This window comes from Legionella steelei, assembly GCF_001468005.1.
GTDB classification, from domain to species: Bacteria; Pseudomonadota; Gammaproteobacteria; order Legionellales; family Legionellaceae; genus Legionella; species Legionella steelei.
The window spans coordinates 1-57,671 of the sequence record NZ_LNYY01000016.1; the positions used below are offsets into that span (position 1 = coordinate 1).

Consider the following 57,671-nt stretch of genomic DNA (forward strand, 5'->3'; position numbering starts at 1 on the left):
CATCCGTGACCAGTGGCGCTGCAACGCTGACCGTTAATGCAGCGCTTAGTACTTCTGCACCATCTAACACCACGGTGGATGCAGGGCAAACGGCAACATTTTCAACCACTGCGTCGAATGGAACCAGCCCTTATTCGTACCAATGGCAGGTCAGCACAGGCGGTGCTTACTCAAACGTATCTAGCGGAACAGGTGGCACTAGCGCTATTTATACCACCGCAAGTTTAACGACCGGCAGCAGTGGGAATACGTACCGAGTGGTAGTCACTGATTCCGCAGCGGTTCCGACATCCGTGACCAGTGGCGCTGCAACGCTGACCGTTAATGCAGCTCTGAGTACTTCTACTCCTTCTAATCAAACGATTTCTCTGAGTGTAAGCAATACCGCCACTTTCTCTACCATTACATCAAATGGAACAGCCCCTTATTCTTACCAATGGCAGGTAAATTCTCAAGGCCTCTCTTCCTTTGTCAATGTCAGTACAGGCACAGGAGGTACAACAGCGTCTTATACCACGGGTACCTTAACAATATCCGGAAACAACGGCGATCTTTATCGTGTCGTAGTAACCGATTCGGCAGCTGTTCCTGCTTCAGTAACCAGTGGCAACGCGACTCTAACTGTAACTGCCCTCACAGATCAGTCTTCAAAAAATGAAGCAAAAGATAACCAGGAACAGAATCTGCCTAATGAAGAAAACGTTAGCCAGGAACAGAATCCGCCTAATGAAGAAAACGTTAGCCAGGAACAAAATCTGCCTAATGAAGAAAGCGTTAGCCAGGAACAAAATCTGCCTAATGAAGAAAGCGTTAGCCAGGAACAGAATCCGCCTAAGGTAACTCCAGATTATTTAACAGCCATCTCTTGTCCAAGCTCCTTGTTTTGTATGGCTGTTAAAGCAGATGGCACGACATTTCGCTATGATGGCACAAATTGGAACGAGACTGATAAGATCGACACTAAGCATGCGTTAAAATCTGTTTCTTGCGCCAATGCTGCTAACTGTATCGCTATAGATACGGGTGGATATGCTTTTATTTATAACGGTATTTGGAGCACAGGTACTCAATTCGATACAGATGGCGAGCCTGTGTCTGTATATTGCCCCACGACATCCTTTTGCATGACGATAGATAATCATGGGAATGCCTTTGCTTATAACAAGACAACTTGGACTCATGCAAAATCAGTAGGAATTGGTTCTGATTTAAAGGCTGTCTCGTGTGCAAGCGATACCGAATGTATTGCGGTTGATGGACAAGGTAATGCCAGCCGTTATGATGGCACAATGTGGACAACTTATCGAGATAATCCTATTAGTGCTCATGGCTTAAGTGCTATTTCATGCACACCAAATAGCGGTTCATTCTGCATGAGTGTTGACAATGCTGGTAATAGTTTTAGTTATGATGGAAACACTTGGACGCCACAATATCATGAAGGTACAATAGGCTCTGCTGCAATGAACGCAGTCTCGTGTTTAGGAACTGCTTTTTGTATGGCTACAGATAATAAAGGCGCTGCTTTACGATACAATGGAATTGCCTGGAGCGTTGCCTCAGATCTTGATATGACACATGCCATTACTTCAATTTCTTGTCCAACAGCGGCATTCTGCATGGGCTTAGACAATGTCGGGAACACCTGGCAATATAATGCGAATGTTGCCAGTATAACACAGGCCCATACTAATGATGGTGACAGATCTTCCATTGCGCAAACATTTTCTGTAGTCGATCGGAATACCACTGCGACTTCTTATAAGATTACCGGATTACAACCAGAAAGTGTGCATATTGATACTAATAACAACCTTTGGATCGCAGATAGAGTGAGTAGAACTGTGTATCGACTGCCAGCCAGCATCAATGGTACGCTGAAAGAAGATTTGCCCTCTTTAGTCAGTATTTCAATGGGTGCTAACCAGCCTGTTTCGGTTGTGACCGATACTGGGGGTAATATCTATGTCGCAGATCGCAATAATGCAATATTCATTTATCCAGCCGCGATCTATCAAGTACCAGGAAAGCATGCTGATCCCTTTCCAAGTAGGATTATTACTGGAAAGGACGCTGGATTGGATGTACCTTTAGCTTTAACCCTCGATAGTAGTAATAACATTTGGGTAGCCAATCAAGGTAGTCATTCCATCAAACAATTTGCGGCAGGTCTTATCCAAGAAAGTTCCCCTACAAAACCAATGGTTACAATCTCAGGCGACCGTACATTACTTAATGAACCAAATGGGCTCTTTATTGATAAAATGGGCAATATTTGGGTGACTAATGCAAAGAGCCATGAGATTTATGTTTTTGGAGCAGGAACGTCTGGTAATACGGCCCCCACGTGTATTATACGAAGTGCTGCTATTAACAATCCTACTGGGATTGCTTTAGATACACAAGGCAATATATAACCAAACAAATGACGTTACAACAGGCGGAGCTATTAATATATTTGAACCTGTATTAGCAAATTGCGGTACAATTATGGTATCACCCGTGAGAAGCATTTCTGGAGAAAGCGCATTTGTTGGTCAATCGTTTGGTCTTTCAATTGGGTATGTATTTTAAGAGCATAGGCAAAGATCTAAATGAACAAAAAAAAAATTCAAAACCACCTCAATAAGCCTATAACAGAGCATGACTTTTTGACGAAAAAAAGAGCATATATATGTCTTATAGGATTGTTTATCATAACTGTTTTTATTTATGCTAATGCTCTTGAAAATGGGCTCTTGAATTTCGATGACAATGAGTATTTTACTTATCCGGAAATAACGCAATTATCTTGGCATAATCTAAAACTTTATTTTTCTCATTACTACCTCATTATGTATCAGCCAATACCTGTGCTGAGCTTTGCCATTAATCATTATTTTTCTCAACTAAAAACTATTCCCTTACACGGGTTTAATCTCATTTTTCATCTGCTGAATGTGTTTCTGGTTTATCTATTTATAGTGAGATTATCTCAAAAACGTGTCATTGCACTGATTGTTGCAATGTTATTTGCAATTCACCCTATGAATGTGGAGGCTGTAACCTGGATTTCAGCACGTAGCAGCAGTATGTATACATTTTTTTACATCATAGCAATCCTGTTTTATTTAAATTACATCAAATTAGCACAGAAAAAATATCTCTTTTTTGTTGGGTTAGCGTTTCTTTTATCTCTATTTTCCAAAGCACAAGCGGTTACCTTGCCCCTCGTTTTGTTAGTAATCGATTTTTATTATTCAAGAATAAACAGAGAAATGCTACAAGGCATTTTACTTGAAAAAACGCCGTTTTTCATTTTGTCTTGTATTTTTGGGATTATTGCAATTTCAGATAAAAATACCATAGATAATATTACAAATAGCATATTAATTTCTTACAGTTACCCTGAGATTATTTGTTTGATCTGTTATTCTTTGGTCTTTTATATATACAAAATTTTTGTTCCAATTCATTTATGTGCCATCTATGTGTATCCTCCAAAAATTAATGGTTATTTACCTTTAATTTATTATGTTTCACCTTTTATTTTATTAACACTGATAGGTCTTGTGTGGCAAATTGCTAGAGTTAAAAAATATGTACAGTTTGGGCTTCTTCTTTTTTTGATAAGCATTTTAATCAATATTCAAATCATACCATCAAGGTTGTTTATCGTTACAGAACGATATGGTTATTTTCCATATATCGGTATTTTCTTTATTATTGGCTCATTTTATAATGAGATAAAGGAAGAAAAACTCCATATAAATGAGCATGCCAAGCGAATGTTATATGCTCTATTGCTACTCTACTCTCTTATTTTTATGGGACTCACTGTACAAAGAAATACGATCTGGAAAGATAACATCAGCTTTATGACGGATATCATTAAAAAAAATCCTGAGGTGCCTTATCTCTTTCGAGCTTATGGTGCAAGAGCGAATGCTTTAATCAACAACAATCAGTTAGGCGAAGCATTAGCAGATTATACAAAAGCAATTGAAATCAATCCTTCTGAGGCTATTTCTTATCTAAACCGTTCGCTTCTTTATATGAAAATTAATAATTATTCAGATGCTATCAACGATTTGGACACAGCAATTAAACTGCAACCAAATTCAGCTGTTATGTATGTCAAACGTGGACTTGCAAAATACGCCTCCCAAGACAGCAATGGTGCTTTGCACGATATAAATCAAGCTATAAAATTAAACCAAAATATGGCAGAAGCATACAATCTGAGAGCTATTCTCCGTTTTTCTTTCAACGACTACCAAGGATCAAAAAATGATTTTGATCTGGCTATTAAGCTCAATCCATTCGATTCAGAAGTCTATAAAAATCGAGGTATTATGTTTATAAAAAGGCAAAACAAAGAAGCAGGTTGTCAAGATTTTAATACTTCGTCTCGTATTGGTAACGTCTCTGCAGGTAAAATGATCGAGCAATACTGTAAAGCAAAGGCAACCAGGTTATCTGTGTAAATATGCCGTATGCAATCAACGGGATCTAATCCCCTAGGTCAAGCATAGAGGGTCAAGCCTTGCTTCGTGCTTAAATATTAAATTGTCCACCAACATTCAAATCGTCCTAACAATTTTTAATGATTTGACTCCAATAAATAAATGCATTAGCTTTATCGCCCAAAGGAAAAATGGAAGTCCAACATGGTTAGAGCTTTACGCATTGAGTATTGTGGTGCGATGTATCACATAACGTCACGAGGAAATAAACAGGAAGATATCTATTTATCAAATGAAGATAGAGTTTTATTTCTAGAAATATTTACGCATGTATGCAACAAATGTAAATGGGTGTGTCATGCCTATTGTCTTATGAGCAATCATTACCATTTACTAATAGAAACTCCTTTAGGAAACCTTAGCAAAGGAATGCAGTTACTCAATGGAATTTACACGCAAAAGTTTAATCAAAGACATCACCGTGTAGGACATGTTTTCCAAGGACGATTTAAAGGGATATTAATAGAAAAAGAATCTTATTTACTCGAACTATCTCGATATATTGTTTTAAATCCAGTAAGAGCTAAGATAGTATTTTTCCCTGAAGATTGGGCTTGGAGTAGTTATAAAGCAACTATAAATCAGGCACCTAAACCTAATTGGTTATCAATAGAATTCCTTCTTTCGGCTTTTAACTCCAATTTGTTAATAGCAACTGATAAATACAAACAATTTGTTCATGAAGGTAGAAGCGCTAAAACCCCATGGGATAATTTAAAAAATCAAATTTTCCTTGGTTCTGAGGTATTCGTTAATGAAATGCAATCAAAAATGGAACAAGAAAAAAAATTAACCTATATATCCCAATCCCATTATAAACCCGTTAAAGAATCTTTAACCAAGTATTCTAATGCCTCTCCTCATAGAAATGAATGCATCAAAATTGCTTATGCTACAGGACAATTTAGCTTTGCAGAAATTGGAGAACACTTTGGATTACATTATTCATGGGTTAGTCGTATTGTGAGGCACAACCTCTAAGCGAGGATTGCATACAGCTCTCTAAAAAAGTATCAGCTGTTATATGCCGCTAATTATCAGACTTGTGTTTATTTGATAATTTCTGCGTTTAGCACAAAGCAAGGCTTGACCCTCTAGGTATGTCTGGAATCCTGCTCGGGCCAGTGTTTATTATTATTGCGGTGACTCTATTCAAGAATCAATTAAAAATGCTCACATAAAGCAAAATTAATCAAGTAATGCTTATTAATTAAACCTATCGCTCGCGCGGATAGCACCTTAAGAGCGAATCGTTGTATCATTGTTAAGACGACTCGCCCACCATAACAGTAGGATTGTAATAATCGCATTAATAATAATTGCGCAAATATTCAATTTGGAAGTAAACATCATAAATCCCATATCCAAAGGCAAAGTAATGAAATATGGTAAAATGATGTGACTTAGAGTATGAAAAAATTCTGCGCCTGCAAAGAATATTACAACATCACGAAGTTTAAACATTTGTTCCTCCATCTCTATTATTTTAATTATGGTTCAATAACAATCCATTTCAATCTAGACTGTTTTATCGAGAGGGTTTATTTCATTCAATATATTAATTTTTTAATGAAATACAAAGAGTTAAAAATTGTATGCAAGTTCAAATCCAATGTGCTACTTTTATCATAATGGCTATATATCGAGAGGTAGCTAATGGGTTTTATACGCCACAAATGGACTCTGTTTCTAATAGTAATAACAATTTTAAATCTCTTATTTCTTGTTTTACGGGTAATAAACTTAAATAAATCCCCGACTAATGCACTTACCAAAATTCAAGTTGAAGTAAAATTACCTAACCCGGTTTTCTCTAGCCCAACCTCTATTGAAGAGGCATTAAAAAAACGTCGATCAATAAGAATTTACAATAGCCAATCACTAACAATGCAACAAATTGCTCAGCTTCTCTGGGCAGCACAAGGGATAACTTCTAACAATGGATTTCGTACAACTCCCTCAGCAGGAGCTCTTTACCCATTGGAATTTTATTTAGTCGCTAGAGATATAGAAAATTTATCACCTGGTATTTATCACTATGTACCCAGGAAACATATACTCCAAAAATTAAGAGATGGAGATGTACGTATTGAGCTTGCTAAAGCGGCCTTTGGACAAAGCGCAGTAAAATCTGGGGCTGCTGATATAGTGATAACGGCTTTATTTTCACGTACAACAAATAAATATGGTGAGAGGGGAAAACGTTATGTCCTAATGGAGGCTGGTCATGCGGCGCAAAATATTTATTTACAAACTGTGTCCTTAAATCTAGGTACCGTTTCAATAGGATCTTTTGATGATGTTCAGATCAAAAACATTTTGCATATTACAAATGAAGAAGATCCTCTGTACATTTTGCCAATAGGAAAAACGTGGACACCAAGTAAGCAAGGTATCTAACTTAATTTTTTCATTTAATTATAGAGTATGCTGTTCTATTTTTCGGGAGCCTACTGCAATGGTCTATGAGTACTTGTTAGTGAATTTTTATGGCGTATAGAAAATCAATACCCATATAAACTTAACGACGAATAATTAACTCTATGAAAGTAGATCAAGACGCTTAGGCCTAGTGAATTAGCCAATATTTATGGAGTAAATTATAGTTTGTTCTAATTTCATCATGTCCAATTTAATCCATATGCTACACTAAATAGGCTTTTGTGTTTATTGCGCAGCTCAAAAATAGATCAAATGTTGATATATAGTGAATCGCTAACTTTAAATTATGGAGAGCATTTATGAAAATGAAAGGGATAAAAAGAACTTTTATATCTACGTTATTGGTGTCAACTTTAATCGCAACATCATCATTTGCTAGTTCTGAAGAAAGTACCATTGATAATAAAATAAATGCGGTCATTACTCCCAAAATTTTTGAAATGGCAAAACGCAATGAAAACTGGAAGCTAGCACTGGTGACAGGTAAAGATGCACAGGTTGTTTTTATGAATATCACACCTAAGACCAACCCCAACAATGAGATTGGAATGGAAACTCATAAATTTGATCAGGTTATTTTCGTTGTTGAAGGTCAAGCTAAATCGATTCTCAACGGCAAAAATTCAACTGTCGCAGCAGGTGATATGATCTTTATCCCTCAAGGGATTCCTCATAATTTTATTAATCTCAATGCGAAGAAACCATTCAAAATAATAAGTGTCTACTCAGCTACTGATATTCCTGAAAATGCAGTATATAAACATAAATCTGATATGCCACAAGAGTAACTTGGCGGCATATCGACTCAGACTTATTCCACATAGGAGTTTTGATATATATGCAACATAAAGAATATCATCGAATTGAACGAATTGGCTGGTTACGCGCCGCCGTACTAGGTGCAAATGACGGAATTATCTCTACATCGAGCTTGTTAATTGGTGTTGTTGCTGCGCACACGCCATATAATGGAATACTTGTAGCAGGGATTGCAGGATTAATTGCTGGTGCTATGTCGATGGCTGCGGGCGAGTATATATCCGTAAGCTCACAAGCAGATACAGAAAAATCTGCTCTACAGTGTGAGAAGAAAGAACTTGAGTCGAGTTTACCAAATGAAATTGAAGAGCTAACCACTATATACATCAATCGTGGATTAGAGCCCTCTTTCGCAAAAGAAGTTGTAAAACAATTGATGGCTAAGGATGCATTAGGTACACATGCTCGCGACGAACTTGGTATTACAGAAATATCGAGTGCACGCCCTCTTCAGGCAGCAATGTTTTCCGCTTGTAGTTTTACGCTGGGTTCATTATTACCTTTATTAATCATTTTTATTGTTCCAAGAACCTATCTTATTCTAGCAATATCAGTGATGGCGGTTCTATTTTTGGCATTACTTGGAGCTGTGGCTGCAAAGGTTGGCGGAGCTCGCATCATATTAGGAGCACTGCGTGTTGTGGTTTGGGGAACACTGGCGATGATGGTGAGTGCAGGTATTGGTTCACTGTTGGGGATAGCTATATAGATTAGCTTGACTGAAAAATTTTCACTGCCATACAGATTGTAGCAATAATATGGAGAACTTATTAAAAAACTCAATTTGATCATAAATCAATACTATAATTAAATGATATCAACCTTACATCTCAAATAGTCATTTTTATGAAAACCAAATGACTTTTCCAGTAAAATTCCTATAAAGTTGCTAAAATATCCTTGCGTGAGATTTGCGTATTTGAGTCCGACACTGTTGGAGCTAGAATTCGCCTAGTAATTCGAAAAAGTCATGTAGACAAAATCAAAGGACTTTCAAAGAGAATTTTAGTCGTCCCAATAGTCTCCTATTTTATTTAGCTCAAAATGAACATATTCCATGACGTCACCCTAAGAATCTTCGAATACTGTTAGCGATTTCTTGCACATGAGTTTCGAGAGCAAAGTGTCCTGTGTCAAAAAATTCCACGATTGCATTTGGATTATCACGCTTGAATGCCTCTGCACCTTGAGGTAGGAAAAACGGATCTTGTTTACCCCAAACGGCTAAAAATCGGGGCTTGTAAGTTCGGAAATACTGTTGAAATTCAGGATAGAGAGAAACATTTGATTTGTAATCACCAAACAAATCCAACTGTATTTCATCGGCACCTTGACGCTTCATATAATAATTGTCGAGCGAATAACCGTCTGGAGAAACTTCTGAAGCATCTTTAGTCCCATGCGTGTACTGCCAAAACGTTATCTCTGGTGTCAAAAATGCACGTAAAGCTTCTCGGTTCGCGCTCGATGCATCTTTCCAATATGCCTCGATTGGCGTCCAACCATCACTCAATCCCTCTTCATAAGCATTCCCATTTTGAGAAATGATCGCGGTGATGCGCTCCGGATGCTTAATTGCAATCCGCAAGCCAATAGGTGCTCCATAGTCGAAAATATAGACTGCAAATTTATTAAATTTTATAACTTCTGTGAATTTATCGATCACCTTCGCGATGTTATCGAAGGTGTACCTAAATTCCGAACGTGGCAGCATTTCTGTTCTACCAAACCCGGGCAAATCAGGTGCTACGATATGGAATTGATCAGAGAGGAGTGGGATCAAGTCCCTAAACATATGGCTTGAAGTTGGAAATCCATGCAGCAGAAGCAATTTCGGTTGTCCCATGGTTCCCGCTTCTCGATAAAACAAATTCAGGCCATTAACCTTTGCAGTTTTGAAGTGAATTTTATTCATTTTATTTCCTTAAATAATAAAACCTCATTGAGGTATCTAAATTCCATGTATAACAGCGCTTATAGTTCAGTAATAGAGCTTAAGATTGTCTCTACAATTACTTTAGCGAGCGTAGCCTGGTTGCTTGCAACCAGGCTATTTGGCAACTCTATTTCCTAAATTTGCAGTTCAATCCGTTTGCAAGCAAACGAGCTACGCTTGCTGGATTTAGGCCCAAAGGGTCAGAACCAATTTCACTTCGTTTCACCCAGGCTACACCCGCTCATCACATCAATCATCACCGGATTTACATTCGGCCAAACAACACTTCTTGGTTAACTCTCTAAGATCTTTGATTAAATTCTAGTTCACTATCAATGATAATAATGGGATTAACTTCTTTTTTATTAACAAATTAAAAAACGACTGGAGAAAATTAGGCTCCGTTGCAAAAAATAAACAATTAAAAAAATCATAATTTATAGGTAGAAGCTCAACTGTATAGACTAGTTTGCTCCTTGATGAAAGATACTTCGATTCGAGCTCCATACATCCAACTATTGAACAGTCCTTTTTTAAACATACGCATGATTGCAAGTCCTTTAATGTTCGCATAGGCCGTTTTAAATCCACGAACAGCATTGATAATGCCGCTTAAGCTTACCATGGTCGGCTTCCAGATGATTGTTACGATACTTTATTTGTAAAATGCTTTACGTGGGAAGCCAAAAGACCTTCTTGTTTTAACTCTTTAATCTCTTGACCGTAGGCTGGATTTTATCCGTATTAATCACACCAATATCACCTACTGGATTGCTCTTTATCATTTTCTTTAATAATTATTAACCAACCTGTTCAAAACACATTGGGGTCCGTCCCGGACTGTCCCCATGGATATAATAACAAGCGTAGCTCGAGCCAAGCTCCGATTTACGCTTGCTTACATGATGCAAAAAAGCCAACCAACCTTGGTTTAATCAAGTCCGTGCAAAGATGTTTGCTGAGATATCACTTCCACCTCATTATGCTCCCCTCTCTGAGCTGTAGCCAAGGCAATTACTCCTTCCACTGCTCTCTGCGCATCACCCTTAGTAAGGGTATTAAAAGAGTCTGTAGTGTACTTTGAATAGAGCATATTCAGAGGAAATAGAACAGAAGAGATTATTTGACATACGGAGTTACAAAAATACAAAGCTGTATCCAAAAAGAACTGCGGGCTTCCACAATATGCAGAATAAGAAAGAGCATAAGCTGGCATACAAAAAATACTAGCTAAGGCCATAATAGGTGCATGAACTAGACCAAACACACCGGAAAAGAAATCGATTGCTAGATTGCCCCCAACCGTCCAACCTATATTTAATTCTATCGGCTCTCCGTTTATTACTGAAGGCACTGTTGTTGAAGCGTTTTTAATCTCACTAGCGAGCCGAATAATTAAGTCATAATTTGGTTTTTCCTGGGAGAGTAGTGCATTAATCTCGCGGGCTTTTTTTACTAATTCACTGTAAAAAATATATTGTTTCCTGGCGTTCTCTATCGACAAATGAAATTTTGCGTCGGAAGATGAATGAATAATATCCCAAGAAAAATGCTCCTTTGGCCTAAAAGGTGCAAAGGTATCAACAAGCTCTCTCGGATTCACTTCCACATCTTTAAGATGATTATTATATATAATACTTGGATAGCCGCTAGGAAGATTGTGAAGATAATTTGCCCACCGTTGTCGACAAGTTTCGGCAAGTGTGGCTTCCAAATTGTTTGCAATACGATTGATCTTGGGCTGGGTGAAAAAACTAAATGACATAAATAACTCACAAACAGATAAATTTTCAGGCACTTTATCATCCTAGTACTAGAATCTCAAGAGTGCTGTCATGCAAAGAACCAATAGGGACGGACTACGTTAATTATTAGTCAACTTGTTCAAAACACATGGGGATCCGTCCCCAATTTATATTACAGACACGCATTATATGCGCTGTATAAATAAATGAATCAAATAAAAACTGAAACTAGCAATCAAATACCCTCGTAATAATCTAAAAGAAAATACATACCTAAGTATCTACAACATGGGCGAAGTCTTTCTACTTTCAGCTAAGAATAAAATCTCAGCTATAATGCAAATAGGATATTTATTTAAAGAACTTTCTACTAAGAAAAGGAATTTTATTATGCATTTAATTCTACTTATTATATTAATTTTGCTCTTAATAGGTTTACTTCCTAGATGGCCATATAGCAGGGAATGGGGATATTATCCAAGTGGTGGAGTAGGTTTAATTCTCCTTATTTTAATTATTTTGTTACTTGTATAAGTTTATCTTCAACGAAATTTTAATTTCCTTAAAGTAAATTTTCCCTACGAGGTATGCGCTTTATAAAAGCTAAGGCCTTTTTCATAACCGGAAGATTATTTTCCTGCCTCTGAAAAATGAAGTTTTACATATTTCACCGACGTGGGGAAAAAATCAATGAGAATTTTTGTTAAACTTGAGCTAAAAAAGAATCCACGAATCAGTCAATTTAAATACATTATGGTAAATTTTACACCAAAATTATAATCTCCTCTATAATTAACCTAATCCCTTATTTGTACAGTCATGATGTGTTCTAACAAACTTCAATAGATTAAGGAGAATATAATGAAGCTTGTAAACTCAAATGATGTTGTCGGTATTTGTGTAGAAAATCAGGCAGGAGAAGACCTAGGTCAAATTGAAGCGCTAATGATCGATAAACTGAGTGGTCAAGTAGCGTATGTAGTTCTTTCTTTTGGCGGTTTTTTGGGTTTAGGAGATAAGTTGTTTGCTCTACCTTGGAAGGTTTTTTCCTACGATCCTATGTTGGAAACATTCATTTTAAATATAGATCAAGAAAAATTAGTAAATTCTCCAGGATTTGATAAGTCTAACTGGCCTGACATGAATGCCGATTCCTTTATTCAAGCAATGAGAAACTATTATTCAGAGCCTTTATAGTTGGAAATAACTTAGGAGAAAAATCATGGGATACATTATTGCATGGTTGTTAGGTGTTCCAGTCAGTTTATTAGTACTAATTTGGTTGGTTTCTCACATTTAAAACAAGGATATTTTCATTATGGACAATCAAAAATGCTATAAGGCGACAATAACCAATATTCATTGGACCGCAATTATTGCAGGGGCTTTTGTTGGTGTAGGGCTTACTTTCTTACTGAATATTTTTAGTATGGCCATAGGTTTAAGTGCATATACCTCTTCACCCAATACTGCTCCTGCTGTTGCAATTGGTGGTGTTTTAGGTTTATTAATTGGGGTCATTGTTTCAATGGGTGCAGCTGGATTTGTCGCTGGTTATTTGGGGCGATTTCATCATTGCTACTGCCATGGTGGTGTAATTTATGGATTTATTACTTGGAGCTTGGTATTAATGTTGAGCGCCTTACTCATTATGCCTCTGACTCATTATGTTTCATTTTATGAGGAAAACTTAGATCCTAATCTAGCTCCTACGCAAATTTCTGCAGCAGATGTTAATGTTTCTGTAACATCTCAACAAAATGCTCCTACACAAAAAATGATTAATGCGAATCCTAAACATTTAGCTTGGAATGGCTGGATTCTTTTTATTTTATTTTTTCTGGGGGCTATATCGAGTTGTATTAGTGCCTGTTATGGAATGCGTGGTAAAAAAGAAGACGAAAATAAGATTGATTCTCCCTCATAAATAATATGGGGACAAAGTCCCGTATTGCGCTTTCGCTAATACGGGCTACGCTTGCTTTGCACTGGAACCTACTACGCAAACTCAGATTTTTCTGAAAATTCTGATTTACGATGCCTTGGATGGGCTTTCACATGCCAGAGTGGCAGCATCATAAATAATGGAATCAAACAGCAAATAAACAATGTGAGGAAGAAATTATCCCAGCCATAATTTTTGATAATTGCACCCAAAGGAGCACCAGCCAGAACAGCACCTACACAATAAGCAAAAAATCCGGCAAAACCAGTTGCTGTCGCCGCTGCTTTTTTATGTGTTAACTCCGCACAGGCCATACCAATCATCATTTGTGGTCCAAAGATAAAAAAGCCAAAGAAAAAAAGAAATAAAGAATCGAGGAATGGTGTATATCCCTTAGTGAACGTAAATAGCAACAAAGTAACAAAGACACCTGCAGTAAAGAGAACATTGATTGGATTGCGCTTACCTTGAAATATTTTATCAGAAAACCAGCCGGCAACCAGGCTTCCAAAAAAACCACCAACTTCAAACCATATAACACAACTTCCTGCTGTGATTAAGGAATAATCCTTCGCCTCCGTTAAGTACAGCATGCTCCAATCATTAATGGCCGTGCGGACAATATAAATAAACACATAAGAAATAGCCAGTATCCAAATATATGGGTTGCTTAACACATAATTCCAAAGAATTTCTTTGACTGAGAGTTCTGTTTTTTCTTGGTGCTGATTGGATAAACCAGAAAAATCGTCCCGATATTGCTCTATCGCAGGTAAACCAAGCGATTGCGGCGTGTCCCTTAAACGATTGATTAAAAAAAGCCCTCCTAAAATGCAGATGATTCCAGGTACAAACATGGCTGAACGCCAGCCGAAATACTGTGCGCATATTGCAACAATCAATGGAATTAATGCACCCCCAACGTTATGTGATGTATTCCAAATGCTCCACCAACGACCACGTTCAGATTGAGAATACCAATGGGTTAATAATTTAGTACATCCTGGCCATCCCCACCCTTGAAACCAACCATTCAAGCCCCAAAAAATCGCAAATAACCACCAAGTGGAAGACAAGCCAAACAAAATATTACAAATACCCGTCAAAATTAGTCCAATCGCCATTAAATAACGAGGATTTGACTTATCGCCAAGAATTCCACTCAAAAATTTGCTGATGCCATAACTTAAGCTCAGTATGCTCGCAATCATTCCCAGTTCAGTTTTGGTCATCCCCAAGGTGCTTTGTAATGCAGGCATCGCGAAGGTAAAACTTTTTCGCGTAAAATAAAACAACACATACCCTATATACATTGCATAAAAGGTACGAATACGCCAATAACGATATTGCCGTTCAACAATGGTTTTATCTTGAATTTCATCAAGATAAGGAGCAGGTTTTAAAAAACTTAAAAATGCCATGATTGTCCATATCATGAAAAAAATAAGATTAGAATGTAACTTGCACAGTATGTCAAATCTTTCTGATGAAAATAATCCTGGCATCCCACCTATTGATAATTATTTTTTTAAAATTTAAATGGAATTCTTGTGAAATTATAAATAAGCTACGCACTTTGTGTTAAAAAAGGATTTGTCGGAATGAAAGAAATAGTTAGTTTATTAGAACAAGAACAAATCGATTCTACTATTTATAAACGTCCTGATGTCATAATGGTTTTAAGAAGAAAATTCCGTACTCAAAAAGATTGGATTATTGCTTCTTTCGACCAATATCAATTTTCTAAAGTAGAATCGCAAAAAGTCCAACATGCCATTCTAAATGGGGATCTTCGAATAACCGATATTTTAATACGTCCGTTTTCCCACTATTTTTGGAGTTTCCTTACCTTTAAATGGGGCGAGATACTTTCGGGTGGCAAAAGATTGTCTAAGCAAGAGGTCTTACAAATTGCTACCTGCTCTAGCAATGGCCAAGAATTTACAAGAACCCCCGATCAAAATAGAAATAGACTGCTAAAAGGAGTGCCATTAGTCATTGGCAAAGTCGTTACTTCCATGGCGCTTTGCATGGTATTTTGCCTGGGATTATTAAGCACTTTGGGGGCACCCTTTGGCCTTAGCCTTGCCATAGCGATGGTACTTTCCTTATGTAACGGAATAGTGTGCTTATTAAGCCGTGGACAAGCCATGCTTGATAGTGCTGGCTTTCAACCGAGTAAACAAAAAACATTTAAGACCCCAGAAGAAAATGCAAAGGAAAAAACAATACTCGATAGAGGTCAGAAATTACTTTTTGGTGTCGTGACATTGTTAGCATGTATTTCTGCCGGCATTACTGGATATGCTGGTCTCGTAGGACTCCTCACTTTTTTAGGAGCAGGCCTGCTCATCTCTAACCCTCTGGTTTTGGCAGCTACGATTGGGTTATCTGTGATTGCAGCTGTCTCTTTTTATTCGTTTCAAGCTGTAGGCATACGTGAAAATTATGCAAAATTTAAAAATCTTTTTATTGAAGATTATAAAAAACCCTATGGTCTTTTGCGATGTATCTTATTAGGAATGGTAAGTACGATCTTTTTAGCTGTTTATGCGACGCTAACTTGGTTTACTACCGTATCAGGGGTTAATAAGTTTTTTAATGCTGTAGGTGCGACTCCTGATACCCTTTTAGCACATACTATTGCGATGATATGTACTTCGACAACCATGTTTGTTAATACTTTTTCACAAGTATATAAAGTCTTTAACCCGAAAACGTATGTCGATCTAAAAGAAAAATTTGAATCGATATATCAACCACCGGAAAAAAATCAAACAAAAGCTCAAAAGATAAAGCATGGAGCCATTAACATGCTCAAATTATTTGCTTTGATAGGTGACTCTCTTGCCTATTCTGTTGCTGGTGGAATTCGCAGCGGAATGCATGTTGGTGAAACGCTGGGAGAAGCAATAGGAGAAAAATTTGCATTAACCGTTACCATGGCAATATTGTCTCCAATCATTTTAGTATTCGTATCGATAGCCTTTACTTGGCCTTCCGTTTTTCAGAGAAAAAAATCGACTCAAGAGCCTTCACCGACAGAGAAGCCATCGATAGAAAAAGCAGGTCAAATCCCTACTTCAAATGCACTTCAAAGTAATACTTTATTAGCAACATCAGAAAAAACTCCCAAATCTAATAACTCTAAAATTAGGAAAACTGGGCCAAAACTTTTTGATGTTGGGTTGAGAGAAGAAGATTCTAGCTATCCTTTAGAGAAAGGAGCAGTTTTGTCATCCTCCTCGCCATAAATGATGTATTGAGGCCAGCAAAAGCATTGCTCTGTGAGCACGCTTAAATTTCATTAAAAAGTGTGCTTGTTTTTTCATGGGGACGGTCCGGAACGGACTCCGTTAATTATTGATCAACTTGTTCAAAACACATCGGTTCCCGTCCCGGACCGTCCCCTAAATATTTTACTAATTGCCACCCAAGTCTAGTCCCAATCCTTCTTTAGGCTTATTCAATTCAGCAGCAACTTTTCCTATATCGAGTGTTACTTCAGTAGTTGGCTCATATTTTATTTTTAAATTGGACAATATCCCATCTGCTGAAAGGCCATCCTCTTTTAAGGCTTCCATTGCTTTCGTGAAGACGCCTTCGACCTCTTCGCGTTGACCTCTAAAGCTTATTAGATCCGCTTCTATTTTAACTGAATGCATAGATTTCCCTGTAAATAGTTTAGCGACCAAGGCAGAGATGTTTTCATCTTCAAGCGCAGATTTTGGCTTTCTATCATAAAAACCAAGACCTCCTGTAGCCCTGGGTACTGGGGATGCTAATGACCTAAATAGTTTGATATCAAACAGACCATATAGATTTTTAAGCTGCTCTGATTTCTTTAAAAGTAAATCTACTTCTGCTTCAGTATTTTTACAAACAAAACCTATTTCACTAAAACCATGATATCTTAAAACCGGCCTTACTTTTGTGAATTCTTCAAAAAGCTTACTTATCACTTTACAAGCTTCACCTGTGGGTTGCATAACAGAAAGAAATCCCACTCCAGCATTTTCATCTTTGCCCATTACCAAGCCACTGGCCCTCTTAGGCTGCTCTAAGGAGGCTACTTTAAAATAGCCATTTGGAAAAGTTGAGCTAATTGGAAATTTTTTAAATTGCTCAGGATGCTCTTTGAGCAGTGTCTCCATAACAATTTGTATATTTTTAACGCATATTTTTCTTTTTTGATCTAGGCTTAATGAAGATTCTTTCTCTTCTTTTTTAGGCTGCTCCTTTTCTTGCATAATAATTCCCTACCAATACTGATTGAATTAATAAAAGCATAGACCAAATATTAAACAGGGAGACGGTCCGGGACGGAATCTGTTAATTATTAGTCAACTTGTTCAAAACACATCGGCACCGGTCCCGGACCGTCCCCGGAATACCATAACTTGACAAACTGTTAAGATGAATCACAATTTAAAAAGCAATCAATAAGCACAATTTGATAATATTTAGAATTTTAGTATGAAGTCACTTGTAAACAGCTTATTAAAGATATCAAACAAGGAAAGTCTATAAAATGAAAGCATTAATTTATCAGGGACCTGGAAAGAAAGCTCTAGAAGAGCGCCCCAAACCCACGATTAAAAACCCTTCTGATGCAGTGATAAAACTTAAAAAAACAACTATTTGTGGAACTGACCTGCATATTCTAAAAGGTGATGTTGCTACTTGTGCGCCTGGGCGTATCTTAGGGCATGAAGGTATTGGCATTGTGGAGAATGTAGGTTCAGGAGTAACCGAAATCAAACCTGGAGATAAAGTAATTATTTCCTGCATTACTTCTTGTGGTAAATGTGAACCTTGTCGTAAAGGAATGTATTCTCATTGCACTAAAGGCGGATGGATTCTTGGGAATACAATCGACGGAACACAGGCTGAATATGTGTTGATTCCTCAGGCTGATACGAGTTTATACAAAATTCCTGAAGGAGTTAATGAAGAGGATTTAGTCTTACTCAGTGATATTCTACCTACAGGTTTTGAATGTGGTGTGTTGAATGGCAAAATACAGCCAGGAAGCACTGTAGCTATTGTAGGCGCGGGCCCTATTGGTTTGGCAACACTACTTACCGCCCAATTTTACTCTCCAGCTGAAATTATTATGATTGATGTGGATGAGAATCGTTTGAACAGAGCCAAACGTTTAGGCGCAACTCAAATTATAAGTAATCATGACGGTAAAGCAGCAAGTAAAGTGATGCAGATAACCAATAACCGTGGAGTAGATACAGCTATAGAAGCTGTAGGTATCCCATCTACATTTGTTCTTACTGAAGAGCTTGTGGCTGCAGGCGGTACTATTGCAAATATCGGAGTACATGGGACAAAAGTCGATCTTCATCTAGAGCGTTTATGGTCACAAAATATTACCATCACTACCCGATTAGTCGATACGGTATCCACACCTATGTTATTAAAAGCTTTATGTGCTCATAAGATGGATCCACACTCATTAATCAGTCATCATTTTAAGTTTGAAAATATTCTTGAGGCCTATGATACTTTTGGACAAGCAGAAAAGACGCAGGCATTGAAGGTAATTATTGACGTTTCATAAGCCATGCATATGGATTATATTGAAAATGGAATTTTTGATGAAAAATAAGATGTTGTGCAAAATGGCCGGGCTGGCAAATTACAAGGGGTATTTGGGATGGTCTGTTAGCTTTTGGCAATGCATTAAAATCATAGTTGCCAGGATTTGCTATAATCCTAGAAAAGGCTAGGAGCAAGACATGGAAAACCCAGAATTGATACATCGTTATAAAATTGATGTAATGGATGCGATATATAACCGCAGGGCTGTACGTAGTTTCTTGCCTAAAAAAGTTGACTCCGAAATTATCAATCAGCTATTAGATGCAGCAGTACATGCCCCTTCAGCGCTTCATGAAGAATCCAGAGGATTTGTCGTGATTCAGAATAAAGCCCTATTAGAACGCATTTCAGACAGTGCTAAGCTGTTAACAATAAATGATAAAAAGAAAAGCATAGACTTACAAGAAGAGCACGTTTTGCAGGTGGTACAACAAAAGGAATTCAATGTTTTTTATAATGCACATACTTTAATTGTTATCTATAGCACCTTTAAAGGAAAATTCGTCAGTGCTGACTGTTGGCTCGCTGCCGAAAATTTAATGCTTTCCGCCCTTACTTATGGCCTTGCTTCTTGTGTCATTGGATTTTCAGTTGCGGCGTTAAATCTACCAGAGTGGAAAAAAGAGTTAGGGATACCTAAAAAAATGACCGCTGTAGCGCCCATAATTCTTGGTTGGCCATCGAGTAAAACCTTGCCCACAGAGCACAAACCGCCTGTAATTCTTAATTGGAGATAAAATCAGGCCTTGTCATAAGGTAGGTATTATTTAAATCCCGATTGAGTAAATGACAACGCCACTAGCTAACACTCCAAGCAATAATAAAGTGGCGTGAAAAGCAAAGCGTGCCGGTGTTAAACTCCATAATAATGCTATTTTTGAGATGAAACTGGCAAGAATAGCAATATATAACATCAGGCGTGCGTCATGAGCATGCATTTGATTTCCCAAATAAAGCAGGCCTGTTGCTAAGGAAATACCATGGATCTCAAGAAGTCCACCCAAAAATGAAAACAATAAAATCCCTTTAATTGAGATAATTCGTCTTGCCATGGCAATGATGAGCAATAATAATCCTATAAAAATAGAGGTACGTAATATAGATAAGAGATTAAGTGGGGTTGCAAGTAACGTGGGGGCACGCTCTGATTTTTTTTGAAAATAAAGCAGAACAGCCGAGAATAAAACTCCGCTACAGATCATAGCCAGCATGGGCCAAATAATAAAAATAAGCAAAGCTGGAGATGCAATCAAAATAATTATTAGCACATCGACTAACATTGCAACTGTAGCTAGAAGCCCTGAAGCAAGAATAACGCATTCGGATTGGGGATATCGTTTTAATGTATCATGCAATTGGGCAAAAACAGCAGTGCTTGACACCAATCCTCCTAAAAACCCTGTTAAGGGGATGCCTAAGCGTTCACCAAATAAATGAATTGCTATATAACCCCCTAATTGAATCGCTGCAACTGTTGCAATTAATAAACCAAAATCTTTTGGATTAAATAAATGCCAAGGATCAAATGTGCGATCAGGAAGAAGCGGTAAAATCCCTAACGTAAAAATAACTAAGATAATTACTGTTTCAATTTTATGTGGTTTGAATTTTTCTCGTGCCAAAGTGTGCAAACGTTGACGTTCAATGAGTACAAGCAAAATAATCGCACTTAAAGTAATTGCCAAAAATGGCGAGGTTGGGACCATATAACCCAAACAAAAAATGAAGCAGGCAGTAATTTCAGTTAATATTTCAATGCTATTGTGTTTTTTCTGCTTAATAATCGATTGATAGTAATTGAGTAACAAAATGCCTATAACAAAAAAGCTCACAGTGATGGTAAGGATTGTCTGCTGTAAAACAGCAACCAATGTGCCAAGCATCGATAATAAAATAAAGTTTCTAACGCCAATAAATTGGCTTCCTTCAGGATGACCTCGTTCTCTTTCAATGCCGATCAGCAAACCAATCAATAGAGATATGATAAAGGAAAGTAATGTTTCTAACATAATGAGATTATTCCTTTAACAAGAAGATCTGAAATATCGATTTGATTACTTTTATGAATAATTGTATTGCATGAAATAACTCGCTCAGCCCCTGCCAAAAGAAGCCTTTTTTCAGTTTCTTGATCAAATAAAGCATGGACTCCAATACATAATGCTTTTTTAAATCCTCGTAGCTGTAATTGCTTAAGTACAGCAAGCATACTGACACCTGTAGAAATCACATCATCAACCAATACCGGCGTAAGGCCTATGTTTTTAATTTCTGGTAAAGAAATAACTACTTTTCGGTCACTAAAACGTTGCTTATCCCCTATAATAAAAGGGAGTTTATGGTAATCGGCTATTTCAGAAACCCATTGCTTACTTTCTGCATCAGGGCCTATGAGAACTGGATGGCTCACATGATTCACAATCCACTCAGATATTTTTTTTGTCGCATGTAACGTTAATAATCCAGATAGAGCATAAATCTCAGAGAGTTTATGAATACGATGCAAATGAGGATCGATTGTCATCATACAATCAAAGTAACTTGAAATTAATTGTGCAAAAAGAATTGAAGTTATGGCTTCCCCTGGCTGAAACTGTTTATCTTGTCTCATATAAGAAAGATAAGGACTGACTATGCAAAGCTTCTTAGCTCCTAACTCTTTAAGTGTTTGCGCCATAAAAAGTAATGGCAATACTTTAGAGTTAGGATCATTAAGGGTAGAAATCAAAATCACTGTTTTATTTTTTACCTCTGAATCAATGCGGATGTATGACTCTCCATCGGGAAAAGAACGGATTTCAGCCTTACCTATTTCAATCGCCAGCTTTTTTGCAATTAATTCTGTCAGCTCCATATTTCCTGGCAATGAAAAAAGAATATTATCGTCCATGTTCTTAACCTTTTATTCAGGTTCAATTTTAATTATATTGGGCATAGATAGGGCATAGGTGCAGGAATAATTCAATTCCCCTTTAGATTCAGCGTGAATCTTATATAAGGTTTGCCCCTTCGCAACTCTAGTACCCAATTTTGCAAAAAACTCAATGCCTGCGGCAGCGTCATGAGGTGCCCCTGCTAATTTGGCGACTTTAGCCAGATTTCGATTATCAATTTCAGTGATGACGCCCTCAGATAATGCAACAATTTCATTTGTCAATGAGGCCGTTGGGGGTTCTTTAAATCCCCCTTGTGCCTTACAAATTGCCAAAAACTTATTTAAAGCAACACCACTTTCTAGTATTTGCTTTGCTAAATATACCCCTTGGCCAGAGTGGGCTTTGCCACCAAACTCCAATAAAATTCCAGCCAGAGCAAGTGCCTTATTTTTTAGATCAACAGGAGCAAGTGGTTCATTACGTAAAACAGATAATATATCTTTTGCCTCAAGTGCAGGCCCAATTCCTATACCCAGGGGTTGAGTTCCAATGGTTTTTAAGGTCTCTACATGGATGCCCAAGGCTTTGCCCACTATCGAAAAATACTTCTGATACTGAGAAAATTCTACATCGGAACGAATTTTTGCTGTAGGTCCTACGGGTAAATCAATTAATACATGAGTTGCACCAACAGCAATTTTTTTAGAAAGTACGGAAGCGATCATTTGCCCCATAGGATCGAGATCCAAAACACGCTCTACCCGAATCAATATATCATCGGCTGGACTTAAACCCAAAGCACCACCCCAGGCCATGCATCCCCCCTCGCATTCAACAACTTGTTGAATTTTATCTACCGTGAGATCTACAGTAGTCATCGTTTCGACAGTATCTACAGTGCCAGCTGGTGAAGTAATCGCTCGTGAAGAGGTTTTGGGAATAATTAGACCCGCAGCCGCAACGATAGGCACAACAATGGGTGTGGTTCTATTTCCAGGAATTCCGCCGATGCTGTGCTTATCAAGTATCATAGGATGAGTCCAATGCAATCGCTCACCGGTTTCAATCATTGCTTGAGTTAAATAAATGATTTCTTCTGTACTCAAATTATTAAGACTACAAGCGGTAATAAAACTAGATAAATGAATGTTTGAATATTTTCCAGCAACAATATCACTAATGATTTCATGAAACTCGATTGCATTTAAAGCATTTCCATAAATTTTCGAGCGCACATGACCTATTGAAGTAACTGGAGGTAAATGTGAGATAATGATTGAATCATTCACCTGAGCACCAAGTCTTTCCCAAGCGCTTTCAGATAAACCAGCCTCATTTTCTTTGAGAATATTGGAATGAACCATATTTAATGTGGCTACAATAGAATGATTATTTAAAGTAACAATAACCTGTGTTAGAGACTCAAAACCTTCTGATTTGCAAATAAAACAATCAGGACGCATATAGATAATAAATTCCTGTAATGTATCTATACCTAATTTGACTAACTTTAATTGATTAAACTTAGTATCCATTACGCAGTGCTCACTATAATTTGTGTTGCTCTAAATAATTAGGAATTACACATTTCCAATGAAACTTGTGCTCAATTTTTTCTTTTAGTGCCTGTGCAGATTCTCCTTCTCCATGAGTAATAAACACTGCTTTAGGCGCTTTTTTGATATGAGATAACCAAGTCAGCATTTCTGCATAATCTGCATGAGCTGATAAGTTCCCCATCTGTATTATTTCGGACTGAACAGGTACTAATTGGCCAAACATCTTAATCTCTTTTTCGCCACGAACCATTCGATCCCCTCGTGTCCCACCTGCTTGAAATCCAGTAAACAATATAGTGTTTCTGTAGTTAGGAGCAAAATTTCGGATATGATGAATAACCCGCCCTCCAGTTGCCATACCACTCGCGGAAATTAAAATCATCGGCATTTTTTGTCTGCCAAGTGCAATTGATTCATCTACAGTGCGAATGTATTGAGCCACATTGCATACTGCCGCACATTGTTCTGTAGTTAAACGATTTTCACGTGCATGCCTTGAAAAAATTTCAGTAGCGTTAGTAGCCATAGGGCTATCAACAAAAACCGGAATATCTGGAATTTTATTTTTAGCTTTGAGCTGCTGAATATAATATAACAACATTTGAGTTCGACCCACGGCAAAAGCTGGAATTAAAACACTACCACCTCGTTTAACCGTGCAATTAATTATATCTGCAAGTTGTATCTCTGGATCGAGTGTTTCATGCAAGCGATCACCATAGGTCGATTCTATTACCAAATAATCAGCTTCAGGTGGTTCTTGGGGTGCTTTCATAATGGGATCATTAGGACGCCCCAAATCCCCTGAAAAAAGTACAGAGGTATTCTGATGTTCTATTTTAATCAGAGAAGCACCTAAGATATGACCTGCATAATAAAAGTTGGCATAAAAATTATCAGCAAGCTCAAAGGTGTCCTTTAAATTTACCGTCTGAAAATAATTTAACGCAATTTCGGCATCTTCCTTTGTATAAAGTGGTATGGCAGGATGATGTTTTGAATAGCCTTTTTTATTAGCGTAATAAGCTTCTTCTTCTTGTAGATAACCACTATCTGGCAACAATATTTTCGCCAGTTCGAAAGTAGCTTCGGTACATACTATTTTTCCACGAAATCCATTTTTTACGATTAAGGGAATATAACCACTATGATCAAGATGGGCATGTGTCAATAAGATATATTTAATGTCTTCTGGATTGAAAGGCATCTGTGCCCAATTTCTTAATCGAAGCTCTTTGTAGCCTTGAAAAAGACCACAATCAACAAGTATTTTTGTTTGGTCTAATTGAATTAGATATTTTGAACCTGTAACTGTTCGGGTTGCCCCTAAAAATTGAATTTTCATGATTTATCACAGATAAATATCTCATAAAAATCAGTATAGCACTTACTTTAAAAACAAAAATAATTAACCTCATTGCGGCTTGTTGTAGTCGCTCTGATAACATCTGTCAACGGGCGATTAAAAATCCAACCATTGCCGCTTAGCTTTTTTCCAGAACTCGCGAATACGTCTGCCTTTATTATCATTTTGAAAATTCAGGTAAATCAATTTTAATTTGAGAACCTAAAGCCAATCTTAAGGCATTCACAATGGCCAGAATGTCAATTACTTCTTGAATTATTGCGCCAGTTACGGGATTGATAAATCCTGCTGCAGCAAACCCCATTCCAACGATACTAAGCAACATACCTCCAATAGCGCTTTGTGAGGCAATTCTTCGAGTATTTAGGCTAAGATGGATTAATTCATCAACCTTACTTAATGTGTTTTCCATAATAACAGCACCCGCAGCTTCAGCCGTTACATTACTGTATTGTCCAAAGGCAATGCCAACTGTCGCTGCTGTTAATGCAGGCGCATCATTAATACCATCGCCCATAAAAACAGTTGGTGCTTTTTTTATTTCCTCTCGAACTATTGCCAGTTTTTGTTCTGGGCTTTGCGATGCACGAATTTCTTTTATATTTAATAAATTAGCCAAGTAGACAACTTCCGACTCACGGTCACCAGAAACCAACATAATTTTTTTAAATTGATGAGAGGGGGCTAAATGCCCTAAGAATGATTTACTTTCAATACGTGGCGCATCATGAAAATGTAACGATGCAGCATATTGATTATCAAACAATACAATACATTCTAGTCCAGGCGCTATGGGTGGTAATAAAGTAATACCCTCAGGATTTATTTCTAAAAATTTTTTCCGGCTAGTAATGAGAATTTTATGTTTACCAATAACCCCATGTAATCCTTGCCCAGGTTTTTCAGATACATTGGCCGATTCAAGGAGAGTTATATTTTCTTTTTGTGCAGCATTTAAAACGGCACTTGCAAGAGGATGTTTTGAATATCGTTCTAGACTTGCCACATATTGTAAAACCATTTTTCTCGTATAATTTGGAACCACGTTAATTTCTGTTAAAGCAGGCTTACCATAGGTAAGTGTACCTGTCTTATCAAAAATGGCGGTTTTACAAATCGGTAATTGCTCAAGAACCGTTGGATCTTTGATAACGATAGCTTGTCTTGCAGCTCTTGAAATAGCACTAATTATAGTAATAGGAATGGCTATCAATAACGGGCATGGTGTGGCAATGACTAGAACAGAAAGAAAGCGTATTGCATCCCCTGTGAAATACCAAGCCGCAATTGCAAAAACAAGAGCTACAGGCGCAAAAACTGCGCCAATCCGATCCCCTAGCCTTCTAATCGAGGGACGCTTTTGTTCTGCTTCCTCTAATACTTTTACAATTGCAGAATAGCGTGAATCGGATGTAAGTTGAGTTGTTTTTATAATTAATAAAGTTTCTCCATTCACTGCGCCTGATAAAACGAATGCCCCCGGTGTTTTGGAGATTTGATAAGGCTCTCCTGTCAAATAGGATTCATCCATAGATCCATGCCCTTCAATAACGACACCATCAGCCGGACAGGTTTCATGTGGATAAATAACAATTAAATCATCTATTTTAATGTCTAATAATGGAATATCTTCAATATGATTGTTTATTTTTCGGTGTGCCATTGAGGGCATACGCGCTACAAGAGAGCGCAAAACGAAGGATGCTTTCCGCATAGCATAATATTCTAAAGTTTGCCCACTGGCCAACATCAGAATAATTAATGTTGCGGCTAGATATTGCTGTAAAATAACACCAGTTACTAATGCGATCGCCGCTAATAAATCAGCACCTAAATTTCCTTTAATTAATTTAAATAATATTTGTAGAAATACAGGGACACCACCAATTACTATAACAAACAGTAAGGGAGTATTAGATGCGGGAATATGGAAAGCTAGCATCACAAGATATAAGCCAATTGCAATTAATGCAAATAGTGCAATATATAATTGCCACTTCGACTTTAACAAAATGAAAGATCTGCTCATAGAAATGTCATTGATTCAATGTTATTAGTTTCATCGTAGATGCTCAGGATTTTTTGTCAAACCAATTGGGTTACATTCATATGGGGACGGTCCGGGACGGACTCCGGCAATTATTGGTTAATTTGTTCAAAACATATCGGAGTCCGTCCCGGACCGTCCCCTGAATATTTTAGCTTTTTTGGTAAGTAGATTTTCTAATATAATCAGTACCATCCCAAATAGATAGGGGCGATTTATCTTTATTCACTATAAAATCAAATGGCGGTAAAATAGCAATATAAAGGGCTACCATGAACACTATAGCCAAATATTTATTCCCCTTCTCCATAATTTGCTGTGCTTCTTTGTCAGAACGGAAGGCGCTGTACGCGTAAATCCCCCCTAAAAAAAGTGCAATGGTTAAATAGATCAATTGATTGAATTCTAAAGACATATAGCGATACGCGTAATAGTTGGTAATGAGTATCATAATAAGCAAAAACACTTTATAACCACGTAAAAGCCCATTGAGCCAGGCTATTTGCTTTTTTTCATTGTTGTCATATTGATAGTAGGCATTTAAAAACAAAATGCTTACGAGGGTTAAATCAAAAAAAGCACTGATAATGATATTTGGATTTTGAGCAGTATTTTGCAAAAATAAAATAAAAAACGTTACACTTGCGAGCACTAGAAGGGGTAGAAAATAATACATACATGTTCGTAAGATAAAGCGCAACTGATGAAGCACCTTAATATTATATTGGGCAATACCAATACCAAGAAACAATAAAAAGAGTCCCAAAAAATACGAGAAAACGCCGTTAGTAGACACGCGATTATATAAAAAAGAGCTGTAGATACCATCATATAAAAAAGACGGATATAAAATTAAGTTCTCGCTTGAATACATAAAAAGTGTCCCAAAAAGCAAGACGACCAAGGTATTCCATAGCGCTTCAAAGAATAGGGTATAGCTCATATTCCAATGACCGCCGTTATGATGATAGATATAATGAAAACAATGAGTTACATAAACTAGAATAGGATAGCAAATAAGTAAATTAATATGGCGGGTACTCTCTGATCCCCAAATTTCATAACCTCTAAAAGGGATAGATAATAGCAGCGCAACAAAAAAACTGCTGCCCAATAATTCTGAAATATTCCGTCCATTATAAGATAGTACAAATAAGAGCCCTACCAATAGAGGAAAGATGACGTACATAAAGGTACGCAGTTGTAACAAATAAGTAGCAGTGAAGATTATAGATGTGATTAGTCCCGTTAAAATTAAAATCCATGTGTCTTTGTTAGTAAGCAAAATAGCTCTCCTTACTCATACTGCTACCTGAATTGTCATTAAGTCTCTGGTTTAACTGACAAAACCCTTTAATGTTCTTGGGCATCGCCTTTGCTAATAGAATCAACGCCATGCCAAAGAGACAAGGGCGCTTTATCTTTATTCACCGTAAAATTAAAGGGCGATGCAATAACAAGATAAAAGGCTACTATGAATACTATAACCAAGCATTTATTCCCATTTTCTATTATTTTCTGTGCCTTTTCATCAGAAAAAAAGGCGCTATACGCATAAAGCCACCCTAAAAAAAGCGAGATGGTTAAATAGATTAATTGACTGGGCTCTATAGACATATAGCGAAAAGCATAATAGTTGGCGATGAGTATCATGATGAGCAAAAACACTTTATAACCACGTAAAAGCCAATTAAGCCAAACCATTCTCTTTAGCTCATCACTTCCATCTTGATAGTAGGCATTTAAAAATAAAATACCGAGAATTGTCAGCTCAAAAAAAACAGTGATAATGACATTTGGATTCAGGTCAATATGCCACAATAAAATTAAAACCACCGCACTGGTTAACACCAAAATAGGCAGCAAATAATACATAGTCGTTATCAGGATAAAGCGCAACTGATGGAGCGTTTTCATATTATTTTGGGCAACACTTATACCAATAAATAATAATAACCACGTCAAAAATAACTGGAACAATCTGCCAGTGCTCGTGTAAATGAGATTAAATACATAAGGGCTACCCTGACTACTAAATAAAAAAGAAGCACAAAAAATTAATACCGCACTTGCGAGTGAAAAAAGCACAGCAACAAGCAAAACAAGAATTCCATTCCAGGCGGCTTCGAAGAATAGGGTATAACTCATCTTCCAACGATTACCACTATGATGATAAGTGTAATGAAAGCAATAGACTAAAAAATAGAAAAATTGTGGCTTAACATGGTTGGAAATCCAAAGGCCAGGGAGTGCTAATATTAAAGCAACAAAAAGACTGCTGCCCAATAATCGTAGATTGTTCTGTCCATTATAAGACAGTGTAAATAAGAAACCATATAGTAAGGTAAAGTCTGCAACGATATATAATTGAAGCGACAAAGCAACAATAGTGACTATAGAAACGATTAAACCCGTTAAGTTTAAAATCCATGTATTTTTGTTAGCAAGCACAATAACTATCCTTGGTCTTTAACTTAACGTCCATTTCAGATAAAAAACCTCAAACTGAGCCAATCATCTTAATCCATCGAGAGCCTCAGGAAGTACAGAATGCGTCTACCCAGCCTGATTAAAATGACCCTAATTATTGAGTAATAAAATAAGTTATATACTGTTTGTGTCCTTTCGGCAACGGATAAATATGGGGACGATCCGGGACGGACTCCGTTAATTATTGGTTAATTTGTTCAAAATACATCAGTACCCTTCCCAGACCGTCCCATGCACCCAGGCTACGCCTACTGATTATAATTAAAATCTAAATGAAATCATGTCATGGAGATTGAGCAAATAATAATCTGCAATCAAATACGGCCGTATTTGATACCTTTAACCAGATATTTCTACTTGGCTTATTTTTTAACTATATGATTTACCTATTAATAAATAGCACCTGTGTGTATTGATCATTGACTTACAACCTTAGGTTCGCTTTGAATGGCTTATTGTGTGGGCTGTGTTTTTTTATTATCATATATGCAACTTTATATGCAAAGTGCTCCGTTTAAAATCCAATAGGGACTATAAATTATTATGAAAATTTATTTAAACTCAAATTATCGTACAACAGAAGTACAAGCCAACCCATCAGGAACAACAGCTCAACGCTATGTTTTTTGTATCGAGCAAGCCACTCCATGTTTAAATAACACTGCAGAAGGGCGCAAACTAGCCACGTTTCGCTTTCTCAAGAATATGAGAAAAAGTGAAGATACGGCAGCAATAGTAACAGGAATGGGATTAAAACTAGTTTTAATGCCTTATGAGACAGATGAAGAATTTAAAAAAATGATTTCAGAGTTTCGAATTAATGAACGCTCAAGCGCTGTAATAAGTAGAAAACCACCTGTTCAATATGCTGTAACAATTATAAATACTGCAGCCACTACTTCTTCGGCACAAACAACAGATGCTCCAGTAGCCAAAGCCCCCATGGCTAAAATTCCTGCGAGTGTCCTTTTAAGCGTTATATTTAAACAGAATGTTAAACCTACTGATACAGCACAAGATGCTAACTCAAATATGCAACCTCAATTCTAGTACGGGTTTATATCTTATTTTTGGCACAACAAATTTGTGATACAGGAAAAGAATGAAATATCTTGGGAAAACCTTTTTTGTTTTTATTTTGTTAGGGCAGCTGTTTTAAGTTTTCATGCCCAAGCAGACTGTTTGCTGGAACCGTATCATCATCAAATTGTTTGCAGTGCTGGAGCCTGCGCGCTTGATCCTTACTTCCATGTCGTCAAATGCGCCACCTCACTTCAAAAAAACACCCCAGCCCCCCAAATATTTCTAGAATCCTAACTTTTTATCTATACTTGAATGATTCAGAAATTTACCATCCCCCAATAATTAAGAGGATATCATTTTGAATACGACTAAACGGATTTGGTATCAAAGTTTTGTGGATCCCAAAGAGCAAGCAAATTACATCAAGCACCTACAAACTCACTTAAACCAATATGCGGATAAAAACTTCCAGTTTGAAGTACATGGCCTAACACCGCCAGACAAAAATCTGCACCCCCTCACAGAGTTTCGCTGTGCGATGCAAACAATTCATAATGCAATCGAAGCCGAAAAAAAGGGTTATGATGCCTTTGTCATAGGCCATTTCCAAGAACCTGGAATCAATGAAATAAAAGCGGTTTTGAATATTCCAGTGATTGGTCTTGGTGAAGCCAATATGCTCCACGCGTGCAGCCTAGGTTATAAAATTGGCCTTGTTACGATTAATCCAGTATTTATTCCCTGGCATGAAAATCAGATTCGCCATTATGGCCTGCAAGAGAGAGTAATTACGGTGAATGCCGTCAATGCGCAGGTAAAGGATTTTGAGCAGGCTTTTAGCGACACCGTGATGTATCAAAAGATGCTTGATGATTTTACCCAACAGATAAGACCAATGGTTGCCCAAGGAGTAGAGGTGATCATTTTAGCAGGCGGTCTTCCCATGTTGTTATTCGCCCGACAAAAAGAATTTATAATCGATGATGCAATTGTAGTTAATGGCATCGCCGTCTGTGTCAAAGCAACTGAAATGATGCTGAATCTTAAAGAGCTTACGGGAAGTTTTATAAGTAGACGCGGTAATTATAAGAAAGCGACTCCAGATACAATTGATGAATTTCTTGATTTACTTAAAAATAAAGGCTGACTCATGCAAAATCCAAGGCTTAACTCCTGATGAATTTTTTATTGAGTCAAAGGAATCGTCGGCCCAAGGCCAGACAAAATTACAATGAATCGCTAAATTCGGCCACTTTCGAGTGTACACGCCAATATCTACAATGATTCAATGGCGCCAATAACATAAATAAAAAAACTTGACCCTTTATCACCTTATTGCAACTATGAGTAAAAGGAGCTGATTTATAGGAGATTGGTTGATGCTTAGAACAAATTTTTTGAAGACAGTATTTAAATCAATGATTTTTTTATTGTTTGTATTTGTCACTGCTTCGGCCAACGCTTCTGATCCACTCATTTACATGCGACCAAACGAAACACCGATGTTTACTGAATTATACCAACGTTATGGCTTACTTACCCCCCCAGCAGTACATGTTTTTGACAGTGCCGTTTATTTAGGCCAACCCGGTGAAAAAAGTCTACTGATTCCTTCAAGCGTGGCCTTTTTTAATGAGGTCGATCAGGCGCTTCGCGCATATCATGCACGCATTGGTAATAAAGAATTGTTTCTTGATCCTCATGAAACAAAATATACCTTTTGTCCATCCAATGGCTCACTACAAATTATTTTTGCTCTAGTTTATGCAATTGCTGCATCTGAGCCACAAAAACACTTCCTTTTTGTTGAAAAGATACCTTTTTATTCATTCCATGAGCACGCCGTAACTTATCGACCCTATCCAAATGCGCGCTTTCAGGGCTTTAACGATCCGAGTGAAGTGAAGCCAAAACCGGATGAAATCGTGGTTGAATTTGTAACCTCGCCCAATAATCCTGATGGCAAATTCCGCAAGCCATATACTCAAGCAAACATCATCATTGCTGATTTAGTCTTTTCTTCACCATCTTATGGTAGTGATGGTACGGGATATATTAAAGACAATATGGCTTGGCTTGCCAAGGCAAGAAATGAGGGAAAACATGTTTTGGCGTTTAATTCTGTTTCCAAAGCACTTGGAAAACCGGGATATCGTCTGGGTTATATGTGGTTTCCTATGAGTGATGCATATGCTGCCAGTATTTTTCCTAATTTCTTTTCCTATGTCTGGAAGTTAACCACAGGAGAAAGCACTCCAGGTGTTGCTGACGCGTTGAATCTTATGTCCGCCCTAACCGCACTTCCTGATGCAGGACAAGCCCTACGTACGGATGCCTTTAATACCATTGTAAAGCGGCATAACATTGTCAAAGAGGAAATGCTGAAGCGTTATCCTGGAACGGAAGTCATCAGCATTCCAGGTAGCCCTACTTTTTTTGCAAAACTCAATAGTCCAGACATTTCAAAAATGACCGGCGAGCAAGTTCTGCTTAAAGATCTTAATGTCGCAGTGGATAATGGTAACGCGATGGGCGCGACAGACGCCTTCATTCGCATTAACTTATGTGGTTATAGTGGCGATCTTGCTGAGTTTTTGAATCGTCTTGCCCAAGCTAAAAAATATAATACAAGTGAATTATTAGTATCCTCAGCAAATCATTGCAAACACAGAACGATTCACAGTAATGAAAATGCCCAGTATGTTGTTAATCTTGATGATTGTATTATTGATGTTGATGCAAAAGACGCTAACGTTGACATTTTATTGCCGCAATTTATTAACTATCAACAAAGCAATTTAATTTCTATTAAAAAGGTTGATGGCTCAAATCATTCAGTCACAGTGCGAGCAAATCAATTAACGCAATCACTTAAAGATAAAAACGAACAGTTACAAATGCAGTGGACACAACCTTTTTTCATGAATGGTCAGTGGCACGTTGCGCGTCCATAAGATGACTGTATTGAGTATTTTTAAAAGTAAGCAGGTCGGGCCAAGGCCCGACAAAATCAAGATTGCTCTTCAAAACGGATTCATGTTATGCCGTTGCAAGATAATCTTTTCCATACTGTTCTAAATAATCATTGTAATTACCAAGAAAATCCTGCACTCCATATTGTTCGGTTAGGACAATGATACGTGTTGCAATGTCATCAATAAAATAACGATTATGGCTAACAAATAATACGGTTCCTGGGAACAACTGAATTGCTTCGATTAAGGCGTCTATCGATTCAAGATCTAAATGGTTGGTTGGCTCATCAAATATCAAAACATTATGTTTTTCCAAAATTAATTTGGCCATAATTAACCGAGCAGACTCTCCACCACTTAATACTGCAATCTTTTTATCAACATCTGCTCCGCGAAATAGTACTTGACCAAGCACTTTCCTGATTTCCTGTGAGGATGCAGCTATATTATCCTCCATCCATTGCAAAATAGTTTGTTCTGGATTGAGTTGGGTTCGATAATCTTGGGCAAAATAACCAACGTTTACAGTGTCACTCCATTCAAAATATCCCTGATCTGAGTGTAATTCCCTTAATAGAATTTTCAGTAAAGTAGATTTTCCAATGCCATTGGGTCCTATAATGGCACATTTATCGCCACGTTGTATGGTAACCGATACATTTTTTAATAATACTCGCTCATCAAATTTTTTGTGCAACTGTTCTACTTGAACAACTAATTTTCCGGAAGATTTCTTTTGCTGGAAATTAAAATAGGGTTTGAAAATATTAGATTCTTTGATCTCAACCAACTCTATCCGCTCTATCATTTTTTGACGTGACGCCGCCTGGCTTGCTTTACTTGCTTTTGCGCCAAAGCGATCAACAAAACCTTGCAACGCATCAATTCGTTTTTCCTGGTTTTTCAGCTCACTTTGTTTCAAGCGTAAGCGTTCCTCTTTAGCAAAACAAAATTTATCATAATTTCCTGGGTAATCCAGTATCGTATCATAATCAATATCAAGTATATTCGTGGATGTATTATTGAGAAAACTTCTATCATGAGAGATAAAAATCAATAATCCTTTAAATGATGTTTTTAGGAATTCTTCCAACCATGCAATCGATATAATATCCAAGTGGTTAGTTGGTTCATCGAGTAACATAATATCTGGTTGTTGATAAAGAACTTGTGCCAATAAAACACGTAATTTGTAACCACCTGATAAAGCACTCAAGGGACCATAATGAAACTTTTCGGCAATGCCTAAGCCAAGCAATAAATTTTTTACTGTAGACTCTGCTTCATAACCTCCCTGATTCATTACGATTTCTTCTAACTCACTCAGACGATAACCATCTTCCTCAGTAAAAGTTTCTTTAGAGTACAAGCTCTCTTTTTCAGTAAGCGCATCCCACAAAACGTGGTTTCCACGAATAACAACATCAACAAGACGATCCTGTTCATAACGAAAATGATCTTGCTTCAAAATACCTATTTTATGACTTTTTGCTTTTTCAACTGAGCCATGTGATGCTTGTTCTTCGCCTGCTAATATTTTTAAAAAAGTAGACTTGCCTGTACCATTGGCGCCGACTACTCCATAACGCTGCGTAGGCAATAAGGTCAAATCCACATTTTGGAATAAAGATTTAGGTCCAAACAACATACTTAAGCTTTTTACCTCTAACATTAACCCTGCCTCACTTTACCTATTTTAAAAATAACGCTTATTGACCGTTCAAAAGCTCGCTGCTTATCAAACATGACGATTAAATTTAAATCTATTTGTATTTTTTGTGCAATTTTAACATGATTTGCATCAATTAGCATTCAACTTAACATGTTGCGCTGGACTTAAAAGCCTATACTTGTTTCTTTTGTCAGAGAATTACCTAAGGCACACAAGGATGATGAGGGAAGAGGTCAACAACAAATTGATTTAAAATTGGACTAAAAAATGTTAGCCTATGCACCTCTTATAAAATACAAGTGCACTCAATGATTCAATCCGAACTATCCCATCAACAACTATTGTTCTCTCAGTTACCCCTGCGCCAAGAACTCATACAAAGTATTGCTTCTTTAGGTTATGACAGCATGACGCCCATCCAAAGGCAAAGTCTACCAATAATACTTAACAATGAGGATATAATTGCTCAAGCAAAAACAGGAAGTGGAAAGACCGCTGCTTTTGCTTTGTCCCTATTAAATAATTTAAAAATTTCGTTTTTTGCAGTACAAGGTTTGGTCCTTTGCCCTACCCGTGAACTGGCAGAACAAGTCGGCCAAGCAATTCGTCGCTTAGCCTGTTTGATGCCTAATGTTAAAGTGATTAATTTGTCCGGTGGTATACCGATGAAACCTCAACTGGATTCATTGAGACATGGAGCTCATATTATAGTAGGAACACCAGGTCGAGTTCTTAAGCACTTGAAAAATGCTTCCTTAGACTTAACTAAAGTAAAAACTATCGTGTTAGATGAGGCCGATAGAATGCTTGATATGGGATTTTTTGATGACATCACAAGCATTATCTCTGCCACTCCTAAGCAACGCCAAACCTTACTGTTTTCGGCGACCTATCCTGAAGAAATCAAGCAATTGGCTAAACAGTTTATGATGAGTCCCAAAGAAGTCCTGGTGGAAACCTCATCTAATGAAATTGATATTGAACAACGTTTTTATGAGGTAACAAAACAAGCGCAGAAGTTTTCTTTATTAAAGTCATTACTACTACACTATCAACCCACTTCGACTTTAATCTTCTGTAATACCAAGCAACAGACAGCAGATGTAACAGATCAACTCATTCACGAAGGCTTTAGCGCGGTCGCTTTAAATGGAGATATGGAACAAGCAGATCGCGATCTGGCAGTCTTGCGTTTTGCCAACCAAAGTTGCTCTATTCTTGTAGCCACTGATGTTGCCGCCCGCGGTCTTGATATCAAGGAGCTTCCAGCAGTCATTAATTTCGATCTCGCTTTTGACCATGATGTCCACATTCATCGTATTGGTCGCACTGGACGGGCTGGAAATAAAGGTCTTGCTTTAAGTATTACGACACCAGCAGATGCGCAACGAATTTGTGCTATTGAAGATAATCTGTCCTCCCCTATTATCTGGGAAAACAATAATGACTTTGGCAACGGTCATGCGACTCGATTAGTCTCAGAAATGGTTACCCTAAGCCTGTCCCTCGGTAAAAAAGATAAAATCAGGCCTGGAGATATTCTTGGTGCATTAACCAAAGATGCAGGATTAGCCGGAGACACCATTGGCAAAATTAACATCACAGCCATGCTCTCATATGTCGCAATTCATCGCAACCATGCTGATAAAGCGTATCAATATTTACAAAATGGCAAATTGAAAGGACGTAAGGTTAGTGTGCGTAAAATCAGTTAAACGTCTTGGTAAGCTATAATCGCTTTCAATATTAAAATATTCACATAGCAATCCATTGTAAAAATTTTACGCATTTTGCGTGGTACTCTTAATATCCTCTTAATAATGATTATTTATAATACACCTTGTGCTTTTAAAATTTATAGTGTGGTGTATTATGCAAAAGAAAATAGAAATCGAGGTTGTCGAAACAACTTCAAAAGTGGTATTAAATTACCACAAACATCCCGAAGTCGGTGGTACAGGACATGTTTCCATAGAAGCCACTTGTGACGGTAAAAAATATGTGATTAGTGTTTATCCTAGTACTGATTTATCTCCACTAACACCGCTTGCTGTGACCTCGATGTACATTTTCCCTACAAAAGCAGTAAATCATAGCTCCCCATCACACACGGACAGCCCTATTCATGCCTCGTATGACCTTACTGACGAGATAGCAGATATAAATGCAGTGATTGAAGAAATGAGCAAATTACACGAAGTAATGGATTCAGGCCGCGCCAGCTTTAGCTTAACCCCTGGTTGCGTCACTAAAACTGCAGCGGCTATTTTGAACTGTAATGCTTCCACCACGAATATGATGTTAGGACTGAAGATGTACGATAGAAGTCTCATTGATTCTGAAATTGCACAAGTTGAAGTAATTAATTGTGCCGAAGCAGTAAGTAGAATCCTAGAGGCCGGTGGCATAAAGAGACCTGAGGGCATACTGTCCTTTGCTGCGCCCTCAAGCATTAATAGCCATTTTGCTGCTCGGTTTAAAGAAACAGAAGCAACAGATACGGCTACCGAGCAAAGCCCAGAACCTAGTGAAACAGTCCCAGAGCAAGGTCAAACGAGCCCAACTGTAGAAGAACCTGGCTTTTTGAGAGGCATATACAATTCTTTCGTAAGCTTTTTCACTCCGAAAGAAACTTATTCCAGCACAGAACCAACAAAGCAAAGTTCTAATAGCTATGATTATGATTGGCCTTCTTATGATAGCGGCCCAACTGAGGAATCCACAAAAGTAGAAACGCAGATAGAAACACCTTCACGAGATGAAGAGACACCATCACCAGCATCTAGAGATGAAGATACCTCTTCAAGAGCGTCAGAATGTTCTGAATCCTTTTTTAGTAGTGAACAGGTTACTGCGCAAAGGGAAGAAGAATCTGATTTGGATTACTGTTCGCGATATGACGCCATGGTTAACTAATGGTGCTTATTTAACTCAATGCAACCTACCATCCTTTTAAAGGAGGGTAGGTTTTGTGCCAAAGAGTGAATTCATGGTTTTCATGAAGATCAAAGCAATAACCTTGCAAGCAACTCTATTGTTCCATATAATCATTTGGGCAATTTTTATCAAAGATGCTCGTCGCATCAGCAGCATTAGTTTGGTTTGCTGTTAAATAACCAATAAAGGGAGGAATCCTTTATGTTAGGTAAAAAAGAAAATGCAAGTATTGAATCAGCCCCATTAGAAAAGCCAACGGAAGACAGTACCGTCACCATCTATTCGTGGTCAACTGGGCTCAATAGCCTTGGTCATGTCGCAATGAAGTTTGACGATGAGCCAGGTAATTATTGGAGTATCTGGCCCAAAGCAACCCCGGCTGGAGGCCTTACCTCAATATGGCCATTAAAAGCCACTTTAGCTACAAAATTAGAAGATGATTGCATGCAAGAAGCGATTAGGCCACCAGCAGATTTTGCAAATCTTATGGAGCCTGCTGAGATTTTACCGTTGCAACCCGATAAAGTATTTGTAGTACATGGTCTTGACAAGCAAAAAATGAAAGATGAGTTCGCACGGATAAAAGCAGGATTTGATACAGGTGAAGTGTGTTACCAACTTCTCCCCGGAGTAACAGCATCTGGCTTTATTCACAGCGTTCTCTTCGGAAATCCCAAGAACACAGAAGTATATAACTGTGTGACTCTTACAGGGCATTTATTAAAAGCTGGTGGTAAATCGTTAACTAATGACCCGTGGGCAACTCCTTCTAATTTTGCAGAACAATTATCCACTCTCGATCAAGTAACACTACTTAATCCCCCAGAAAATGCCACCGCCACCGAAAAACCAAGCATTCAGGAAAATGCCCCTGAAGAGGCAGAATCAGCCTCTGCTTCTATCACGAAGAGACTGACAAGCCGCTGGTTTAGTGATGATTATTTTGATAATGATACAAGTAGTCAGGAGGTAACTGATAGCCGTTTGGAAACTCAAGAATCCGTATCGTGGAGGGAAGATGCATCCAGTCCAAGAGTTTCAGAAACCTCTCTTTCTTTTTTTGACCATGAAAATGGGAGTTCTCAGTCCTTTTTGCAACAAAAAGATGAGGAGTCTGATTTAAGCTATGTGCAAAGAATGGATGCCATGTGCAACTGAAATTTGTGCCCCTCAATAGAGGAAATAGGCAATGAACGAAACCTTGATGAAGCAAAGCGGAGTCAAGGTTCATTTATTACAACTCATCCAATATGCAAATCAACGCGAATTATTTTCACCTCAACCAATCCAGCATGGTACAACAGCGATGCAACTCGCGTCACATCACTTTACAAAGCTACGATTGTTTTAATTATCCAAAAATCAGAAAAACCGAGAGAGCTATTGAGCTCGCGCCCAGAAAAAAGACGCAACAGATAAATAATAATACATTATGGATTGAAAATGATCTAATTTTAGACTAAAAATTAACTCAGGTGTTTGTAATCACTTGGAGTATATCAATGGATAATGTGTACATAACTAAAACCAGTCATTTTCTCCCCAACCAACCCATCAGCAATGAAGAAATGGAAACATACCTGGGCGTTATTTGTGACAAAGGCTCTCGAGCTAAAAAAATTGTATTACGTAATAACCGTATAGTGAATCGTCATTATACCCTCAACAAATCGGGTGAGGCGACTCATAGTAGTCCTGAATTGACCTGTGAAGCAATAACACGTTTGTTTCAAGACAAAACGTTGCAAGACGGAGAACTGATACTTCTTGGTGTACCAGAAAGTGCCCAATTTCAATATTCAATGGCCCTACTCAGAGTAACCTATAATTAGGCACTGGAAAAAGATTATGATTAACGTGGAACACATTGGTTTCTATTTACCTGAAAAAATAATTTCTAATTTAGCTCGGAAAAACGATTTTGGTGTGGATGAAAATTTCATTCAGAATAAAGTTGGTATTACATCGATAAGAATAAAAAAAATTGATGAAGAAACCTCTGATATGTGCGTCAAAGCATATCTTAATTTACAGGAAAAGTCGGGACACAAAAATGAAGAAATAGATTGCCTCATCGTCTGCACTCAAAATCCCGACAATTATGGCTTACCACATACGTCAGCCATTGTGCATAGCAAATTATCTCTGGGACAACAGTGCGCGGTTTTTGACATCTCTTTAGGATGTTCAGGGTATGTATATGGATTATCCATAATAAAGTCGTTTATGGAGGCAAATTTATTCAATAAAGGAGTATTAATAACAGCCGATCCTTATTCAAAAATCATTGATGAACAAGATAAAAATACATCTCTTCTTTTTGGAGACGCAGCTACCGCTACTCTTTTAACTAATTCAGCAAAGAATGTTTGGCAAATCAAACAATTTGTATTTGGCAGCAATGGAAGTAAATGTCACTCAATCAAAGTGGATGATATGACACAGAAATTTATTATGGATGGATATGATGTGTGCAATTTTGTAGCCAAAACAATACCACCGCATATTTTATACACTATAGAAAAAAATAACTTATCTATTGATCAAATCGAGCAATTCATAGTACACCAAGGCAGTAAATTTATTATTGATACAGTTCGTAGAAAACTGAATGTTTCTCCAGATAGGCTACCATTTCTCGCAATGCAGTATGGAAATACCGTTTCCTCTTCAATTCCAATGATTCTAAAAGATACCTCATTACATCATAAATATGTGTTAATTTCAGGTTTTGGAGTTGGTCTCTCTTGGGCAAGTTGCATTTTGGAGCGTACCTAAGCTAATCATGCAATTGGAGTCATCATGAGCATTTTACTTGAAGATTTAAAGAGTTTAAGTAAAGGCATGGCGCAAAAAATTTAATAACGGCAGACACTACGTTTCAAAACTTATTGAATTATTCTAATAACGCACTTAATAAAATCGTGTTTGCTAACAGGCTACATTGCTGAATATCACCATCGGGGAATAAAGAGAACATCCATTCTCTTTAATTTGAAGCAAATCTAGGGCGGCCCAAGAACCGACCTAGCTGGTGCTTACTAATCTTGAAGATTCTCTTTTTCTTGTTCAAGCCACTCCAAAAAAGCTTCACGATCTGATTTAGACAAGTTAAAAAATTTATTTTTAATTGTTTCAATAGGTTGCTGTTGTCTTCTAGGCGCTTTGACCAAAGTATCACTTATATTGATTTTTCCTTGCACCACATTTTCATAAGCGATGGGATCTTTCTTTTTTAATTTCAAAAGTTGTCCATCCACAGATCGCGAACGCGAAGGTAAATAAGTAATATTATTTTCCTGATACAGATTATTAGGATGCGTATTATCTTGTTCCCGAAGGTCATTATTCAAATCTTTAATCGAGATTTTATTTTCCTTTGCATACACCCTGACACTATTATCCACCATACTCAGAACATCACCCCAATGAGCGACATGTTGCGTATTGACATCCATAGCAGACCGCAATAACCACAACATTTCATTGTTAGTAATCCCCAGGCCGTCTGCTGATTTATCAAGGGCATATTCCCCAAAATTTTGATAGGGGCTTTCTCTTTTTTTCCAAACTTCCCGTTCAATAATCTGCGATATTACGGAGGGAAGGCGCTGAAAGATAAGTTGCTTAAATTCACATATATGCTGATTCGCTTGCTCATGTAATTCTTCATCCGAGAGGACTGGCTTCTTTTCATTTAATATTTCTTCTGATTGCATTGTAAATCCACTTGTTGGCAATAATTGTTTGGTATTTTAAAAACTACTAAATGGTTATCTTAAGCTGATACGCTTATTGAACTCAATAAGTGATCCAAAAAATTGGAGGTTGATTAATAAGCCGGAAAGCGCGCACTCTATAGCTTTCAAAATGGCGCAAGAATGGTTTATTTTTAAACAAATCTTGCCATATGTTGTCTATACTTAACTTATCTAAGCGATTAAGGAACTATATTATGTATAAGTTAGTTAAATCCAGTTTAGTAGTCTTATCATCATTAGTTTATAACCCTCTTTATGCGGCGAATTGCCCAATACCTCAATCACAACACCCCACACTTGATGCGATATGTAATGCAGCTACAGGTAATCCCAATTGCCTGCTTACCTGGAAAGGTTATCAATGGTGGCTGGATTACAATGCAGTGCCAGATCCCGGCTTCCCCGGTAACAATTGGTGGATACGTTATAAATGGGATCAGGGACAAGGCTATGATCCTCGCTTTATTCGCGTCGATGAGAACGGCGATTTAGAACTAAAAATTGCCACAAGTGATTTAGGCGGTGGACAAAAAGAATGGAACTCATCAGAAGCCGTTTTAGTGTCAGATAAAGATGGCAATCCCTTAGGTTATGGCCATTATTATGCAGTAATATATGCTCCCCCAGGATTTGCTAAATTAGATGATAATAGTGTTTTTGGTTTGTTCACTTATGCTAAAGATGATAACAAGAAACCCAACAATCATAATGAAATCGATATGCTTGAAATTTCAAAATGGGGCGGCAAAGCGAATGTAGAGCAATCTGGTGTTGACAGAGCCTTAATGCCCATTATGTATAACGATCCTCCTAATGAAAATGATGCTCATGCGCAACTTGGTTTACAACCTTGGTCCTCATGGCTTACAGACGAGAATTTCAAAAAATATCCTATACCAGATGGAGTAAAAACCGTTACTGCCTACATGTATTGGAATGGTAAGGATGGCGAGAAAAAGATCCACATAAAAATTTTCAAAGACAACGTCCCACTTGAACGGGCAAAACAAGAAAAAGGTGACTTGTATGATTGGGAAACTACTGCAAAGAATGAAAAATACATCCCAAATAACGAAGATTGTACCCGTGTGCACATTAATTTTTACTTACAACATACACATTGTAAAATATGGAATAGCAATCAACATAAAGCCGATCCTCTAAATAAAGCATCGGAAACAATTACTGTTAAAGATTTTACGTATGAGCCCTTATAAGCACCCCATCCGTAATCTTTTAAGTCCCGTATTAAGCTTGCGCTAATACGGGATTTTATGTTTGGAATTCCATGTTTCCCTAATCTATAGGTTGTTCTTTTGATTCAATACGAACAGATAATACTATAATTAATCAAGACCTCTTGCATTTCAACAGGAGCTTATCATGGATGCTAAAAACGATTACCCAATGCTTCGAATTGCCTTGGTTATTGTTGGACTAATTTTTATCTTCGCGGTATATCCTTTAACTCTTTTTTGGCCTTCAGGCTGGGCATGGCACCTGGTTGGGCAAAATGTCTATTTACAAATGATATTAGGAATTTATGTCACTTTAGGCATTTTTTTAATCCTGGCCGCAAAGAATCCAATGCAACATTTAAGTTTAATTTGGTTTACTGTTTGGTCCAGTCTCGTGCATGGCGGCATCATGGCCATCCAAGCATTATATTACCCTCAGCATTTTGCTCATTTATATGGGGATGTTCCTGCTTTATTTATTATCGCGCTTGTCTTGGCCGTTTTAACCCCTCGCCAAAGCACCGTAACAGAATAAATACTGGCCCATATTAATGAAGCAAGCGTAGGTCGGGCCTTGGCCCGACAAAAGCAATTCTACTCACCTCTTAAATTGGTGGTTACTCATTTCAATGCAGTTAAGTAATTATCAATTGGCGCTGCACCTGCAAATTTGAAAAAAGCCATGATTTGTTTATACTAATTTATAGTCTCCATGAAAGGGAAATCAACAATGGAAAAGAGTAAAAAATTACAACTTGTGACGTCATTAGCCATTATCAATACCTTCGCCTCTCCTCTTTGGGGAACGACAAATAGCGAGTTACCAAATAAACCTCAAATAAGCTCACTCGCATCACATGATATAGAAAATACGCTGGATGCTTCTAAAAGCACGGTAAAAATTAGATCAAAACATTTGGGAAAGCTTAGTAAACTTACGAATAAAACAGCTTATTCTACGACGCATTCAACAACTTCCACACATGTTGATTGATCTGTCCTCAAAATGATGTGAAAGCAATGCAATTTATCGAGGAAAATCATGCGGTTGCTGCAGAAACAAGCCAATTGTTTCGCGAAGAAGCGCTATTTACGCTCAATCCCATGCCCGCTTTAATATGGAATAAAAAATTGCAAAATTCCTTAGTGCAGGCGGAGCACTATTTAAATCGTCTCAATCACCTAAGTCAATGTTTCTTAAACCCTGCATTACTGCTCAAACCATTCATAGCGAATCCATCGCTAGCTCCCAAAGAAGACATGAGCGACACACATCAAATAATTATTTGCCCGCGTGGAAATTTAACTGATTTAAGTACCTTGCTCCATTATCATGTAGCGATTGAATACAGTCTGGAATTATTAAATACTCACACTATATCGGTGGAATTATTACAAAAAATACACAAAAAAATGACGCAAGATGACTCGAATAGTCAACGTTTTCATCCAGGAGAAATTCGGACACGGCAAGTCGTATTAAAAAATCATACAACAGGTAAAATCTCATATAAGCCGCCGCCTGCAAAATATTTACCTTATTGTTTGATAAATCATGATTTATTTCTTCAAGATAAAACGTTTTCTCCTATACTACACGCAGCCATTAGCCACGTTCAATTTCTATCGATTCATCCTTTTTATGACGGAAATGGCCGAATTGGAAATCTATTGATTGCCTTATTGCTGACTCAAAATAAACAATTACCGGAACATTTTTTATCTGTCGGTGTATTTTTTATATACAGCTATTTTTATTCAACGGTGGAGGCCTATTCGAAAGCAATTAGTCAAGCGCGCAAAGGCTATTGGTATGCATGGCTTATTTATTTTTTTGATATTATTTCATTGGTCTGCTGTGAGTTAGTCTCAAGAATGGAGCATATCCAACAAATCCTTACAGGCTATAAAACGCGTACCTCTGCTCATTTAAACACGATTGAGAATAAAATCATTGAGCAGCTATTGAATACTCCTTTTTTTACTGCTTGTGAGATGGCTAATGAGTTAGAGGTGTCTCTATCAGGAATATATTATGCAATTCATAATCTCCAAAATAAAAATATTTTAACAGCCATTTATCGCTCTGGAAGAACTATCATATATGGTTCCGCAGATATTATACGGATACTTGATAAGCCCGTTATATTAAATAAACAAGACATGGTTTAAACCCTTGTTGGGTCAAGGACCGACCTACATATCGACTCAGTTTTTAAGTATAAATTAGGCATTTGAACTGGATTCATGTTTTACGTTCCATATTTTATTGCAAGCGCTCAAAGGGTATAATAAACAATCAAAATCTGTTTTTCCCAATACCATTGCTCACGTGATAACCAATGAAACTAAACCCTTCTTTTATTAAAAACATACATGCTACTTATGGCCAAGGAGGCATAACATGGCTTAGCAATCTTCCAGCCCACTTAAAAACATTATCAGCGCAATGGAATTTAAAAATACTCCATCCTGTAAAAGATATTTCTTATAATTTTGTTGCTGTAGTTCAGTGGCAATCACAATTAGCAATACTTAAAACAGCACCTGCTGCTGCACAACTTATGGCAGAGGCTGAGTGGTTAGATGCACACACAAAAAGTGTTCCGAGTATATTTCACCTGGATAAAAAAAATAATGCTTATCTAATGGAAAAATTTGAGCCCGGAACTTCTTTGAAACATCTTGTAAAAGAAGGAAATGATGAAAAAGCAACTCGAATAATTGCCCAAGTTATTTTAGATTTGCAATCTGCTGATACCTTACATCAGAAAATGAATTATCAGCATATTTCTGAACATATCTCTGCTTTTGCTTTTTTACGTGGACATCTGGATACACATGTCATTGAGCACGCTGAATCTATTTTTAAAGAACTTTGTGCTGATTGCTCTCATGATATTATTCTACATGGCGATCTGCATCACGATAATATTTTACAAAGCGGTACTTCCTGGTGTGTCATCGATCCTCACGGATATATTGGCAACCCTTGCGCTGAAATAGGACCAATGGTTTTTAATCCCTTAGATTGTTTTCCTAAGCATTCCTTGAAAAATACAGTCGAAGCGCGTTTAAATGTACTTGCCGAAATGCTGCCTTTTGATCTACAACACATTAAGGCTTGGGCTTTTTGTTTAGCGCTACGCTCAGCTGCGTGGGATATCGAAGGATTTAACAGTCCAAATAACCACACAATTGAAATTGCGAGGATCTTATATGAAACCATTTAAGTTAAAGCAATGCATGTGAGTCGTATGAACATGCGCAAATCCAAAATCCATACTTCATTGTTTTTTAGATCGCAAAATCTCTCTTCTATTTGCATACGACAACAACTCTAACCCTGCAATATAAAACATAGTGCAAATTTATTTTGACCTTGATAATATTCGATTGTTATAATTTTGACCATTTAGTTTTAATGAGTGATTGTATGGCCAGAATGAAAAAAGAAAAAGCGCGTGTCAGCCCATTAAAAATGCTCGCTGGACCCGAAATTGAAACCTTAGCTGATTATCTAGGCCAAGGCGCATTAGGCGTACATTATTTTATTCCGTCTACCGATCAAGTTGTCTTTCACCCTCTTAAAGATGCCTATAATGACATCATTGCTCAGCCTATGGATAAGGGCGCGAACAAACTCTGTATGTCCACAGATTCTAATCGTTCTGAAGAGAGCAATCTCTTTCCCAAAAGAACTTCTATTGAATTTCGTTCTGGTCCAGAACCGCACAATACTGAAGAACTGTTGCACCTTACTAAAGCGTATTCAGATTGGTTAACGCAACAAAAAACCCTGCTGCGCCGCAGCCAATTTAAAGATTACCATCATCCAACTAGAAAAGAATCGGGTATAAAACATTATCTTAATCTAAGTGATTTTATTACCTATTATAATGACTTAAAAGGGACTACTACTAAACTATATTTAACCTTACCCCATGATATTTTTGACCCTAAAAACTCTGGTCCAGATTTTGAATTTAAGTTCCCAGAAGATGCTCGATGGGTTTTACAATTAAGCTATGCTGATTTAGACCCTGAGTATAATCCTGTATTTACCACCCAATATAATATGAGTATCCCTATAGGTTGTGTTTTTGATCCTCAAGTTAAAAAAACGTTCCCTATTGCCACAGAATTTCCGCTTCTTGATAACGAAAAAGAGGTTGCAGCTGATTTTAATGAGAGCCGCCCACATCTAAAGCTCACAGAATATGAACAACAAACTTTTGCCATCGCGGTCGAGCTCGCTGATCAATTTTTTACAACCTACAAATTCCCTGGCAACGCTATTGGTGCTAAAGATTTCTTAAGAGGGATGGCGTATGAAATAGCCATGATTTCCACCAGTGAAAATTATCTTGTGACATTATTTCAACAAGACGCTTTATGGATAGCCCAACAACATAAAAAAGCCAAAATCACTAAAGGAGGTGAAGGCAAACCGCCAACGGATAAAGAAGTCAATGAAATTGCTATCGACTTAGCGAATACCCTGAAAAAGTCTATTTTCCCCTATTTTATGAAAACAACACTGGCGAATTTTTTTAAACAACTCCATCCTTATGAACAACACTTATTAAAGAATATTCCTAAAAGAAATATTAAAACCTTTTGTCAGCGCGCTATAAAAATTGCTAATGGAGGAGTAGGAAATACTGAAGAGCATGCTGGACATTTGATGTTTAAATGTGATTCTTTCATGGAACTATTTGATGATTTTTATCAGCAAACATTTCAAGGCATCCCTGTAGATCCTGATTGTGCCCCCGCAGATCCAATAGGTTGTTTAACAGACCGCTTTATACCAATCGCTAATCTTGGGAGTGAGGAAGATCCTGTAAAAGCAGTGGTTGTGGAGTTACGTAATCCAGCACAAGGTAAGCAAGGCTATAAAGATATTCAAGAGCTATGTACAACATTTAGTGAGCTCCATCAAGCGACTCTAAACGCATTTTATCCTACTAGAAAAGAATGTAGCGCTTCTTTAGACGTGCTATACAGTGGAAAATCTAAGCGCATTAAAACCACAACAAGTTCTCCTAGCCTAACGCCAGACCTTCCTGAACAAGTAGTATCTGCCTTAAACAAAAAAGCACTAAATAGGAATACAGCACGAAGAATGTTCTCGGTCTCCCAAAGACCTGGCAATGATCAAGCAATGGATAGTAAACCAACTCGTGCTGCTTCAACCAAAGCAAAAAATATGCCCCGAGCCTCGACAATAGAACAACAAAAAAAGAAAACACTTGAAGATGGACCTGCAAAAAATACGCGCAAGCAATTAAAAAGAAAAGCAGGCGAAGCAGAATTAAAATCACCGCTTTCCACTAAAAGTTTTTTCGCTAAAAAAGGCGAGCCGACTGTGCTTAAAGAAAATCATTCTAAACCTAAGCGCACCAGAAATATGAACACATTTAGCTCAGTATGAGAGAGTTGCAGCCTGGTGAAGCGACGCGGCACCCAGGAAGAATGAGGATCCTGATTTTTTTATCTGAAACCCCGGGTTACGGCTTCGCCTTCACCCAGTACTTTCTGGCTACCAGCAAGAGTAGCCTCTATGAATGTTCGAAAAGCTAGAACCTGGTTTCACCTCATTTCACCCGCGCTTGCTAAACCACATCCTTCTAAATACGTTATCTTTGTTAATCAGCAGATGTTTCAATGCCGCAAGAATATGTATGATAATCAAGGTTAACAATATCCAGGCAAAAATCCCGTGAATATTTAGGAGTTGATTTGATGCATCTACATTTACATTCACCCCAATTGAAATAGGCAACCCGAAAAAGGCCACGCCAAACTTGTTGAATGACTCACCTAAAAAACCCGTTAAGGGCATTAAAATGATCAATGCATAAAGCAACCCATGGACAACCCTAGAAGCCTTAACTTGCCATAAAGGAAGCGTTACTGAATAAGGCCCTGGTCTGTGAAAAAAACGCCAACATAATCTAAATAAAACGAGCACCCCTACAATAATCCCTATTGATTTATGCAAGTTGAAATACCAGTGACTACGAGGCTCAAGGCCAATGGCAACCATGTACCATCCCAAAATCAACATCCCTATTATTAACAGCGCAAGAATCCAGTGAAGAATTTTGGCTACTGGATCAAATTGAAAAACTTCCCTGTGGTTTGGAGCATTCATTTTATTTCGCTCCATGACAAAATCTTCCCTAATTAATATTAATAACTATTAGAAGCATAGCAAAACAAGTGGTGGTATATAAGAACAGATCTATTGTTCTTAAGACCTATTTCCCGCATTACGCTCGCTCATGCAATAGCGGGTAATAAGAAACCCCACAATGACCCCAGCAAAGTTTACCCAATAAATGGGCCAGGCGACCTAACATGACTCATCAATGATAGAAATAGAAACAAACTGCTACAGTTAAGCATTCCTTAATAACGAATCAGTATAATAAATGCGTGTATTATTAATGTAGTGAAACAAATGAAGTTGATTTTAATAGGAGAAGAGCATCTTTCATGTCATGGTCCTAGTTTTTTATTGTATGTTTTACAAATAATCAGAGAAAAAAACCTTACATGCAGAATAGCCCTGGAAATACCTTATGAAGAACGCATTGAAGTACTCTATCCAATAAATGCAGATAAAGAACTCGGTAGAAAGGAACTTATTGAATCGTCTTTAAAACTATATCCTTTTTTCGCGGCAGATACAGCAAATAAAGAAAACCAGGAACTTCGTGACCAAATTATAGCCAGTCAAATTTCTGAACAGCATTCTTTATATAAACCTGATGTTATCGTCATGCTAGTGGGCGCGCTACATCTTCCTAACCTTCTGGATGCTATAAAAAACTTTAATGGAGACAATGGAGACATTGATATTTTATTTTTTGCTCCACGTATTGGCATGATCAACTTTTTTCCTCATCTGCTAACTCATATGATCAATAACAATGGCTACTTTTATGCGTTAAACAAAGACAATTGGGAAAAAGCAAAGGAACGAGTTAGCCAATTTATCAATACTCAACCCGAAATTGTTGCCTCATTCAGCCATGAGGGATCAGTCAACGGTAGAGCGCTCCTCTGTAATTTGAGGTTGAGAATCAGCTGAAGTAAGCGTAGGCCCGACATGCTCTTGAAAACAAAATGTTTTTCGGTACATGGAAGTATATTACAATCGAGAAACGACAGCCCCTCTTAGAAATCGGAGTTTCGATGAACCCAAATGTCTCCCATCTGCCAAGAGAACTCAGTCATATGGTTTCCTGGTCCCTTACTCGTTTAGGGAAAGCCATTGCAGACGTCTATGGCAAAGAAACATACGACCGCATTGAGCAAATACGACTATCCATGCAAGATACAATTGGGAATAAAACGTTTGCACTGAGAAAGGCGCTGCATGGCCTGCAAATTGAACTTGCTCAACTTGATAGTAGTCAGCTTTATCAAATTGCCCATGGGTTTTCACTCATGATGGAGCTCATTAATGCCTGTGAAAACGCCTACCGCATTTTCCGTATCAACCAAAGAAAAGAAAAAGCCTACTCTGACAAACCTCAAGGCATTCATTATGTCTTAACAGCACATCCAACAGAAGCGCGTACCAATGAGTTTTTAACGTTGTTTAAAGCAATTCGCGACTATCTTGTCGACACGCTGAAATCTCCCTATCTGATGGATGAGTCTTATCTCGATCAAATGCTTAAAATCTCACTGCAGATTAATATTGCCAACTATGAAAAACCAAGCGTAGAAGATGAGGCTCGATACATTTATCAATATGCACTCAGCCCGCTCAACATCAAACTTTATCATTCCTTTTTAGTCAAAGGCATTCCTATTCAATTACGTACCTGGGTAGGAGGTGATAAAGATGGGCACTCAGGTGTTAACGAAGAAATCATGGTTAAAAGCCTTGAGCTTTCTCGATCTTTTTTTATTGACTACATTCAAAAAAGTCTTAAAGAAGTACTAGAGATCGTCACGCTCACAACCTCATTAAATGCAAACAAAACATTAGAAAATCAGATCCACCAGTTTATTGAAAAAGCACACGCTCTTAGAAAAATACAATCAAGAGATTATGAAACCGTATCTGCATTCCAAAAAGAATTAACTGCGATACAAACAAATACCTTAACGTTTATCCATTTCGAACTCGAACAGTTCTCCGTTATTTCCGGTATTTTTCAGCTCTATCCCGCACTGGTGATCCCTTTAGAGCTCAGAGAGGATTCAACCGTTGTAAAAGAGAGTTTAACAAGTATCGAAAAAACGACGATTACCAAAATGCTTGAGCAAGTCTACTCTATAACTCATGGAACGGATCCCAAAAATTATATACGCGGTTTTATTCTCAGCATGGTTGAATCTGCTGAGGACATAAAAAATGGCATTAGTCTGGTAAAACGAATTTTTGGAAGCTACGCTCTTCCTGTTGTGCCCTTGTTTGAAAATCAACTTGCGCTCACCAGCGCTGATACAATTCTAAATCACTCAATCACTGAAGATATTAGACAAAAGCATCTGACACAATGGGATGGCAACTATGAAGTCATGCTGGGTTATTCCGACTCGTCTAAAGAAAATGGAGTATTTCCTTCCCGACTCATGATTGCGAAAAGCTTCAAAAGTATTCAGTCTACACTGGAAAATAAGAACCTAAGACCCATATTTTTTCATGGGTCTGGCGGAAGTATTGAGCGTGGAGGTGGGGATATCAATGAGCAAACCGCCTCTTGGTCTAAGGAAGTGATGGCTAATTATAAAGTGACGATTCAGGGCGAAATGATTGCAAGACTATTTGGTTCAAGTTCGATCCTCAAAAGTCAGATTGACAAGTTCCTTGATATCTATGCACAAAAAGATAAAAACACGCCTGATGATTATCCCGAGGAATTATTATTATTTTCCGCAAAAGTCAGCCAAAAATATAAAGAACTGATTCAAAGTGAATGGTTTTGGCCCACAATTGAACAAGCATCACCTTATCATTTTTTGACAGAACTGAAGATTGGCTCGCGCCCAACTAAACGGAAATCTGGGCCTGATCAAAGAAAACTCAGAGCCATCCCCTGGATCTTATGCTGGACTCAAACTCGACTTCTTTTCCCAACGTGGTGGGGTGTGGGCTCCACCTGGTCAGAACTCAATGAGCCTGGACAAACTAGGCTTAAGGCGCTTTATAAGGAAAATGCCCTTTTTGCCGCCTTTGTAAAACAACTCGGTGTCACTCTTTCTAAAGTGTACCTTCCTATCTGGGAACAGTACTTATGCCAATTGACTGGCTCCGATGAATATCTACAGCCTTTTCAGGAAGAACTAGAGTCAACCATCCTATTCTTCTATCAAATAACGGGTGAAGAAGATTTTTGTTTTCATCAGCCTTGGCTTGGGGAAAGTATTCAACTCAGATCAACCATGATCCATCCCTTGAATCTCATTCAGATTGAGGCGATGAAAAGAAAAGATTTACCGCTTTTAAGTAAAACCGTCACCGGTATTTCTTGTGGTATGTTGACCACAGGGTGAATTGGGATGCGCGTAGACAACCAAGCGTACCCGTTTGCAAGCAAACGGGTCACCTGCCTCAGGTCTTCTCGACCTGAGACCTATTTTTTAAAGAGTATACAATCGTGCTAACTCTGATAAAGATTGATCAAGTGTTGTGAGTATGAAATCCACTTGTTCCTGATTAATTGTCAACGGTGGCGCTATGCGGAAGACATTACCATACTGTCCACCTTTGCCAACTAATAGCCCTTTATCCTTACACAGATCCATTAACTGGAATGCTTCATCAGATGCTGGAGTTTTTGTTATAGGATCTTTGACGAGCTCAATTCCTAAAAGCAAACCACGTCCGCGAACATCGCCAATGATGGGATGTTTCTTTTGTAATTGCTGGAAACCATCTTTTAGTTGATTGCCCATAACTCGTGCATTTTCAACAAGCTGTTCTTCTTTAATAATTTCCAATGTAAGTCTAGACTGGATCATTTGTAATGGGTCACCGGCAAACGTATTAAAATACGTTTTTCCAGTCATCGTTTCAGCAACCTCAGTTTTCATCAGGACTGCCCCAACTGCAGCACCGTTACCTAATCCTTTAGCCATAGTTACCATATCGGCATCGATATCCAAAGTTTTGGTTAGTAACACATCACCGCCCCCACGACCTGCTCCAGTTTGGACTTCATCACTAATGTATTTACCACCGTAATTATGCACAATACGGGCGACCTCAGTAAAATAGTCATCCGGAGGAGTAATAAAACCACCTACGCCCATCACTGGCTCTAGTATAAACGCAGCTATTTTTCCGTGTGTCGAATTTTGAATGGTTGTTTCAACATTTTTCGCACAAGACAGATCACAACTGTCAGGTTTTTGTTTAAATGGGCAGCGATAGCAATAGGGTTCAACCGCAGAAGTTACGCCCGTAACTGGCTGTGCTTTGAAGCGCCAGATTGAATGGCCACATGAGGCAAGTGCCGCAGAAGTACCGCCATGATACGAGTGACGCACATTCACTACCATCGTTTCTCCAGTTGCATGACGTGCTGCCATGATGGCAAGCTCATTAGCCTCTGAACCGGAATTAGTAAAGGATACCCTATCCATGCCATTAGGTGCTTCTTCAAGCAAACGCTCTGCGGTATCGATAGGTGCCTGATTTAAATAAAGAAGACTTGTATGTTGTATTACATCATCTTCTAGTGCATCAATAAGTGCTTTTTTGATCTTAGGATGATTGTGCCCAGCTGAGATACACACAATGCCACCGATGGCATCAAGGTAACGTTTTCCTTCAGAGTCCCATACATACGTTCCCTGTGCTTTAACAAGTTGGATTGGTTCTTTATGGTAAAATCCAGCGGTAGGTAAAAAGTGTTTTTTTCTGAAATCAATGAGCTCTTCGTTTGAGCGTGGTTGTTTTTGATCAATACTCTCATTCATGAGGGTTGTTTCCTTTTATGTTTGTAAAGACTTGAACTTGTAAATAAAAAGCTTTTGCACACTCCTTTTACTTCAAATTCTTGTTGATTTATTTTAATACTTACATCTTTTGCTCGTGTTTCTTGAACACTATATTGTGTAGGGTTCATATCTTTATCCTTCTCCTTTTTAGACTCTTTATTAAAAATAAGTATATGCGTCATGATAGATGCCATATTTCTTCAAAAATTAAAAGTGGTCTCACCAATTTAATTTTCTTATTTTTATGCTTGGCGATATTGAACCAACGTATGTAAAACAATCTATACTACAATCAAAGGATTAAAAACATGGGAAAGCTTCAAAGGAAGGAATAATGATCTCAAGAGCATTAAGAAAGGTAACTATATGTCTTTTTCACGCTTCTTAAATAGACTCAATCATTTGTTTCATCGCCCTGAGCAGAATTATAGGTCAATAACGCCACGTGAATTAACCTTACAACACACTCAAGATTTCAAGAAACAGTTTCTAAAAAATCAAGAAGCAATCTACTATTCCAAAGAAATACTGCAAGAGCTAATCAATAAAAGACTAAGAGCATTATTACTACACGCTAAATCAAAATCTCCCTGGTATAAAAAAACACTGGCAAAAATCAACGTAGAGCACTTCACCAAAGAACGATTAGACGAACTTCCTACGATAAATAAAACCATTCTAATGGAAAACTGGGATGCAATTGTCACCGATCCCAAGCTGTCCTTAGCCTTAGTTGAACAGCATGTGAGCCAAAAAAATGATAGGCTCGATACCTTGTACCTATTTTCTAATTATCATGCCGTGGCAACAGGGGGAAGCAGTGGCAAACGAGGCATATTTATTTATGATTGGGATGAGTGGATTACATTTCACACTGCATTTTTCCGCTTTCCACTCTATAACCATGAACGCACGCAGCTTATCACTAAAAAACTCAATGTACATTCAAAAATGGTGAGTTTGTTTGTAGCAAACACAGCTGTTGCCGCCTACTCTTTAGCAAAAACCTTTGGGCGACATAATGAAAATACCTACTTCCTGCCCATGGCGATAACCCCCTTAAACGTAGTCATTACTCGTCTCAATCAAATTCGTCCTGATATCTTGACTGCCGCTCCGTCATACATTCACAAAGTATGTCAATTAGTGCAAAAAGGACAAATAAAAATTGAGCCCATGATTCTTTTTCTTGGCGGAGAACCACTTTTTGAACAAACATTGGCGTTAATCAAAGAAACCTGGCCTAAAGTGGATGTGTTTAATATTTTTGGCTGTACTGAAGGGATGGTAGGACTAAACTGCCGAGCGAATACGGATGAAATGCATTTGAATGATGATCTATGCATTATTGAGCCGTTGGATGCACAAAATCGCCCTGTTGATACAGGAGTTATGGCAACCAAAGTGTATATAACTAATTTATATAATTATACTTTGCCACTCATCCGCTATGAAAACGCCGATGAAATTTTATTTTTAAATAAAACCTGTGATTGTGGTATTCAACATCAGCTTATCAAAGCACCTAAAGGTCGACCTGGGTGTGACTTTAATTATCCAGGCAATATTTTTGTTCATCACTCGCTTTTTTTGGGTGCGCTGTTACCAGAAAAAAATATTCTAGAATATCAAGTCGAACAAACAATAGAGGGGGCCAATATTAAGATTGTAACCACGGGTTATATCAACAAGCTTCAGCTCCAAAACAATATACGCACACGTTTATGCAAAGTTGGATTCCATGATGCCAAAATAAGCATTATTGAAGTACCTGAAATTATCTATTTGTATTCGGGCAAACTGAATCGTTTTATACCATTGAAGTCGAACTTGAGTGATGAATGATCATCGGCTGGACCTACACTTGCTTAATCCTAGGTTCCACTACGCTGCGCCAAGCTATAACGACAATTAGTTACATAAAGCTACGCAAAACTAGATGCGTGTTACTTCCACCCGCACCATAGCTAGACACCCCTGCTAAATAGTGGTCTTTTATTTGGGGGAAGTCGTGTAACTGAGTAGCAATATATAAGGGGGAATCCTCCAACATGAAATCTGGATTTGGGGTTTCAAAATTAATTGAAGGAACTATTGCTTTATTTTGGAGCATCAGTACTGTTTTAATGATTGAAGCCATGCCAGATACTATGCCCGTATGGCCTAGATTGCTGATTACCGAGCTTAGTGGGCAACGATTTGTTCCTGTAACGTCTTTAAATGCTTTTTTCAGTGCGTATATTTCTGTTGCATCACCAAGCTTGGTTGAGGAGCCATGAGCAGCAATATAATCAAGATCACTGGGCTCAATCCCTGCATTTTTCCAAGCCGATTGTATGCACGTATATTGACCATGAATTCCTGGGGCCATAAATCCTTCTTTTGACGAATTGCCATCATTATTCATAGCAGATCCAATAATAACCGCATGGATTTCATCATGATCAGCAATTGCATCTTCAAGTCGCTTTAAAACAACTAAGCCAGCACCATTTGAGTATAAAGTACCGCAGGCTGAAGCATCAAAAGAATGGCAATGACCGTCAGAGGAAAATAATCCGTTCTCTTCATAAATATACCCAACCTCCTGGGGCAAATCGATTAAGCACGCCCCAGCAATAGCCATATCACATTGATGACTATTTAACTCTCGGCAACTTTGTATCACCGCGGTTAAAGAAGATGAGCAGGCCGTATATAAATCAATGGAGCTTCCTTGAAATCCAAATTGATAAGAAATATAAGGTGCAACTACTTTTGAATAATACCTCTCTATTGCTTTTTGTGTATCAATCGCCTGGTAATAGGCGGAGCCTAAGAAATGAGAGGATGGCTGATTATTTGTACCAATATAAACAGCAGTGTTTTTGATTAAGCCATTTGCATTACTGCTCATGGAACTCAAAGCACGATGCGTTAAATGGGACATCACTTTGCCTTGCACGCCTAACGCTTCAAAATTTTTGCTAGTATTTGCCAATGGAGGAGTATCAAATGCTTCTAAGTTATCTAAGATACCTCTGTATGGTTTGTAATTGGGTGCAACGATTAATTGCTCGGAAATACCTGATCCCTGTAATTGCTCGGCAGAAAGTTTAGTCACTGCTTCTTTGCCAAACCTCAATAGATCCCAATACTCATCAAGATCATTAGCACCAGGAAGTTTTACAGCCATACCTACAATAGCAACTTTGTTTAAGTGGTCATTTGCATTCATTATTAAAGGCTCCATTTCTTTGGTCGCGCAATTTAATAGACACTAATTAGATGGTATATAAATGGGGTAACTGAGTCTGAATTACCGTCTACTACAACAACTGTCTTTTAATTTTAAGTATAGGTCATTTCTGTCAGCAGAGTTACGCTAATTAAATGGAACTCAATAGCTTCTCTTTATCTATTTTGCCATTTTCTTTTATAGGCAATGTACTTAACCAGATGTAGTGCTCAGGAACCATATAATCTGGAATTCTGGTTTTTAAAAACGCTTTCAGTTCAGCGCTACTAAGCTCTATTTGCTTGTTATGCGCTACTAAAAATACGACCATTCTAGGCTCAAAAAAACTCACTTTCTCACAGACAACAACTGCATCCTGGATGTTGGGGTGCTCTAATAAATGATATTGTATGTCTCCTAATTCAATGCGTATGCCGTGTACTTTTACCTGATCATCCTTGCGGCCTAAAAATAATAATTCATGCTTTTTATTCCAACGAACTATATCGCCAGTACGATACATTTTTTCTCCAG

At 37.8% G+C, this 57,671-nt stretch carries 49 protein-coding genes and 1 pseudogene (1 of these 50 running past the window's edge); 30 read left to right on the forward strand and 20 right to left on the reverse strand.

Translation table 11 applies throughout. The features are described 5' to 3' along the window. The 3 genes and pseudogenes from Lste_RS19240 to Lste_RS03180 form a co-directional block, all read left to right on the forward strand. A pseudogene (locus Lste_RS19240) lies at window positions 1-2,417 on the forward strand (hypothetical protein); the annotation flags it as partial. A gap of 177 nt (window positions 2,418-2,594) precedes the next feature. Continuing rightward, window positions 2,595-4,466 (forward strand): tetratricopeptide repeat protein, encoded by a 1,872-nt coding sequence (locus Lste_RS03175; protein WP_058509642.1) that lies wholly within the window; start codon window positions 2,595-2,597, stop codon window positions 4,464-4,466. 183 nt (window positions 4,467-4,649) lie between these two features. Next, window positions 4,650-5,486 (forward strand): transposase, encoded by an 837-nt coding sequence (locus Lste_RS03180; protein ID WP_058509643.1) that lies wholly within the window; start codon window positions 4,650-4,652, stop codon window positions 5,484-5,486. Between the two features lie 258 nt (window positions 5,487-5,744). Here Lste_RS03180 and Lste_RS03185 read toward each other — a convergent pair whose 3' ends face one another. Continuing rightward, window positions 5,745-5,969: a hypothetical protein gene (locus tag Lste_RS03185; RefSeq protein ID WP_058509644.1), complete on the reverse strand. Its 225-nt coding sequence runs from the start codon at window positions 5,967-5,969 to the stop codon at window positions 5,745-5,747. A gap of 192 nt (window positions 5,970-6,161) precedes the next feature. On the opposite strand from Lste_RS03185, the gene Lste_RS03190 reads away from it, so the two are divergent. From Lste_RS03190 to Lste_RS03200, 3 genes are all read left to right on the forward strand, one after another. Next, entirely contained in the window at window positions 6,162-6,905 is a 744-nt protein-coding gene (locus tag Lste_RS03190) for a SagB/ThcOx family dehydrogenase (RefSeq protein ID WP_058509645.1), read from the forward strand. A gap of 341 nt (window positions 6,906-7,246) precedes the next feature. After that, the gene (locus Lste_RS03195) at window positions 7,247-7,735 is read left to right on the forward strand and encodes a cupin domain-containing protein (RefSeq protein WP_058509646.1); all 489 of its coding nucleotides are present in this window, start codon (window positions 7,247-7,249) and stop codon (window positions 7,733-7,735) included. 50 nt (window positions 7,736-7,785) lie between these two features. Further along, the gene (locus Lste_RS03200) at window positions 7,786-8,475 is read left to right on the forward strand and encodes a VIT1/CCC1 transporter family protein (RefSeq protein WP_058509647.1); all 690 of its coding nucleotides are present in this window, start codon (window positions 7,786-7,788) and stop codon (window positions 8,473-8,475) included. A 354-nt stretch (window positions 8,476-8,829) separates the two neighbouring features. On the opposite strand, the gene Lste_RS03205 is transcribed toward Lste_RS03200, so the two are convergent. The 3 genes from Lste_RS03205 to Lste_RS03210 form a co-directional block, all read right to left on the reverse strand. Next, window positions 8,830-9,681, reverse strand: a complete 852-nt coding sequence (locus Lste_RS03205; RefSeq protein ID WP_058509648.1) for an alpha/beta fold hydrolase — start codon at window positions 9,679-9,681, stop codon at window positions 8,830-8,832. A 472-nt stretch (window positions 9,682-10,153) separates the two neighbouring features. Next, window positions 10,154-10,327, reverse strand: a complete 174-nt coding sequence (locus Lste_RS19780) for a hypothetical protein (RefSeq protein WP_420324178.1) — start codon at window positions 10,325-10,327, stop codon at window positions 10,154-10,156. Window positions 10,328-10,633: 306 nt separating this feature from the next. Beyond that, window positions 10,634-11,500 carry a hypothetical protein gene (locus tag Lste_RS03210; protein WP_058509649.1) on the reverse strand — a complete coding sequence of 289 codons (867 nt, stop codon included), beginning with the start codon at window positions 11,498-11,500 and terminating at the stop codon, window positions 10,634-10,636. A 337-nt stretch (window positions 11,501-11,837) separates the two neighbouring features. On the opposite strand from Lste_RS03210, the gene Lste_RS18675 reads away from it, so the two are divergent. From Lste_RS18675 to Lste_RS03225, 3 genes are all read left to right on the forward strand, one after another. Beyond that, entirely contained in the window at window positions 11,838-11,981 is a 144-nt protein-coding gene (locus Lste_RS18675; RefSeq protein WP_083503903.1) for a DUF3309 family protein, read from the forward strand. 327 nt (window positions 11,982-12,308) lie between these two features. Then, window positions 12,309-12,644 carry a PRC-barrel domain-containing protein gene (locus Lste_RS03220; protein WP_058509651.1) on the forward strand — a complete coding sequence of 112 codons (336 nt, stop codon included), beginning with the start codon at window positions 12,309-12,311 and terminating at the stop codon, window positions 12,642-12,644. A 121-nt stretch (window positions 12,645-12,765) separates the two neighbouring features. Further along, entirely contained in the window at window positions 12,766-13,374 is a 609-nt protein-coding gene (locus tag Lste_RS03225) for a hypothetical protein (protein ID WP_058509652.1), read from the forward strand. 71 nt (window positions 13,375-13,445) lie between these two features. Here Lste_RS03225 and uhpC read toward each other — a convergent pair whose 3' ends face one another. Further along, window positions 13,446-14,813 carry an MFS transporter gene (gene uhpC / locus Lste_RS03230; RefSeq protein ID WP_058509653.1) on the reverse strand — a complete coding sequence of 456 codons (1,368 nt, stop codon included), beginning with the start codon at window positions 14,811-14,813 and terminating at the stop codon, window positions 13,446-13,448. A 180-nt stretch (window positions 14,814-14,993) separates the two neighbouring features. Here uhpC and Lste_RS03235 point away from each other — a divergent pair, with 180 nt between their 5' ends. Further along, on the forward strand, window positions 14,994-16,646 hold the full coding sequence (locus tag Lste_RS03235) for a hypothetical protein (RefSeq protein ID WP_058509654.1): 1,653 nt from the start codon (window positions 14,994-14,996) through the stop codon (window positions 16,644-16,646). A 168-nt stretch (window positions 16,647-16,814) separates the two neighbouring features. Here Lste_RS03235 and Lste_RS03240 read toward each other — a convergent pair whose 3' ends face one another. After that, entirely contained in the window at window positions 16,815-17,642 is an 828-nt protein-coding gene (locus Lste_RS03240; RefSeq protein ID WP_058509655.1) for a hypothetical protein, read from the reverse strand. A gap of 281 nt (window positions 17,643-17,923) precedes the next feature. On the opposite strand from Lste_RS03240, the gene Lste_RS03245 reads away from it, so the two are divergent. Continuing rightward, entirely contained in the window at window positions 17,924-18,964 is a 1,041-nt protein-coding gene (locus Lste_RS03245; protein ID WP_058509656.1) for a zinc-dependent alcohol dehydrogenase family protein, read from the forward strand. Window positions 18,965-19,142: 178 nt separating this feature from the next. Further along, a complete protein-coding gene (locus Lste_RS03250; RefSeq protein WP_058509657.1) occupies window positions 19,143-19,742 on the forward strand; it encodes a nitroreductase family protein in 600 nt (199 codons plus the stop codon). Window positions 19,743-19,772: 30 nt separating this feature from the next. Here the strand turns inward: Lste_RS03250 and Lste_RS03255 are convergent, their stop codons facing one another. The 7 genes from Lste_RS03255 to Lste_RS03285 all read right to left on the reverse strand — a co-directional run bounded on the left by Lste_RS03255 (window position 19,773) and on the right by Lste_RS03285 (window position 29,304). Beyond that, window positions 19,773-21,014, reverse strand: coding sequence for an MgtC/SapB family protein (locus Lste_RS03255; RefSeq protein ID WP_058509658.1), 1,242 nt, complete (start codon window positions 21,012-21,014; stop codon window positions 19,773-19,775). Continuing rightward, window positions 21,008-21,895: a ribose-phosphate diphosphokinase gene (locus tag Lste_RS03260; RefSeq protein WP_058509659.1), complete on the reverse strand. Its 888-nt coding sequence runs from the start codon at window positions 21,893-21,895 to the stop codon at window positions 21,008-21,010. Before Lste_RS03260 ends, Lste_RS03255 begins: the two co-directional genes overlap by 7 nt. A 12-nt stretch (window positions 21,896-21,907) precedes the next feature. Beyond that, window positions 21,908-23,416, reverse strand: a complete 1,509-nt coding sequence (locus Lste_RS03265; RefSeq protein WP_058509660.1) for a thymidine phosphorylase family protein — start codon at window positions 23,414-23,416, stop codon at window positions 21,908-21,910. A 13-nt stretch (window positions 23,417-23,429) separates the two neighbouring features. Beyond that, complete coding sequence (locus Lste_RS03270; RefSeq protein WP_058509661.1) at window positions 23,430-24,785, reverse strand: MBL fold metallo-hydrolase RNA specificity domain-containing protein; 1,356 nt, start codon at window positions 24,783-24,785, stop codon at window positions 23,430-23,432. 181 nt (window positions 24,786-24,966) lie between these two features. Beyond that, the gene (locus tag Lste_RS03275; protein WP_058509662.1) at window positions 24,967-26,835 is read right to left on the reverse strand and encodes a heavy metal translocating P-type ATPase; all 1,869 of its coding nucleotides are present in this window, start codon (window positions 26,833-26,835) and stop codon (window positions 24,967-24,969) included. A 169-nt stretch (window positions 26,836-27,004) separates the two neighbouring features. Further along, complete coding sequence (locus tag Lste_RS03280) at window positions 27,005-28,138, reverse strand: hypothetical protein (protein WP_058509663.1); 1,134 nt, start codon at window positions 28,136-28,138, stop codon at window positions 27,005-27,007. Between the two features lie 68 nt (window positions 28,139-28,206). Beyond that, window positions 28,207-29,304, reverse strand: coding sequence for a hypothetical protein (locus tag Lste_RS03285; RefSeq protein ID WP_058509664.1), 1,098 nt, complete (start codon window positions 29,302-29,304; stop codon window positions 28,207-28,209). Between the two features lie 582 nt (window positions 29,305-29,886). On the opposite strand from Lste_RS03285, the gene Lste_RS03290 reads away from it, so the two are divergent. The 3 genes from Lste_RS03290 (at window position 29,887) to Lste_RS03300 (ending at window position 33,320) form a co-directional block, all read left to right on the forward strand. Then, complete coding sequence (locus Lste_RS03290) at window positions 29,887-30,393, forward strand: hypothetical protein (RefSeq protein WP_058509665.1); 507 nt, start codon at window positions 29,887-29,889, stop codon at window positions 30,391-30,393. A gap of 331 nt (window positions 30,394-30,724) precedes the next feature. After that, window positions 30,725-31,513: an aspartate/glutamate racemase family protein gene (locus Lste_RS03295; protein ID WP_058509666.1), complete on the forward strand. Its 789-nt coding sequence runs from the start codon at window positions 30,725-30,727 to the stop codon at window positions 31,511-31,513. A 232-nt stretch (window positions 31,514-31,745) separates the two neighbouring features. Then, window positions 31,746-33,320 carry an aminotransferase class I/II-fold pyridoxal phosphate-dependent enzyme gene (locus Lste_RS03300; protein ID WP_058509667.1) on the forward strand — a complete coding sequence of 525 codons (1,575 nt, stop codon included), beginning with the start codon at window positions 31,746-31,748 and terminating at the stop codon, window positions 33,318-33,320. Window positions 33,321-33,405: 85 nt separating this feature from the next. Here the strand turns inward: Lste_RS03300 and Lste_RS03305 are convergent, their stop codons facing one another. Next, entirely contained in the window at window positions 33,406-35,013 is a 1,608-nt protein-coding gene (locus Lste_RS03305; protein ID WP_058509668.1) for an ABC-F family ATP-binding cassette domain-containing protein, read from the reverse strand. Window positions 35,014-35,321: 308 nt separating this feature from the next. Here Lste_RS03305 and dbpA point away from each other — a divergent pair, with 308 nt between their 5' ends. The 6 genes from dbpA (at window position 35,322) to Lste_RS03330 (ending at window position 40,728) form a co-directional block, all read left to right on the forward strand. Continuing rightward, the gene (gene dbpA / locus Lste_RS03310; protein WP_058509669.1) at window positions 35,322-36,728 is read left to right on the forward strand and encodes an ATP-dependent RNA helicase DbpA; all 1,407 of its coding nucleotides are present in this window, start codon (window positions 35,322-35,324) and stop codon (window positions 36,726-36,728) included. Between the two features lie 157 nt (window positions 36,729-36,885). Continuing rightward, the gene (locus Lste_RS03315; protein ID WP_058509670.1) at window positions 36,886-37,929 is read left to right on the forward strand and encodes a hypothetical protein; all 1,044 of its coding nucleotides are present in this window, start codon (window positions 36,886-36,888) and stop codon (window positions 37,927-37,929) included. A 222-nt stretch (window positions 37,930-38,151) separates the two neighbouring features. Further along, window positions 38,152-39,108 carry a hypothetical protein gene (locus tag Lste_RS03320; protein WP_058509671.1) on the forward strand — a complete coding sequence of 319 codons (957 nt, stop codon included), beginning with the start codon at window positions 38,152-38,154 and terminating at the stop codon, window positions 39,106-39,108. A 31-nt stretch (window positions 39,109-39,139) separates the two neighbouring features. Next, window positions 39,140-39,301, forward strand: coding sequence for a hypothetical protein (locus Lste_RS19060; protein WP_157070688.1), 162 nt, complete (start codon window positions 39,140-39,142; stop codon window positions 39,299-39,301). Window positions 39,302-39,452: 151 nt separating this feature from the next. Beyond that, window positions 39,453-39,782: a hypothetical protein gene (locus Lste_RS03325; protein ID WP_058509672.1), complete on the forward strand. Its 330-nt coding sequence runs from the start codon at window positions 39,453-39,455 to the stop codon at window positions 39,780-39,782. A 16-nt stretch (window positions 39,783-39,798) separates the two neighbouring features. Next, entirely contained in the window at window positions 39,799-40,728 is a 930-nt protein-coding gene (locus Lste_RS03330) for a ketoacyl-ACP synthase III (RefSeq protein ID WP_058509673.1), read from the forward strand. Between the two features lie 263 nt (window positions 40,729-40,991). On the opposite strand, the gene Lste_RS03335 is transcribed toward Lste_RS03330, so the two are convergent. Further along, window positions 40,992-41,669, reverse strand: coding sequence for a hypothetical protein (locus Lste_RS03335; RefSeq protein WP_058509674.1), 678 nt, complete (start codon window positions 41,667-41,669; stop codon window positions 40,992-40,994). A gap of 236 nt (window positions 41,670-41,905) precedes the next feature. Between Lste_RS03335 and Lste_RS03340 the strand changes: the two genes are divergently transcribed. The 6 genes from Lste_RS03340 (at window position 41,906) to Lste_RS03365 (ending at window position 48,386) form a co-directional block, all read left to right on the forward strand. Further along, entirely contained in the window at window positions 41,906-42,928 is a 1,023-nt protein-coding gene (locus tag Lste_RS03340) for a hypothetical protein (RefSeq protein ID WP_058509675.1), read from the forward strand. A gap of 166 nt (window positions 42,929-43,094) precedes the next feature. Continuing rightward, entirely contained in the window at window positions 43,095-43,484 is a 390-nt protein-coding gene (locus Lste_RS03345; RefSeq protein ID WP_058509676.1) for a DUF6632 domain-containing protein, read from the forward strand. 195 nt (window positions 43,485-43,679) lie between these two features. Continuing rightward, window positions 43,680-43,943 carry a hypothetical protein gene (locus tag Lste_RS03350; protein ID WP_058509677.1) on the forward strand — a complete coding sequence of 88 codons (264 nt, stop codon included), beginning with the start codon at window positions 43,680-43,682 and terminating at the stop codon, window positions 43,941-43,943. Between the two features lie 26 nt (window positions 43,944-43,969). Beyond that, complete coding sequence (locus Lste_RS03355; RefSeq protein WP_058509678.1) at window positions 43,970-45,121, forward strand: Fic family protein; 1,152 nt, start codon at window positions 43,970-43,972, stop codon at window positions 45,119-45,121. Between the two features lie 170 nt (window positions 45,122-45,291). Beyond that, entirely contained in the window at window positions 45,292-46,182 is an 891-nt protein-coding gene (locus tag Lste_RS03360; protein WP_058509679.1) for an aminoglycoside phosphotransferase family protein, read from the forward strand. Between the two features lie 203 nt (window positions 46,183-46,385). Continuing rightward, window positions 46,386-48,386: a hypothetical protein gene (locus tag Lste_RS03365; RefSeq protein WP_058509680.1), complete on the forward strand. Its 2,001-nt coding sequence runs from the start codon at window positions 46,386-46,388 to the stop codon at window positions 48,384-48,386. Between the two features lie 168 nt (window positions 48,387-48,554). On the opposite strand, the gene Lste_RS03370 is transcribed toward Lste_RS03365, so the two are convergent. Further along, window positions 48,555-49,109 (reverse strand): cytochrome b, encoded by a 555-nt coding sequence (locus tag Lste_RS03370; protein ID WP_157070689.1) that lies wholly within the window; start codon window positions 49,107-49,109, stop codon window positions 48,555-48,557. A 309-nt stretch (window positions 49,110-49,418) separates the two neighbouring features. On the opposite strand from Lste_RS03370, the gene Lste_RS03375 reads away from it, so the two are divergent. Together Lste_RS03375 and Lste_RS03380 are read left to right on the forward strand one after the other, a co-directional pair. Further along, entirely contained in the window at window positions 49,419-50,051 is a 633-nt protein-coding gene (locus Lste_RS03375) for a hypothetical protein (RefSeq protein WP_058509681.1), read from the forward strand. A gap of 104 nt (window positions 50,052-50,155) precedes the next feature. After that, window positions 50,156-52,471 carry a phosphoenolpyruvate carboxylase gene (locus Lste_RS03380; RefSeq protein ID WP_058509682.1) on the forward strand — a complete coding sequence of 772 codons (2,316 nt, stop codon included), beginning with the start codon at window positions 50,156-50,158 and terminating at the stop codon, window positions 52,469-52,471. 87 nt (window positions 52,472-52,558) lie between these two features. Here Lste_RS03380 and Lste_RS03385 read toward each other — a convergent pair whose 3' ends face one another. Further along, entirely contained in the window at window positions 52,559-53,899 is a 1,341-nt protein-coding gene (locus tag Lste_RS03385; RefSeq protein WP_058509683.1) for an aspartate aminotransferase family protein, read from the reverse strand. Next, complete coding sequence (locus Lste_RS03390; protein WP_058509684.1) at window positions 53,896-54,102, reverse strand: hypothetical protein; 207 nt, start codon at window positions 54,100-54,102, stop codon at window positions 53,896-53,898. The genes Lste_RS03385 and Lste_RS03390 overlap by 4 nt, the downstream gene beginning before the upstream one ends. A gap of 184 nt (window positions 54,103-54,286) precedes the next feature. Between Lste_RS03390 and Lste_RS03395 the strand changes: the two genes are divergently transcribed. Further along, on the forward strand, window positions 54,287-55,765 hold the full coding sequence (locus Lste_RS03395; RefSeq protein WP_058509685.1) for a phenylacetate--CoA ligase family protein: 1,479 nt from the start codon (window positions 54,287-54,289) through the stop codon (window positions 55,763-55,765). A gap of 70 nt (window positions 55,766-55,835) precedes the next feature. Here Lste_RS03395 and Lste_RS03400 read toward each other — a convergent pair whose 3' ends face one another. Both Lste_RS03400 and Lste_RS03405 read right to left on the reverse strand, forming a co-directional pair. Next, a complete protein-coding gene (locus tag Lste_RS03400; protein ID WP_058509686.1) occupies window positions 55,836-57,137 on the reverse strand; it encodes a beta-ketoacyl synthase N-terminal-like domain-containing protein in 1,302 nt (433 codons plus the stop codon). A 151-nt stretch (window positions 57,138-57,288) separates the two neighbouring features. Continuing rightward, on the reverse strand, window positions 57,289-57,671 hold the end of the coding sequence (locus tag Lste_RS03405; RefSeq protein ID WP_058509687.1) for an amino acid adenylation domain-containing protein. It continues 1,150 nt past the right edge of the window; the window shows 383 of its 1,533 coding nt (coding positions 1,151-1,533); the start codon falls outside the window, past its right edge; the stop codon is at window positions 57,289-57,291.

What these genes read in the sequence shown, in the direction of transcription:
- Lste_RS03305 (WP_058509668.1), bottom strand. Translation starts at nt 35,013, where the DNA reads ATGTTAGAGGTAAAAAGCTTAAGTATGTTGTTTGGACCTAAATCTTTA.
- Lste_RS03350 (WP_058509677.1), top strand. Translation starts at nt 43,680, where the DNA reads ATGGAAAAGAGTAAAAAATTACAACTTGTGACGTCATTAGCCATTATC.
- Lste_RS03290 (WP_058509665.1), top strand. Translation starts at nt 29,887, where the DNA reads ATGAAAATTTATTTAAACTCAAATTATCGTACAACAGAAGTACAAGCC.
- Lste_RS03385 (WP_058509683.1), bottom strand. Translation starts at nt 53,899, where the DNA reads ATGAATGAGAGTATTGATCAAAAACAACCACGCTCAAACGAAGAGCTC.
- Lste_RS03370 (WP_157070689.1), bottom strand. Translation starts at nt 49,109, where the DNA reads ATGAATGCTCCAAACCACAGGGAAGTTTTTCAATTTGATCCAGTAGCC.
- uhpC (WP_058509653.1), bottom strand. Translation starts at nt 14,813, where the DNA reads ATGGCATTTTTAAGTTTTTTAAAACCTGCTCCTTATCTTGATGAAATT.
- Lste_RS03250 (WP_058509657.1), top strand. Translation starts at nt 19,143, where the DNA reads ATGGAAAACCCAGAATTGATACATCGTTATAAAATTGATGTAATGGAT.
- Lste_RS03375 (WP_058509681.1), top strand. Translation starts at nt 49,419, where the DNA reads ATGAAGTTGATTTTAATAGGAGAAGAGCATCTTTCATGTCATGGTCCT.
- Lste_RS03360 (WP_058509679.1), top strand. Translation starts at nt 45,292, where the DNA reads ATGAAACTAAACCCTTCTTTTATTAAAAACATACATGCTACTTATGGC.
- Lste_RS03275 (WP_058509662.1), bottom strand. Translation starts at nt 26,835, where the DNA reads ATGAGCAGATCTTTCATTTTGTTAAAGTCGAAGTGGCAATTATATATT.
- Lste_RS03205 (WP_058509648.1), bottom strand. Translation starts at nt 9,681, where the DNA reads ATGAATAAAATTCACTTCAAAACTGCAAAGGTTAATGGCCTGAATTTG.
- Lste_RS03180 (WP_058509643.1), top strand. Translation starts at nt 4,650, where the DNA reads ATGGTTAGAGCTTTACGCATTGAGTATTGTGGTGCGATGTATCACATA.
- Lste_RS03355 (WP_058509678.1), top strand. Translation starts at nt 43,970, where the DNA reads ATGCAATTTATCGAGGAAAATCATGCGGTTGCTGCAGAAACAAGCCAA.
- Lste_RS03190 (WP_058509645.1), top strand. Translation starts at nt 6,162, where the DNA reads ATGGGTTTTATACGCCACAAATGGACTCTGTTTCTAATAGTAATAACA.
- Lste_RS03330 (WP_058509673.1), top strand. Translation starts at nt 39,799, where the DNA reads ATGATTAACGTGGAACACATTGGTTTCTATTTACCTGAAAAAATAATT.
- Lste_RS03255 (WP_058509658.1), bottom strand. Translation starts at nt 21,014, where the DNA reads ATGTTAGAAACATTACTTTCCTTTATCATATCTCTATTGATTGGTTTG.
- Lste_RS03380 (WP_058509682.1), top strand. Translation starts at nt 50,156, where the DNA reads ATGAACCCAAATGTCTCCCATCTGCCAAGAGAACTCAGTCATATGGTT.
- Lste_RS03315 (WP_058509670.1), top strand. Translation starts at nt 36,886, where the DNA reads ATGCAAAAGAAAATAGAAATCGAGGTTGTCGAAACAACTTCAAAAGTG.
- Lste_RS03200 (WP_058509647.1), top strand. Translation starts at nt 7,786, where the DNA reads ATGCAACATAAAGAATATCATCGAATTGAACGAATTGGCTGGTTACGC.
- Lste_RS18675 (WP_083503903.1), top strand. Translation starts at nt 11,838, where the DNA reads ATGCATTTAATTCTACTTATTATATTAATTTTGCTCTTAATAGGTTTA.
- Lste_RS03390 (WP_058509684.1), bottom strand. Translation starts at nt 54,102, where the DNA reads ATGACGCATATACTTATTTTTAATAAAGAGTCTAAAAAGGAGAAGGAT.
- dbpA (WP_058509669.1), top strand. Translation starts at nt 35,322, where the DNA reads ATGATTCAATCCGAACTATCCCATCAACAACTATTGTTCTCTCAGTTA.
- Lste_RS03335 (WP_058509674.1), bottom strand. Translation starts at nt 41,669, where the DNA reads ATGCAATCAGAAGAAATATTAAATGAAAAGAAGCCAGTCCTCTCGGAT.
- Lste_RS03300 (WP_058509667.1), top strand. Translation starts at nt 31,746, where the DNA reads ATGCTTAGAACAAATTTTTTGAAGACAGTATTTAAATCAATGATTTTT.
- Lste_RS03175 (WP_058509642.1), top strand. Translation starts at nt 2,595, where the DNA reads ATGAACAAAAAAAAAATTCAAAACCACCTCAATAAGCCTATAACAGAG.
- Lste_RS03225 (WP_058509652.1), top strand. Translation starts at nt 12,766, where the DNA reads ATGGACAATCAAAAATGCTATAAGGCGACAATAACCAATATTCATTGG.
- Lste_RS03195 (WP_058509646.1), top strand. Translation starts at nt 7,247, where the DNA reads ATGAAAATGAAAGGGATAAAAAGAACTTTTATATCTACGTTATTGGTG.
- Lste_RS03395 (WP_058509685.1), top strand. Translation starts at nt 54,287, where the DNA reads ATGTCTTTTTCACGCTTCTTAAATAGACTCAATCATTTGTTTCATCGC.
- Lste_RS03400 (WP_058509686.1), bottom strand. Translation starts at nt 57,137, where the DNA reads ATGAATGCAAATGACCACTTAAACAAAGTTGCTATTGTAGGTATGGCT.
- Lste_RS19780 (WP_420324178.1), bottom strand. Translation starts at nt 10,327, where the DNA reads ATGGTAAGCTTAAGCGGCATTATCAATGCTGTTCGTGGATTTAAAACG.
- Lste_RS03345 (WP_058509676.1), top strand. Translation starts at nt 43,095, where the DNA reads ATGGATGCTAAAAACGATTACCCAATGCTTCGAATTGCCTTGGTTATT.
- Lste_RS03320 (WP_058509671.1), top strand. Translation starts at nt 38,152, where the DNA reads ATGTTAGGTAAAAAAGAAAATGCAAGTATTGAATCAGCCCCATTAGAA.
- Lste_RS03245 (WP_058509656.1), top strand. Translation starts at nt 17,924, where the DNA reads ATGAAAGCATTAATTTATCAGGGACCTGGAAAGAAAGCTCTAGAAGAG.
- Lste_RS03340 (WP_058509675.1), top strand. Translation starts at nt 41,906, where the DNA reads ATGTATAAGTTAGTTAAATCCAGTTTAGTAGTCTTATCATCATTAGTT.
- Lste_RS03220 (WP_058509651.1), top strand. Translation starts at nt 12,309, where the DNA reads ATGAAGCTTGTAAACTCAAATGATGTTGTCGGTATTTGTGTAGAAAAT.
- Lste_RS03265 (WP_058509660.1), bottom strand. Translation starts at nt 23,416, where the DNA reads ATGGATACTAAGTTTAATCAATTAAAGTTAGTCAAATTAGGTATAGAT.
- Lste_RS19060 (WP_157070688.1), top strand. Translation starts at nt 39,140, where the DNA reads ATGAACGAAACCTTGATGAAGCAAAGCGGAGTCAAGGTTCATTTATTA.
- Lste_RS03235 (WP_058509654.1), top strand. Translation starts at nt 14,994, where the DNA reads ATGAAAGAAATAGTTAGTTTATTAGAACAAGAACAAATCGATTCTACT.
- Lste_RS03270 (WP_058509661.1), bottom strand. Translation starts at nt 24,785, where the DNA reads ATGAAAATTCAATTTTTAGGGGCAACCCGAACAGTTACAGGTTCAAAA.
- Lste_RS03240 (WP_058509655.1), bottom strand. Translation starts at nt 17,642, where the DNA reads ATGCAAGAAAAGGAGCAGCCTAAAAAAGAAGAGAAAGAATCTTCATTA.
- Lste_RS03185 (WP_058509644.1), bottom strand. Translation starts at nt 5,969, where the DNA reads ATGTTTAAACTTCGTGATGTTGTAATATTCTTTGCAGGCGCAGAATTT.
- Lste_RS03260 (WP_058509659.1), bottom strand. Translation starts at nt 21,895, where the DNA reads ATGGACGATAATATTCTTTTTTCATTGCCAGGAAATATGGAGCTGACA.
- Lste_RS03325 (WP_058509672.1), top strand. Translation starts at nt 39,453, where the DNA reads ATGGATAATGTGTACATAACTAAAACCAGTCATTTTCTCCCCAACCAA.
- Lste_RS03365 (WP_058509680.1), top strand. Translation starts at nt 46,386, where the DNA reads ATGGCCAGAATGAAAAAAGAAAAAGCGCGTGTCAGCCCATTAAAAATG.